Annotated in this window: 55 protein-coding genes and 1 tRNA gene (2 of these 56 cut by a window edge); 15 read left to right on the plus strand and 41 right to left on the minus strand. The window is 63.4% G+C overall.

Annotated elements, in window-relative coordinates; all coding sequences use genetic code 11:
* From nuoL to ACCQ08_RS01585, 23 genes are all read right to left on the minus strand, one after another.
* On the minus strand, positions 1-952 hold the 5' end (the start) of the coding sequence (gene nuoL / locus ACCQ08_RS01475) for an NADH-quinone oxidoreductase subunit L (protein WP_312409876.1). The gene continues 1,088 nt to the left of window position 1, outside the view; only the first 952 of its 2,040 coding nucleotides appear in the window; the start codon lies at positions 950-952; its stop codon lies off the left edge, out of view.
* Positions 953-980: 28 nt separating this feature from the next.
* Positions 981-1,289, minus strand: coding sequence for an NADH-quinone oxidoreductase subunit NuoK (nuoK, locus tag ACCQ08_RS01480; protein ID WP_021028567.1), 309 nt, complete (start codon positions 1,287-1,289; stop codon positions 981-983).
* Positions 1,286-1,951: an NADH-quinone oxidoreductase subunit J gene (locus ACCQ08_RS01485; RefSeq protein WP_239811294.1), complete on the minus strand. Its 666-nt coding sequence runs from the start codon at positions 1,949-1,951 to the stop codon at positions 1,286-1,288. The genes nuoK and ACCQ08_RS01485 overlap by 4 nt, the downstream gene beginning before the upstream one ends.
* A 35-nt stretch (positions 1,952-1,986) precedes the next feature.
* Positions 1,987-2,499: an NADH-quinone oxidoreductase subunit NuoI gene (nuoI, locus tag ACCQ08_RS01490; protein WP_021028565.1), complete on the minus strand. Its 513-nt coding sequence runs from the start codon at positions 2,497-2,499 to the stop codon at positions 1,987-1,989.
* A 15-nt stretch (positions 2,500-2,514) separates the two neighbouring features.
* Positions 2,515-3,591 (minus strand): NADH-quinone oxidoreductase subunit NuoH, encoded by a 1,077-nt coding sequence (gene nuoH, locus ACCQ08_RS01495; RefSeq protein ID WP_239811293.1) that lies wholly within the window; start codon positions 3,589-3,591, stop codon positions 2,515-2,517.
* Positions 3,588-5,702 (minus strand): NADH-quinone oxidoreductase subunit NuoG, encoded by a 2,115-nt coding sequence (gene nuoG / locus ACCQ08_RS01500; protein WP_239811292.1) that lies wholly within the window; start codon positions 5,700-5,702, stop codon positions 3,588-3,590. The genes nuoH and nuoG overlap by 4 nt, the downstream gene beginning before the upstream one ends.
* A 14-nt stretch (positions 5,703-5,716) precedes the next feature.
* Entirely contained in the window at positions 5,717-7,072 is a 1,356-nt protein-coding gene (gene nuoF, locus ACCQ08_RS01505) for an NADH-quinone oxidoreductase subunit NuoF (protein ID WP_239811291.1), read from the minus strand.
* On the minus strand, positions 7,069-7,560 hold the full coding sequence (nuoE, locus tag ACCQ08_RS01510; protein ID WP_230771676.1) for an NADH-quinone oxidoreductase subunit NuoE: 492 nt from the start codon (positions 7,558-7,560) through the stop codon (positions 7,069-7,071). Before nuoE ends, nuoF begins: the two co-directional genes overlap by 4 nt.
* Positions 7,557-8,810 (minus strand): NADH-quinone oxidoreductase subunit D, encoded by a 1,254-nt coding sequence (locus ACCQ08_RS01515; RefSeq protein ID WP_239811290.1) that lies wholly within the window; start codon positions 8,808-8,810, stop codon positions 7,557-7,559. The genes nuoE and ACCQ08_RS01515 overlap by 4 nt, the downstream gene beginning before the upstream one ends.
* Before the next feature lie 27 nt (positions 8,811-8,837).
* On the minus strand, positions 8,838-9,446 hold the full coding sequence (locus ACCQ08_RS01520; RefSeq protein WP_373448649.1) for an NADH-quinone oxidoreductase subunit C: 609 nt from the start codon (positions 9,444-9,446) through the stop codon (positions 8,838-8,840).
* 8 nt (positions 9,447-9,454) lie between these two features.
* Positions 9,455-9,934, minus strand: coding sequence for an NADH-quinone oxidoreductase subunit B family protein (locus tag ACCQ08_RS01525; RefSeq protein WP_021028558.1), 480 nt, complete (start codon positions 9,932-9,934; stop codon positions 9,455-9,457).
* A gap of 22 nt (positions 9,935-9,956) precedes the next feature.
* Positions 9,957-10,316 (minus strand): NADH-quinone oxidoreductase subunit A, encoded by a 360-nt coding sequence (locus ACCQ08_RS01530; protein WP_021028557.1) that lies wholly within the window; start codon positions 10,314-10,316, stop codon positions 9,957-9,959.
* Between the two features lie 73 nt (positions 10,317-10,389).
* Positions 10,390-10,474: transfer RNA gene (locus tag ACCQ08_RS01535), tRNA-Leu, on the minus strand.
* Between the two features lie 116 nt (positions 10,475-10,590).
* Positions 10,591-11,091, minus strand: a complete 501-nt coding sequence (gene secG, locus ACCQ08_RS01540) for a preprotein translocase subunit SecG (protein WP_373448650.1) — start codon at positions 11,089-11,091, stop codon at positions 10,591-10,593.
* A 45-nt stretch (positions 11,092-11,136) separates the two neighbouring features.
* A complete protein-coding gene (gene tpiA / locus ACCQ08_RS01545) occupies positions 11,137-11,880 on the minus strand; it encodes a triose-phosphate isomerase (protein WP_256460979.1) in 744 nt (247 codons plus the stop codon).
* Positions 11,874-12,869, minus strand: a complete 996-nt coding sequence (locus tag ACCQ08_RS01550) for an NAD(P)H-quinone oxidoreductase (protein WP_373448830.1) — start codon at positions 12,867-12,869, stop codon at positions 11,874-11,876. Before ACCQ08_RS01550 ends, tpiA begins: the two co-directional genes overlap by 7 nt.
* 99 nt (positions 12,870-12,968) lie before the next feature.
* Positions 12,969-15,212, minus strand: coding sequence for a polyribonucleotide nucleotidyltransferase (pnp, locus tag ACCQ08_RS01555; RefSeq protein ID WP_239811287.1), 2,244 nt, complete (start codon positions 15,210-15,212; stop codon positions 12,969-12,971).
* A gap of 209 nt (positions 15,213-15,421) precedes the next feature.
* Positions 15,422-15,688 (minus strand): 30S ribosomal protein S15, encoded by a 267-nt coding sequence (rpsO, locus tag ACCQ08_RS01560; RefSeq protein ID WP_116925902.1) that lies wholly within the window; start codon positions 15,686-15,688, stop codon positions 15,422-15,424.
* 132 nt (positions 15,689-15,820) lie between these two features.
* A complete protein-coding gene (locus tag ACCQ08_RS01565; protein WP_373448651.1) occupies positions 15,821-16,150 on the minus strand; it encodes an AzlD domain-containing protein in 330 nt (109 codons plus the stop codon).
* Positions 16,147-16,869, minus strand: a complete 723-nt coding sequence (locus tag ACCQ08_RS01570) for an AzlC family ABC transporter permease (protein ID WP_373448652.1) — start codon at positions 16,867-16,869, stop codon at positions 16,147-16,149. Before ACCQ08_RS01570 ends, ACCQ08_RS01565 begins: the two co-directional genes overlap by 4 nt.
* Before the next feature lie 123 nt (positions 16,870-16,992).
* Positions 16,993-17,529 (minus strand): GAF domain-containing protein, encoded by a 537-nt coding sequence (locus tag ACCQ08_RS01575; RefSeq protein ID WP_373448653.1) that lies wholly within the window; start codon positions 17,527-17,529, stop codon positions 16,993-16,995.
* Positions 17,526-18,884, minus strand: coding sequence for an MFS transporter (locus ACCQ08_RS01580; RefSeq protein WP_373448654.1), 1,359 nt, complete (start codon positions 18,882-18,884; stop codon positions 17,526-17,528). The genes ACCQ08_RS01575 and ACCQ08_RS01580 overlap by 4 nt, the downstream gene beginning before the upstream one ends.
* 25 nt (positions 18,885-18,909) lie before the next feature.
* Positions 18,910-20,142 carry an amidohydrolase family protein gene (locus ACCQ08_RS01585; RefSeq protein ID WP_373448655.1) on the minus strand — a complete coding sequence of 411 codons (1,233 nt, stop codon included), beginning with the start codon at positions 20,140-20,142 and terminating at the stop codon, positions 18,910-18,912.
* A 137-nt stretch (positions 20,143-20,279) separates the two neighbouring features.
* On the opposite strand from ACCQ08_RS01585, the gene ACCQ08_RS01590 reads away from it, so the two are divergent.
* Positions 20,280-21,185 carry a LysR substrate-binding domain-containing protein gene (locus ACCQ08_RS01590; protein ID WP_312409910.1) on the plus strand — a complete coding sequence of 302 codons (906 nt, stop codon included), beginning with the start codon at positions 20,280-20,282 and terminating at the stop codon, positions 21,183-21,185.
* Between the two features lie 72 nt (positions 21,186-21,257).
* The gene (locus tag ACCQ08_RS01595; protein ID WP_239811280.1) at positions 21,258-21,662 is read left to right on the plus strand and encodes a low affinity iron permease family protein; all 405 of its coding nucleotides are present in this window, start codon (positions 21,258-21,260) and stop codon (positions 21,660-21,662) included.
* A 94-nt stretch (positions 21,663-21,756) separates the two neighbouring features.
* Here ACCQ08_RS01595 and ykgO read toward each other — a convergent pair whose 3' ends face one another.
* Positions 21,757-21,906, minus strand: a complete 150-nt coding sequence (gene ykgO / locus ACCQ08_RS01600) for a type B 50S ribosomal protein L36 (RefSeq protein ID WP_116925897.1) — start codon at positions 21,904-21,906, stop codon at positions 21,757-21,759.
* 172 nt (positions 21,907-22,078) lie between these two features.
* Positions 22,079-23,152: an SDR family oxidoreductase gene (locus ACCQ08_RS01605; protein WP_373448656.1), complete on the minus strand. Its 1,074-nt coding sequence runs from the start codon at positions 23,150-23,152 to the stop codon at positions 22,079-22,081.
* Positions 23,153-23,322: 170 nt separating this feature from the next.
* Between ACCQ08_RS01605 and ACCQ08_RS01610 the strand changes: the two genes are divergently transcribed.
* Positions 23,323-23,472 carry a hypothetical protein gene (locus ACCQ08_RS01610; protein ID WP_165841178.1) on the plus strand — a complete coding sequence of 50 codons (150 nt, stop codon included), beginning with the start codon at positions 23,323-23,325 and terminating at the stop codon, positions 23,470-23,472.
* 47 nt (positions 23,473-23,519) lie between these two features.
* Here ACCQ08_RS01610 and ACCQ08_RS01615 read toward each other — a convergent pair whose 3' ends face one another.
* Together ACCQ08_RS01615 and ACCQ08_RS01620 are read right to left on the minus strand one after the other, a co-directional pair.
* Positions 23,520-23,795 (minus strand): plasmid stabilization protein, encoded by a 276-nt coding sequence (locus ACCQ08_RS01615; RefSeq protein WP_312834279.1) that lies wholly within the window; start codon positions 23,793-23,795, stop codon positions 23,520-23,522.
* 138 nt (positions 23,796-23,933) lie between these two features.
* The gene (locus tag ACCQ08_RS01620; protein WP_256460959.1) at positions 23,934-24,062 is read right to left on the minus strand and encodes a hypothetical protein; all 129 of its coding nucleotides are present in this window, start codon (positions 24,060-24,062) and stop codon (positions 23,934-23,936) included.
* 250 nt (positions 24,063-24,312) lie between these two features.
* On the opposite strand from ACCQ08_RS01620, the gene ACCQ08_RS01625 reads away from it, so the two are divergent.
* Complete coding sequence (locus ACCQ08_RS01625; protein WP_239811277.1) at positions 24,313-24,552, plus strand: hypothetical protein; 240 nt, start codon at positions 24,313-24,315, stop codon at positions 24,550-24,552.
* Positions 24,553-24,581: 29 nt separating this feature from the next.
* Here ACCQ08_RS01625 and ACCQ08_RS01630 read toward each other — a convergent pair whose 3' ends face one another.
* A complete protein-coding gene (locus ACCQ08_RS01630) occupies positions 24,582-25,262 on the minus strand; it encodes a hypothetical protein (RefSeq protein ID WP_373448657.1) in 681 nt (226 codons plus the stop codon).
* Complete coding sequence (locus ACCQ08_RS01635) at positions 25,259-26,302, minus strand: MlaD family protein (RefSeq protein ID WP_239811275.1); 1,044 nt, start codon at positions 26,300-26,302, stop codon at positions 25,259-25,261. Before ACCQ08_RS01635 ends, ACCQ08_RS01630 begins: the two co-directional genes overlap by 4 nt.
* Positions 26,303-26,472: 170 nt before the next feature.
* Between ACCQ08_RS01635 and imuA the strand changes: the two genes are divergently transcribed.
* The 4 genes from imuA to ACCQ08_RS01655 all read left to right on the plus strand — a co-directional run bounded on the left by imuA (position 26,473) and on the right by ACCQ08_RS01655 (position 33,570).
* Positions 26,473-27,300: a translesion DNA synthesis-associated protein ImuA gene (gene imuA / locus ACCQ08_RS01640; RefSeq protein ID WP_373448658.1), complete on the plus strand. Its 828-nt coding sequence runs from the start codon at positions 26,473-26,475 to the stop codon at positions 27,298-27,300.
* The gene (locus ACCQ08_RS01645) at positions 27,218-28,720 is read left to right on the plus strand and encodes a DNA polymerase Y family protein (RefSeq protein ID WP_373448659.1); all 1,503 of its coding nucleotides are present in this window, start codon (positions 27,218-27,220) and stop codon (positions 28,718-28,720) included. The genes imuA and ACCQ08_RS01645 overlap by 83 nt, the downstream gene beginning before the upstream one ends.
* A 24-nt stretch (positions 28,721-28,744) precedes the next feature.
* Entirely contained in the window at positions 28,745-31,873 is a 3,129-nt protein-coding gene (locus ACCQ08_RS01650) for an error-prone DNA polymerase (protein ID WP_373448660.1), read from the plus strand.
* Positions 31,874-32,079: 206 nt separating this feature from the next.
* Entirely contained in the window at positions 32,080-33,570 is a 1,491-nt protein-coding gene (locus ACCQ08_RS01655) for an Ig-like domain-containing protein (RefSeq protein WP_373448661.1), read from the plus strand.
* A gap of 164 nt (positions 33,571-33,734) precedes the next feature.
* On the opposite strand, the gene ACCQ08_RS01660 is transcribed toward ACCQ08_RS01655, so the two are convergent.
* Positions 33,735-34,469, minus strand: a complete 735-nt coding sequence (locus ACCQ08_RS01660) for an SDR family oxidoreductase (protein WP_373448662.1) — start codon at positions 34,467-34,469, stop codon at positions 33,735-33,737.
* A 103-nt stretch (positions 34,470-34,572) separates the two neighbouring features.
* Here ACCQ08_RS01660 and ACCQ08_RS01665 point away from each other — a divergent pair, with 103 nt between their 5' ends.
* Complete coding sequence (locus ACCQ08_RS01665) at positions 34,573-35,496, plus strand: LysR family transcriptional regulator (protein ID WP_373448663.1); 924 nt, start codon at positions 34,573-34,575, stop codon at positions 35,494-35,496.
* A gap of 292 nt (positions 35,497-35,788) precedes the next feature.
* Here the strand turns inward: ACCQ08_RS01665 and ACCQ08_RS01670 are convergent, their stop codons facing one another.
* The 4 genes from ACCQ08_RS01670 to ACCQ08_RS01685 all read right to left on the minus strand — a co-directional run bounded on the left by ACCQ08_RS01670 (position 35,789) and on the right by ACCQ08_RS01685 (position 40,465).
* On the minus strand, positions 35,789-36,349 hold the full coding sequence (locus ACCQ08_RS01670; RefSeq protein ID WP_373448664.1) for a GIY-YIG nuclease family protein: 561 nt from the start codon (positions 36,347-36,349) through the stop codon (positions 35,789-35,791).
* 698 nt (positions 36,350-37,047) lie between these two features.
* Positions 37,048-37,890, minus strand: coding sequence for a hypothetical protein (locus tag ACCQ08_RS01675; protein WP_373448665.1), 843 nt, complete (start codon positions 37,888-37,890; stop codon positions 37,048-37,050).
* Positions 37,887-39,158 (minus strand): LLM class flavin-dependent oxidoreductase, encoded by a 1,272-nt coding sequence (locus ACCQ08_RS01680; protein ID WP_373448666.1) that lies wholly within the window; start codon positions 39,156-39,158, stop codon positions 37,887-37,889. Before ACCQ08_RS01680 ends, ACCQ08_RS01675 begins: the two co-directional genes overlap by 4 nt.
* On the minus strand, positions 39,155-40,465 hold the full coding sequence (locus ACCQ08_RS01685; protein ID WP_373448667.1) for an acyl-CoA dehydrogenase family protein: 1,311 nt from the start codon (positions 40,463-40,465) through the stop codon (positions 39,155-39,157). Before ACCQ08_RS01685 ends, ACCQ08_RS01680 begins: the two co-directional genes overlap by 4 nt.
* Before the next feature lie 112 nt (positions 40,466-40,577).
* Between ACCQ08_RS01685 and ACCQ08_RS01690 the strand changes: the two genes are divergently transcribed.
* The 4 genes from ACCQ08_RS01690 to ACCQ08_RS01705 are packed head-to-tail and all read left to right on the plus strand — an operon-like array spanning position 40,578 to position 45,777.
* A complete protein-coding gene (locus ACCQ08_RS01690; protein WP_373448668.1) occupies positions 40,578-42,263 on the plus strand; it encodes an ABC transporter substrate-binding protein in 1,686 nt (561 codons plus the stop codon).
* Between the two features lie 3 nt (positions 42,264-42,266).
* On the plus strand, positions 42,267-43,232 hold the full coding sequence (locus tag ACCQ08_RS01695) for an ABC transporter permease (RefSeq protein WP_373448669.1): 966 nt from the start codon (positions 42,267-42,269) through the stop codon (positions 43,230-43,232).
* The gene (locus ACCQ08_RS01700; protein WP_373448670.1) at positions 43,229-44,173 is read left to right on the plus strand and encodes an ABC transporter permease; all 945 of its coding nucleotides are present in this window, start codon (positions 43,229-43,231) and stop codon (positions 44,171-44,173) included. Before ACCQ08_RS01695 ends, ACCQ08_RS01700 begins: the two co-directional genes overlap by 4 nt.
* Entirely contained in the window at positions 44,170-45,777 is a 1,608-nt protein-coding gene (locus ACCQ08_RS01705; RefSeq protein WP_373448671.1) for a dipeptide ABC transporter ATP-binding protein, read from the plus strand. Before ACCQ08_RS01700 ends, ACCQ08_RS01705 begins: the two co-directional genes overlap by 4 nt.
* Here ACCQ08_RS01705 and ACCQ08_RS01710 read toward each other — a convergent pair.
* Positions 45,766-46,851, minus strand: a complete 1,086-nt coding sequence (locus ACCQ08_RS01710; RefSeq protein WP_373448672.1) for a LacI family DNA-binding transcriptional regulator — start codon at positions 46,849-46,851, stop codon at positions 45,766-45,768. The genes ACCQ08_RS01705 and ACCQ08_RS01710 overlap by 12 nt on opposite strands.
* An 83-nt stretch (positions 46,852-46,934) precedes the next feature.
* A complete protein-coding gene (locus ACCQ08_RS01715; RefSeq protein ID WP_373448673.1) occupies positions 46,935-48,119 on the minus strand; it encodes an acyl-CoA dehydrogenase family protein in 1,185 nt (394 codons plus the stop codon).
* Between the two features lie 181 nt (positions 48,120-48,300).
* Between ACCQ08_RS01715 and ACCQ08_RS01720 the strand changes: the two genes are divergently transcribed.
* Complete coding sequence (locus tag ACCQ08_RS01720) at positions 48,301-49,266, plus strand: TauD/TfdA family dioxygenase (RefSeq protein WP_239811259.1); 966 nt, start codon at positions 48,301-48,303, stop codon at positions 49,264-49,266.
* A gap of 144 nt (positions 49,267-49,410) precedes the next feature.
* Here the strand turns inward: ACCQ08_RS01720 and ACCQ08_RS01725 are convergent, their stop codons facing one another.
* Both ACCQ08_RS01725 and ACCQ08_RS01730 read right to left on the minus strand, forming a co-directional pair.
* Positions 49,411-49,815 (minus strand): DUF4440 domain-containing protein, encoded by a 405-nt coding sequence (locus tag ACCQ08_RS01725; RefSeq protein WP_369458894.1) that lies wholly within the window; start codon positions 49,813-49,815, stop codon positions 49,411-49,413.
* A complete protein-coding gene (locus ACCQ08_RS01730; RefSeq protein WP_373448674.1) occupies positions 49,808-51,163 on the minus strand; it encodes an MFS transporter in 1,356 nt (451 codons plus the stop codon). The genes ACCQ08_RS01725 and ACCQ08_RS01730 overlap by 8 nt, the downstream gene beginning before the upstream one ends.
* Before the next feature lie 89 nt (positions 51,164-51,252).
* Between ACCQ08_RS01730 and ACCQ08_RS01735 the strand changes: the two genes are divergently transcribed.
* Positions 51,253-52,179, plus strand: coding sequence for a LysR family transcriptional regulator (locus ACCQ08_RS01735; RefSeq protein ID WP_373448675.1), 927 nt, complete (start codon positions 51,253-51,255; stop codon positions 52,177-52,179).
* Between the two features lie 166 nt (positions 52,180-52,345).
* Here the strand turns inward: ACCQ08_RS01735 and ACCQ08_RS01740 are convergent, their stop codons facing one another.
* The 3 genes from ACCQ08_RS01740 to ACCQ08_RS01750 all read right to left on the minus strand — a co-directional run.
* A complete protein-coding gene (locus tag ACCQ08_RS01740) occupies positions 52,346-53,662 on the minus strand; it encodes an Ig-like domain-containing protein (RefSeq protein WP_373448676.1) in 1,317 nt (438 codons plus the stop codon).
* A gap of 1,028 nt (positions 53,663-54,690) precedes the next feature.
* Entirely contained in the window at positions 54,691-55,725 is a 1,035-nt protein-coding gene (locus ACCQ08_RS01745; protein WP_373448831.1) for a linear amide C-N hydrolase, read from the minus strand.
* Positions 55,726-55,864: 139 nt separating this feature from the next.
* A protein-coding gene (locus ACCQ08_RS01750) for a hypothetical protein (protein WP_312459082.1) crosses the window boundary here: on the minus strand, positions 55,865-56,075 show its 3' portion. The gene runs 188 nt beyond the window's last position; 211 of the gene's 399 nt are visible here — the last part of the coding sequence; its start codon lies beyond the right edge, outside the window; the stop codon is at positions 55,865-55,867.

The following is a 56,075-nucleotide window of genomic DNA, read 5'->3' on the forward strand; positions in this document are numbered from 1 at the left end:
CGTTCTGGATGATGCCCAGGATACCCATGAACAGCGCGGTGATCGAGCCAATCACGAGGATGAAGTTCAGCGCTGCGTCGGACAGCTCATAGAGCGGCGACATGCGTGAAACCATGAAGATACCGGCGGTCACCATGGTAGCCGCGTGGATCAGTGCCGAGATGGGGGTAGGACCTTCCATCGAATCGGGCAGCCAAGCGTGCAGCGGGAACTGGGCCGACTTGCCCATCGCACCGATGAACAGGCAGATGCAGATCACCGTCATCAGCGACCAGGTCGAGCCTGGCAGGGTCATGCCGCTCAGCTCCTGGGTCTTGGCGAAGATTTCGGTGTAGTTCAAGGTGCCGGTGTAGGCGGCGATCAGGCCGATACCCAGGATGAAGCCGAAGTCACCGACACGGTTGACCACGAAGGCCTTCATGTTGGCGAAGATCGCGGTTTCCTTCTTGAAGTAGAAACCGATCAGCAGGTACGACACCAGGCCCACCGCTTCCCAGCCGAAGAACAGCTGCAGCAGGTTGTTGCTCATCACCAGCATCAGCATCGAGAAGGTGAACAGCGAGATGTACGAGAAGAAACGGTCATAGCCGTCGTCTTCCGCCATGTAGCCGATGGTGTAGATGTGCACCATCAGCGACACGAAGGTCACCACGCACATCATCATCGCGGTGATGGAATCGATCATGAAACCGATCTCCATCTTCAGCGACCCGACGGTCATCCAGGTGTAGAGCGTCTGGTTGAAGGTCGCGCCTTCAAACACCACGCTCTGGAACGTCATCGCAGAGATGACGAAGGCAATGAACACACCCAGGATGGTGAGCGTGCGGCTGCCAACGCGGCCGATGCGGTTGCCGCCCAGGGCGGTACCGAAAATGCCTGCCAGCAAAGATCCTGCCAGGGGCGCCAGAGGCACCGCCAACAGTGTTGAAGCAGAAAGGGTTTGACTCATTCTTCTTAACCTTGCAAGTATTGGTCCCTCAACCCTTCAGGGAGTTGAGATCTTCCGCATCGATGGTGGACTTGTTACGGAACAGCAACACCAGGATTGCCAGACCAATGGCCGACTCTGCCGCAGCGACGGTCAGGATGAAGAACACGAAAATCTGGCCGTGCATGTCTCCCAGGTAATGGGAGAACGCGACAAAGTTCGTGTTCACTGCCAGCAGCATCAACTCGATGGCCATCAGCAGCACAATCAGATTGCGGCGGTTCAAGAAGATCCCGACCACGGACAGGGCGAACAGCATCGCGCCCAACGTCAGAAAATGACCCAGAGTGAGCGTCATACCTTCTTCTCCTCAGCAGCAGCCGGTGGCACCACAGGTGCGGGGGGCTTGCTGGCCTCGACTTTGACCAATTGCAGGCGATCCGAAGCACGCACGCGCACTTGCAGGGATGCATCGATGGCCTTGGAATCCTTGCGCTGGCGCAGGGTCAGGGCAATCGCGGCAATCATCGCCACCAGCAAGATGACCGCAGCCACTTGCACAGGGAACAGATACTCGGTGTAGAGCATGGTGCCCAGCGCCTTGACGTTGCTGTAGGGCACTACCTTACCGGCCGCATCCACCACCGCCGGGATGGCCTTGGGCGCATCGATGGCGCTGAAGCCGCCGATCAGAACGACACCCATCTCGAATGCAACGATGGCAAAAATCACCGCAGCGAGCGGGAAGTTCTTCCAGAAGCTCTTGCGCAGCTGGTCGATGCGGATATCCAGCATCATCACCACGAAGAGGAACAGCACCATCACGGCGCCCAGGTAGACCATCACCAGCACGATGGCCAGGAACTCAGCCTTGAGCAGCAACCAGATACCGGCTGCCTGAGAGAACGCCAACATCAGGTGCAGCACTGCGTGCACCGGATTTGGAGCAGTAACCACTCGGAATGCCGCATACAGCAGCACTACCGAGAACAGATAGAAAAAACCAGTTGTGACATCCATGTGGGGCTCTTTTCGATCAGTCTCCAAGTGCCGCGTTAGCGGTACTTTGCGTCCGCAGCCTTGGCTGCAGCAATTTCAGGTTCGTAACGGTCACCCACGGCCAGCAGCATTTCCTTGGTGAAGTACAGGTCGCCGCGCTTTTCTCCGTGGTATTCCAGAATCTGGGTTTCCACGATGGAGTCCACGGGGCAGCTTTCTTCACAGAAGCCACAGAAAATGCACTTGGTCAGATCGATGTCGTAACGGGTGGTGCGGCGCGAGCCGTCATCACGCACATCCGACTCGATCGTGATCGCCATGGCAGGGCAGACGGCTTCGCACAGCTTGCAGGCAATGCAACGCTCTTCACCGTTTTCGTAACGGCGCAGCGCGTGCAGGCCACGGAAACGCGGCGACAGCGGCGTCTTCTCTTCGGGGAACTGGACCGTGATCTTGCGCGCAAACGTGTAGCGGCCGGTCAGGGCCATGCCCTTCATCAATTCCCAGAGCATGAAGCTCTTGAAGAAATCCTTCACCGAGAAAGAGCGGGGAGAAACTGCAGTAGTCATGTTGTATTCCTCCGCTTATTTCCAGATGTTCCATGGCGACAGCAACCAGCCGCCGACAAAGACCAGGTACACCAGAGTCACGGGGATGAAGATCTTCCAGCCCAGACGCATGATCTGGTCATAGCGGAAACGTGGGAAAGTAGCGCGAATCCAGATGAACATCGACACCACCAGGAAGGTCTTGGCTGCCAGCCAGATCCAGCCCGGGATGAAGGACAGGAAATCGAATGGTGGCAACCAGCCGCCCATGAACATGATCACGGCCAGGATGGACACCAGCCACATGCTCGCGTACTCCGCCAGGAAGAACACGGCAAAGCCCATGCCCGAATATTCCACCATGTGACCGGCCACGATTTCCGCTTCGCCTTCGACGACGTCGAAGGGGTGGCGGTTGGTCTCGGCCACGGCAGAGATCAGGTAGACGATGAACATCGGCAGCAGTGGCAGCCAGTTCCACGACAGGATGCTGGCACCCGACGATGCCATCATGCCCTTGCCCTGGGCCAGCACGATCTCGGTCAGGTTCATGCTGCCGGTGACCATGATCACCACCAGGAAGCAGAAGCCCATCGCGATTTCATAGCTCACCATCTGGGCCGATGCGCGCAGCGCGCCCAGGAAGGCGTACTTGGAGTTCGATGCCCAGCCGGCGATGATCACACCATAGACTTCGATCGACGTGATGGCCATCACCAGCAGCAGGCCGACGTTCACATTGGCCAGCGCCACATCGGGGCCGAAAGGGATGACCACCCAGGCTGCCAGCGCAGGCATGATGGCCATGATCGGGCCCAGGCGGTAGAGGCCCGAGCTCGCCGCCGTCGGCGTGATGATTTCCTTGGTCATCAGCTTGAGGCCGTCGGCCAGAGGCTGGAGCAGACCGAAGGGGCCGACCCGGTTGGGGCCGTAACGCACCTGCATGAAGCCCAGGAGCTTGCGCTCCCACAGGGTCAGGTAAGCCACCGCGCCCATCAGAGGCAGAACGATGCACAGGATCTTGATCAGGTTCCAGATCACCGGCCAGACCAGGGTCGCCCACCAGTCGGCTGCGATCAGGGTCAGACCGCCGTTGTAGATTGCGTCGATCATGCTGCAACCACCTCCGAGGATTGGCGGGCATCCGCCGTCATTTGCAACGAAGGCGCGCGACGCACGATGCCATCGAGTTGGTAGATGCTGGCCACCACCGGCTCCTGGCTTGCAGGCGCCGACACAGCCATGTTCGTCTTGGTGCTGTTGGACAGCAGCTCGGCAGGCACCTGGCCTTGCGAGCCCGTGGCCACGGCCAGCACATCCTGCGAGGAGTCAAAGGCCATGCCTGGCACATCCAGCAGGTTGCCCAGCACGCGCAGCACCTTCCAGCCCGGACGGGTATCGCCCAGTGGCTTGACCACGGCGTGGAAGCTCTGCACACGGCCTTCGGCATTCACGAACGAGCCCGAGGTCTCGGTGAACGGCGCGATCGGCAGCAGCACATCGGCGATGTCCATGTTGGCCTTGAACGGGCTCAGGCTCACCACCATCTCGCAGCCTTGCAGCGCCTGGCTGCCAGCGGCCGTGTCGAATGCGGGTTCGCAGTTGAGCAAGATGGCAGCCTTGACGCCACCGGCGAGCATCTCACCAGCGTGCATGCCATGGGCCTGGGGCACAGCGCCCACCCATTGCGCGCCCACGGTGTTGGCCGCTTCGGTCAGGAAGCCCACGGTCGCACCGGTCTGCGCGCCAATCCAGTTGGCGATCGACAGCAAGGTGCTCGCTTGTGCATGGTGTGCCACGGCATTACCCAGCAGGATGGCCTTTTGCTCGCCGTTTTGCAGCGCGCGGGCAATCTCGATGGACTCAGGCGTCACCGTACCGGCATTGTTGGGCGCTTCCACACCCTTGGACTGGGCGATGGCCGCTGCCACGGAGGACAGCGTATAGGCCCACTGCGCAGCAGGTGCGATCAGCTGGTGGGCCAGCGGAATCGCCAGATCAAAAGCCTTGGACTGGATGGCCGTCACCACCGCGCCCTTGCGGGCGGCCTGGCGGATACGCTGGGCAAACAGCGGATGCTCCTTGCGCACGTTCGAGCCGACGATCAACGCGGTGTTCAGGTCCGACAGCGAGGCGATCGAGCGGCCCAGCCAGCGCACGCCTTCTGCCTTGGCAAAATCGGCATTGCGCAGACGGTAGTCCACGTTCTGGCTGCCCAGCGAGCGCACCAGTTCGCCAGCCAGGAACAGTTCCTCAAGGGTGCTGTGCGGGCTGACCAGCGCACCGACGGCGCTGGCGCCGTGGTCGCGTTGCACGCTCTTGATGCCATTGGCCACGTATTCCAGCGCAGCTTGCCAGCTCACTTCGAGCCACTGGCCGCCTTGCTTGATCATCGGCGCGGTCAGGCGCTCTTCGCCGTTGAGCGCTTCGTAGGAGAAGCGGTCGCGGTCGGCAATCCAGCATTCGTTGACAGCCTCGTTCTCGAAAGGCACAACGCGCATCACCTTGTTGTTCTTGACCTGAACGATCAAGTTGGCACCGGTGGAGTCATGCGGCGAGACCGACTTGCGGCGCGACAGCTCCCAGGTGCGGGCGCTGTAGCGGAAAGGCTTGCTTGTCAATGCGCCCACGGGGCAGATGTCGATCATGTTGCCCGACAGTTCCGAGTCCACCGTATCGCCCACGACCGTGGTGATTTCGGCGTGCTCGCCGCGGTTGACCATGCCCAGCTCCATGATGCCCGAGACTTCCTGTCCGAAGCGCACGCAACGGGTACAGTGGATGCAACGGCTCATCTCTTCCATCGAGATCAGCGGGCCCACGTTCTTGTGGAAGACCACGCGCTTTTCTTCTTCGTAGCGCGAGCTGCTGGCACCGTAGCCCACAGCCAGGTCCTGCAACTGGCATTCACCGCCCTGGTCGCAGATCGGGCAATCCAGCGGGTGGTTGATGAGCAGGAACTCCATCACCGATTGCTGGGCCTTGACCGCCTTGTCCGAGGTGGTGCGCACAATCATGCCTTGGGTCACCGGCGTGGCGCAGGCGGGCATCGCCTTGGGCGCCTTCTCGACATCCACCAGGCACATACGGCAGTTCGCCGCGATCGACAGTTTCTTGTGGTAGCAGAAGTGAGGGATGTACTTGCCCGCCGCATCGGCCGCGTGCATGACCATGCTGCCTTCCGCGACCTCGACCTTCTGACCGTCTATTTCAATTTCAACCATATGCTCACTCGCGATCAGGAAGAAGCAGCGGTCTGCTTTTCAGCAGCGTTGATCTTTGCTTCGAATTCATGGCGGAAATGCTTGATCATTGCGCGCACCGGCATCGCTGCCGCATCGCCCAATGCGCAAATCGTGCGCCCCATGATGTTGCCGGCTACCGAGTCCAGCTTGTCCAGATCCTCGGCGCGGCCATGGCCGTGCTGGATGCGGTCAACCATGCGCCACAGCCAGCCCGTGCCTTCGCGGCAAGGGGTGCACTGTCCGCAGGACTCGTGCTGATAGAAGTAGGACAGGCGCAGCAGGCTCTCGACCATGTCGCGCGAGTCGTCCATAACGATGACGGCACCCGAGCCCAGCATCGAGCCGGCCTTGGATATGGAGTCATAGTCCATCGTGCAGGCCATCATGATGTCAGCAGGCAGCACGGGGGCCGACGATCCGCCAGGGATCACGGCCTTGAGCTTGCGGCCGGTGCGCACACCGCCCGCCAGCTCCAGCAACGTGGAGAACGGCGTACCCATCGGCACTTCGTAGTTGCCGGGCTTGTTCACATCACCGCTGACCGAGAAGATCTTGGTGCCGCCGTTGTTGGGCTTGCCGCATTCCAGATATGCCTGGCCACCGTTGCGGATGATCCAGGGAACGGCCGCAAAGGTTTCGGTGTTGTTGATCGTCGTGGGCTTGCCATACAGACCAAAGCTGGCCGGGAATGGCGGCTTGAAGCGGGGCTGGCCCTTCTTGCCTTCGAGCGATTCGAGCAAGGCGGTTTCCTCGCCGCAGATGTAGGCGCCAAAACCATGGTGGGCATGCAGCTGGAAGCTGAAGTTGCTGCCCATGATGTTGTCACCCAGATAGCCCGCAGCACGCGCCTCTTCCAGCGCTGCCTCGAAGCGTTCGTAGACCTGGAAGATTTCGCCGTGGATGTAGTTGTAACCCAGCGAGATGCCCATCGCATACGCGGCGATGGCCATGCCTTCGATCACGATGTGCGGGTTGAACATCAGGATGTCGCGGTCCTTGCAGGTGCCAGGCTCGCCCTCGTCCGAATTGCACACCAGGTGCTTTTGGCCGGGGAAGTTGCGGGGCATGAAGCTCCACTTCAGACCGGTGGGGAAGCCGGCGCCGCCACGGCCGCGCAGGCCCGATTCCTTCATCGTGGCAATGACCTGGTCCTGGGTCAGACCCTCGCCACCGTCCTTGCCCAACAGCTTGCGCAGGGCCTGGTAGCCACCGCGAGCCTCGTAGTCCTTGATCGACCAGTTCGTGCCGTCCAGACCTGCATAGATCTGGGGCTCGATGTGGCGGTCGTGGAAGCAGGTTTCCACGCCGGTGGCCTGGAACTGCGACAGAATTTGAGCGGCTGTAGTCACTTGGTGTCCTCCGCTGCGCGCAAGCCGGTCACCAGCTGGTCCAGCTTTTCGTTGTCCATGAAGCTGCACATGTGGCGGTCATTGACCAGCAGCACAGGTGCATCGGCGCAGGCACCCAGGCATTCCGATTGCTCGATGGTGAACACGCCATCGGCGGTGGTATCACCCATCTTGATGCCCAGCTTGTCTTCCAGGTGCTTGAGCGCCTCGCGGCCACGGCGCAGCTGGCAAGGCAGGTTGGTGCACACGCTCAACTTGTACTTGCCCACCGGATGCTGGTTGTACATGTTGTAGAAGGTGGTCACTTCATGCACGGCGATCTCGGGCATCTCCAGGTACTCGGCGATCACCGCCTCGCTCTCCTGGCTCACCCAGCCCTGCTCCTGCTGCACGATAGACAGGCAAGCCATCACGGCCGACTGCTTCTGCTCTGCCGGATACTTGGCAACTTCGCGGGCAAAGCGTGCTTTTGTTGCTTCGGTAATCATCGGTCAACGTCTCCAAACACGATGTCCAAGGTGCTCAGCACCATCACGGCATCGGCCAGCATGTGGCCACGGCTCATTTCATCGAGCGCCGAGAGATGCACAAAACCTGGTGGACGAATCTTCAGGCGGTACGGCTTGTTGGCACCATCGCTGATCAGGTAGATGCCGAACTCGCCCTTGGGGTGCTCCACCGATGCGTAAGCCTCGCCCTCGGGCACTTTGAAGCCTTCGGTGAACAGCTTGAAGTGGTGGATCAGCTCTTCCATGTTGGACTTCATGGCTTCGCGATCGGGAGGCGCCACCTTGTGGTTGTCGGTGATGACAGGACCGGGGTTGGCACGCAGCCAGTCCACGCATTGCTTGATGATGCGGTTGGACTGGCGCATCTCGGCAATGCGCACCAGGTAGCGGTCATAGCAATCGCCGGTCTTGCCCACGGGAATGTCGAAATCCATGCGGTCATAGACTTCGTAGGGCTGCGACTTGCGCATGTCCCAGGCCAGACCGGAGCCGCGCAGCATCGGGCCCGTCAGGCCCAGGTTCATCGCACGGTCGATATCGACCACGCCGATACCCACGTTGCGCTGTTTCCAGATGCGGTTGTCCGTCAGCAGGGTTTCGTATTCGTCCACGCACTTGGGGAAGCGCGCGGTGAAGTCATCGATGAAGTCGATGAGCGAACCTTGGCGGTTGCGGTTCATCTGCTCGATGGCCTTGGCATTGCGCACCTTGCTGGCCTTGTACTGCGGCATGGTTTCGGGCAGGTCGCGGTACACGCCGCCAGGACGGAAGTACGCCGCGTGCATGCGCGCGCCGGAGACGGCTTCGTACATGTCCATCAGGTCTTCACGCTCGCGGAAGCTGTAGATCAGAATGGTCGAGCTGCCGCCGTCATTGCCCGACGAGCCCAGCCACATCAGGTGGTTCATGATGCGGGTGATCTCGGAATACATCACGCGGATGTATTGCGCGCGGATCGGCACTTCCAGGCCCAGCAGCTTTTCGATAGCCAGGCAGTAGGCGTGCTCGTTGCTCATCATCGAGCAATAGTCCAGCCGATCCATATAGGGCAGCGACTGGATGAAGGTCTTGCTCTCCGCCAGCTTCTCGGTGGCGCGGTGCAGCAGGCCGATATGCGGGTCTGCACGTTGCACCACTTCGCCATCGAGCTCCAGCACCAAACGCAGCACGCCGTGTGCTGCAGGATGCTGGGGACCGAAGTTGAGTGTGTAGTTTTTGATTTCAGCCATGGTTCTTCATCGTGAGGTCAGAGCGCCTCAGTGCAGGCCTCCGTAATGGTCTTCACGAATAATGCGGGGCGTGATCTCGCGCGGCTCGATCGTCACGGGCTCATAGATCACGCGTGCCTGCTCGGCGTCGTAGCGCATTTCCACATGGCCCGTCAGCGGGAAATCCTTGCGGAAGGGGTGACCGATAAAGCCATAGTCGGTCAGAATGCGGCGCAGGTCGACATGGCCTTCAAAGACGATGCCGAACAGGTCAAATGCTTCACGTTCCAGCCAGTTGGCCGAGGCCCACAGCTGGCTGAGGGTGTCGAGCACCGGGAAATCATCGTCCTGGCAGAACACGCGCACACGCACGCGCTGGTTCAGGCTGATCGACAATAGGTGGGAGACCACGGCAAAACGTGGGCCATCGGTGCCCACGTCCTTGTATGCGGAGTAATCCACGCCGCACAGGTCCATCAGCATCTCGAACTTGCATTCGGGCGCATCGCGCAGCAGCTGCATGGCCTGCAGGTAGTTCGAGGCCGAGACTTCAACGGTCACTTCACCCAGCGCCAGGGTTACCGAGCGCGCCTTGTCGCCCAGCACGCGGGCGATCGTCTCTTGCAGCACGCTAGGCTGTATCAGTTCTACACTCATTCCAACTCCTAGGCGCGCGCGATCGTGTGGGTGCGGCGGATTTTCTGCTGCAGCTGGATGATGCCGTAGATCAGTGCTTCTGCCGTGGGCGGGCAGCCTGGCACATACACGTCCACCGGCACGATGCGGTCGCAGCCGCGCACCACCGAATAGCTGTAGTGGTAGTAACCACCACCGTTGGCGCAGGATCCCATCGAGATCACCCAACGCGGCTCAGCCATCTGGTCATACACCTTGCGCATGGCCGGGGCCATTTTGTTGCACAGGGTACCGGCCACAATCATCAAGTCAGCCTGGCGCGGGCTGGCACGAAAGACTTCGGCGCCGAAACGGCCGATGTCATAACGCGCAGCGGCTGCGTGCATCATCTCGACGGCGCAGCATGCCAAACCAAAAGTCATGGGCCAGATCGACCCGGTCTTGGCCCAGTTCACCACCGAGTCGTAGCTCGTGGTGACAAAGCCTTTCTCCAACACACCTTCAATCATCGTGTACCTTTTTGATTTCCGGTTATTCCCAGGTCAGCGCGCCCTTTTTCCATTCATAGGCGAAACCCACCACCAGAATGGCCAAGAACACGAGAACCGCGATAAAACCAGGCATTCCCACTTCATGCAGCGAAACCGCCCATGGGAAGAGGAACGCAATTTCCAAGTCGAAGAGAATGAAAAGAATGGCGACGAGGTAGTAGCGCACGTCGAACTTCATGCGCGCGTCTTCAAAGGCCTCAAAGCCGCATTCGTAAGGGGAGTTTTTCGCCGCGTTCGGGCGATTGGGTCCGAGGATGTAGCCTATGACCAGTGGGCCAAGGCCAACGCCTGCCCCCACCAGGATAAACAAAAGGACCGGGAGGTATTGTTCGAGGCTCATCTTGATGTCTACTCACCGCAGGAGCCAACCCAGGTAAGCACAAGACGCGACCCAGGCAGGCCTTTTATTGTGTTGGTGCCGTCGGCGAGACTCGAACTCGCACAGCTTTCGCCACTACCCCCTCAAGATAGCGTGTCTACCAATTTCACCACGACGGCTGATTTGACTTATCTGGCAAGCACCGATTGCTTTTACTTGCAATCTGCTCACCAGACAGACTCAGATTCTACTCTGGAAAAACCCTGCCTCCAGGGATTCCTTTCAAATAGTTGAGTTATTTGCCAGCAGGCTGCGCTGGCTCAGCAGGGGCGGCGGGAGCCGCTGCAGGTACGGACGCATCGGCAGCGGGAGCGGCAGCAGGCGCAGCAGCACCTGCGGCAGGCACCGAAGCATCAGCGCCAGCGGCGGGAGCAGCAGGAGCAGCAGGAGCAGCAGCCGGTGCAGGCGTCGAAGCAGGAGGAATGGTCGCGTCCACGGGGGCACTCGACTGCGGGATCGCCGCAGCAGGGCCTTCGAGCACGCTACCGGCCGAAGTCGGGCGGGCATTGCCCAGATAGGCCAGACCCAGGGTCGTGACAAAGAACACCGCTGCCAGCACGCCAGTGCTGCGCGAGAGGAAGTTGGCGCTACCGGAAGCACCGAACAGGCTGCCAGCGCTGCTGCCGCTGCCAAAGGCAGCGCCCGCATCGGCACCCTTGCCATGCTGCACCAGCACCAGGCCAATCATGACCAGTGCTGCCAGCATTTGAATCGTCAACAGAATCGTTACCATCATCTACCCTTTTATCAAACTTGGTCGTCGCCAGCAGCCGCTTGTCTATCAAGCAGCTGCAGCAATAATTTTCAGAAAATCCTGGGCTTTCAACGAAGCGCCACCGATCAGTCCACCATCAATATCGGGCTGGGCCAGCAGCTGCTCGGCGTTGCCCGCATTCATGCTGCCACCATACAGCACCGGCACCTTCGCCGCCTGCGTACTGGCTGCCGCCAGTTGCGCGCGCAATACAGCATGTACCGATTGCGCCTGCTCGGGGCTGGCCGTCTTGCCCGTACCAATCGCCCACACAGGCTCATAGGCCACGACGATTTCCGTCACGCAGGCGCCGACCGCATGGATCACTGCAGCGAGCTGGCGCTTGACCACCGCTTCGGTCTGGCCGGCTTCACGCTCCGCCAAGGTCTCGCCGACACAGACAATCGGCGTGATGCCGGCAGCCAGCGCCTTTTGCGCCTTCGTAGCCACCAGCGCGTCGGTTTCGCCATGGTACTGGCGGCGCTCGGAGTGGCCGACCAGTGCGTAGCGCACCCCAAAGTCGCGCAGCATCGCAGCCGACACCTCACCGGTGTAGGCCCCGGCGTCATGCGCCGACACATCCTGCGCAGCCAGCGCGATCGCCGAGCCCTGCAGCAATGCCTGCACCTGACCCACATAGACAGCAGGCACCGCCACGGCCACATCGCAGCCCGGCTGACCCAGGCCTTGCAGCAGCTCGCCCAGCAAGGCTTCATTGGCAGCCAGGCTGCCGTTCATCTTCCAGTTTCCAGCAATCAGTTTTTTCACAATTGATCCCAGGTCAGCACGATCTTGCCGATATGTTGGTTGGATTCCATCAGTGCATGGGCCTGACTGGCGTGGGCAGCCGTGAACTGGCTGTGGATGATGGGACGCACCTTGCCCGCTGCCAGCAGCGGCCAGACCTTGGCCTGCAAAGCCTGGGCAATCGCTGCCTTGAAGGCCACCGGACGCGGACGCAGGGTCGAGCCCGTGATCTGCAGACGGCGGCGCAGCACCAGACCGGCATTGAACTCGGCCTTGATACCCCCTTGCACGGCAATGATGACCAGACGGCCATCCTCGGCCAGCGCCTCGACCTCGCGGGCCACATAGTCGCCCGCCACCATGTCCAGGATCACATCCACACCCTTGCCAGCGGTGATGCGCGCCACTTCGGCGACAAAATCCTGGCTGCGGTAGTTGATCGCCTCGTCAGCACCCAAGGCCAGGCAAGCCTTGCACTTTTCATCCGAACCTGCGGTCACGATGACCTTGGCGCCAAAGGCCTTGGCCAGCTGGATCGCCGTCACACCAATGCCGCTGCTGCCGCCCTGGATCAACAAGGTCTCACCGGCTTGCAACGCACCCCGGTCAAACACATTGCTCCAGACGGTAAAGAAGGTCTCGGGCAGGCAAGCGGCCTCGACATCCGACAAGCCCTCGGGCACCGGCAGGCACTGGGCCACCGGGGCCACGCAGTACTCGGCATAGCCACCACCGGCGACCAGCGCGCATACGCGGTCGCCCAGCTTCAGGCCCTGCCCGGCCATCGCCACGGCGTCCCCCGCCACCACCACACCAGCCACTTCCAGACCGGGCAGGTCCGAAGCACCCGGCGGCGGCGCGTAATGGCCCTTGCGCTGGATCACATCGGGGCGGTTCACGCCACTGGCGACCACACGAATGCACAACTCGCCCTGCCCCGCCTGCGGCACAGCGCGCTCTCCCAGCTTCAATACCTGCGGATCACCAAAGGCGGTGATCTCGACTGCACGCATCTTGTCCACGCTTGTTTCCTCAGCCAATCACAATCAGCACACGCTTTTCAGCAGAAAAACGCACCCAGCGCCAGGCGCATGGGTGCGTCACACAGCAGATTATTGCTGTTGTTGTTGCTGCTGGTCGGCAGCACCGTCCACGCGGGGCTCGCGTGGTTCGCGGTGCTGGCGAGGCGCGCGATCGCCGCGGTCACCCCGGTCGCCGCGTGGCTCACGGAACTCGCGTGGTTCACGCTCGGGCATGCCGGCCGGACGGTCCAGCAGCGCCTTCATCGACAGCTTGACACGGCCCTTTTCGTCCGTCTCCAGCACCTTGACCTTGACGACCTGGCCTTCGCTCAGGTAGTCGGTCACCTTCTCCACGCGCTCATGGGCGATCTGGCTGATGTGCAGCAGACCATCCTTGCCGGGCAGCAGGTTCACCAGGGCACCGAATTCCAGGATCTTGACGATCGGGCCTTCGTAGATCTTGCCGATTTCGACTTCGGCGGTGATCTCTTCGATGCGGCGCTTGGCTTCGTCCGCCTTGGCGCCATCGGTGGCGGCGATGGTGATGGTGCCATCTTCCTCGATGTTGATCTGGGTGCCGGTCTCTTCGGTCAGCGCACGGATGGTGGCGCCGCCCTTGCCGATCACATCACGGATCTTCTCGGGGTTGATCTTCATCGTGTACAGCTTGGGCGCAAACGACGAGACTTCCGCCTTGGCTTCGCCCATCGCTTCTTGCATCTTGCCCAGGATGTGCATGCGCGCTTCCTTGGCTTGTGCCAGTGCCACTTGCATGATTTCCTTGGTGATGCCCTGGATCTTGATGTCCATCTGCAGCGCGGTGATGCCGTTGGTCGTGCCGGCCACCTTGAAGTCCATGTCACCCAGATGATCTTCGTCACCCAGGATGTCGGTCAGCACGGCAAACTTGTTGTCTTCCTTGATCAGACCCATGGCGATACCGGCCACGTGGGCCTTCATCGGCACGCCGGCGTCCATCATCGACAGGCAGCCGCCGCAGACCGAAGCCATCGACGAGGAACCGTTCGATTCGGTGATTTCCGACACCACGCGGATGGTGTAGGGGAACTCTTCCTTCGACGGCAGGCAAGCGGCCAGAGCGCGCTTGGCCAGACGGCCGTGGCCGATTTCGCGGCGCTTGGTCGAACCCATGCGGCCCACTTCGCCGGTGGCAAAGGGAGGCATGTTGTAGTGGAACAGGAAGCGGTCTTCAAACTCGCCAGCCAGGGCGTCGATACGCTGTGCATCGCGCTCGGTGCCCAGGGTGGAGATCACCAGCGCCTGGGTTTCACCACGGGTGAACAGGGCCGAGCCGTGAGTGCGTGGCAGCACCGACGAGCGGATCTCGATAGGACGCACGGTGCGGGTATCGCGGCCGTCGATACGGGGCTCACCCGCCAGAATCTGCGAGCGCACGATGCGCGCTTCGATGTCGAACAGCATGCCGTCGACCTTGACGCCGTCAAACGCCACGCCTTGCTCGGTCAGGCCAGCCTTCACAGCGGCGTAAGCCTGGCGGCAGGCCAGCGTACGAGCTTGCTTGTTGCGCAGCTGGTAAGCGTCGCGCAGGGCGGCATCGCCCAGCTCGCCCACCTTGGCGATCAGTGCTTCGTCCTTGGCAGGAGCAGCCCAGTCCCATGCGGGCTTGCCGGCTTCGCGCACCAGTTCGTGGATGGCGTTGATCGCGATCTGGCCTTGCTCGTGGCCATAGACCACGGCGCCGAGCATCACTTCTTCAGGCAGTTGCTGGGCTTCGGATTCGACCATCAGCACAGCAGCTTCGGTGCCTGCCACCACCAGATCCATCAGCGAATCCTTGCGCTGGGTCTGACCAGGGTTGAGCACGTATTCGCCGTTGATGTAACCCACGCGGGCAGCACCGATAGGGCCGTTGAAAGGAATGCCCGAGATGGACAATGCAGCGGACACGGCGATCATCGCAGCGATGTCGGCATCCACTTCAGGGTTCAGCGAGATGGTGTGGATGACCACATGCACGTCGTTGTAGAAACCTTCGGGGAACAGCGGACGGATCGGGCGGTCGATCAGACGGCTGGTCAGGGTTTCGAGTTCGCTGGGCTTGGCTTCGCGCTTGAAGAAGCTGCCAGGGATCTTGCCTGCAGCGTAGGTCTTCTCGATGTAGTCAACGGTCAGCGGGAAAAAGTCCTGACCGGCCTTGGCGATCTTGGAGCCCACCACGGTAGCCAGCACCACGGTGTCGTCGATGTTGACCAGCACCGCGCCGGAAGCCTGGCGGGCGATTTCACCGGTTTCCATGGTGACCGTGTGCTGGCCCCACTGGAAAGTCTTGGTGACCTTGTTGAATATGGACATAGATTGCTCCTGGTTAAACAGCCAAAAACCTGTCGGTTTTCAGCAGGAGCCGGCATGCAGAACACGATGCCATTCCAGGGAGGTTGAAGGCCTGGAACCCGGGGTTCAGCCCCCTTGGAATGACACAGCTTCGCTCTGTTTGCGCGGCGTTGAAGTAAAAAACGCCTGAGCTAGCGGACTAACTCAGGCGTCTCCATCTCACCCTGGGCTTACTTACGCAGGCCCAGCTTAGCGATCAGTGCAGTGTAACGGTCAGCGTCCTTGGACTTGAGGTAGTCCAACAGCTTACGACGACGGCTCACCATGCGCAGCAGGCCGCGGCGACCGTGGTGGTCCTTGGCGTGCGTCTTGAAGTGAGGGGTCAGTTCGTTGATGCGGGCGGTCAACAGAGCCACTTGGACTTCTGGGCTGCCCGTATCGGTAGCGGAACGTGCGTTGGCCTTTACAACTTCGGCCTTGATAGATGCGGCGATCATGTGTTTTCCTTCATAGGAACACCGGCTTGCGCTGGCATTCTGGTTACTTGCGCCGCAGCCGGAAAAGCTTGCGACGTGCGTCTTGCACCATGCAAAACCCTGCAATTATACCCAATAACTTCTTTTAGGTTTTCAGCCCCAAAACCGCACCAAGGCCGATGCCGCCGCGCCCAGCACCACCACCAGCAAAAACGGCGCGCGCAGCGCCAGCGCGATGATGGCCACCGCCAGCGCAGCCAGGCGGGCATCCAGCACCAGTTGCTGGCCGCTGACGAGGGTGTTCATGGCGGTCAGGGCGGCCAGCAGCGCAATCGTCAGCGCGCCGGCTACCCGGGCCATGCGCGGGTGGCGCAGCCAGTGCGCCGGCACACTGTAGCCCAGCAGCTTGGTGCCATAGGTCACGGCGCTGGCCAGCAACACCCAGATCCACCAGTGATTGCCCACGTCTGCCATCACGTTCATCGTGCGGCCTCCTGCGTACTGGCGCCCTGCCCGGCGGGGCCGCTGCTGCGCGAATGGTAGCCCCAGACGGCGCCCACCACCGCTGCAATCAAGATAGGCACGCCCGGCGCCACCCAGGGCACCGCCAGCATCGCAATGCTGGCAGCCACCACTGCCAGCGCAATGGGCTCCCGGTGCGTCAGGCGCGGCCACAGCAGGCCCATGAAGGCGGCCACTGCTGCACCGTCCAGCCCCCAGCGCCCCGGGTCGCCCAGGGCATTGCCCAGCAAGGCGCCCGCAGCGGTGAACAGGTTCCACAGCAGGTAGACGCCCACGCCGGCGGTCCAGAAGCCCCGCTTCTGCTCTTCCTTGTCCGCCTGCCCCAGTGCGGTGGCGGCCGATTCATCAATCGTCAGCTGCGCCGACAGCAGGCGCGCCAGGCCGCGTGGGCCCAGCAAGGCGGCCATCTGCATGCCGTAGACCGCATTGCGCACCCCCAGCAGGCTGGCCGCGCCCAGGGCTGCAGCGCCGGCGCCGCCGCCTGCAACCACGCCGACAAACGCAAACTGCGAGCCGCCGGTAAACATAAGCAGGCTCAAGGCGCAGGTCTGCCAGACCGACAAGCCCGCCGCCACCCCCAGCGCGCCAAAGGAGATGCCATATAAACCGGTTGCCACGCTGATCGACACGCCCATGCGCACGGCAGGCGAGGACCACAACCCTGAACTGTTAGAAGCCATGGGCGGCGATTTTAGAGCGTGTTGTGTCTGGCGCGCGCCACTGCCAGTACTTTGCGGCACATAGGCGCATAAAAGCCCGCAGGGCCAGGGGCCTTGCGGGCTTCGGTACTGCCAAGACGGCGCTCAGACGCTTTGCAGGCTGGCGCTGTCAATGCCATGCGCCGCCTCGCGGGCGCTTTCACGGGCCGAGGCCAGTGCCGGCACGCAGACACCGGCCACCAGGTGGATCAGCGCCTCGGGCACATCGTTGTAGGCGCCGCGCGGGCCCAGGATATTGATGGAGCCCAGCACCTCACCGCCATACCAGACGGGAATGTTCAGCACCGCATGCAGGCCCCGGGCGACCAGGTCCTCGGCTTCGGAGAAGACGGTGCGGATGTCGGCCTCGTCCCGCCCGATATAGGGCAGGCCCTGGTCCAGCACCCGGTCCGACCAGGGGCCCTTGCCGGTGGCCTTGAAGCCGCCCAGCGGGCTGATGGCCTCGTTGGACGAATAGATGCGGCGCATCAGCTTTTCCTGCTGCAGATAAACCAGGCCAGTCAGCAGGCCGTAGCCAAACAGCTGCTGGCAGGTCTCGGCAATCGCGGCCCAGTGGTGCCCGGCATCGCTGCTCTGGCCCAGGGTATGGGCCAGGCGGCCCAGGACATGGGTGGTGCTCATTGCTGAATTCCTTCCAGTGACACGCCATGGGTGTTCTTGCCGAACAGCAGGATGCCCATGCCGCCGACAAACAGCACGCCGGTCATCAGCGCAAACACGCCGCCAAAGCCCAGCACCGGATAGGCGGCTCCCACGATGGTGGGCGAGGCAATCGAGCCAATCCGCGCCAGCGCCGAGGCCGTTCCCATGCCGGTGGCACGGATCGAGGTCGGGTAGATCTCCGAGGTGTAGGTGTACTGGCCGGCGATCACGCCGTTCATGCCAAAGGACAGCAGCATGCTCAGCAGGATGATCTCCTGGTCGGCACCGGCAAAGGCCAGGCCCAGCGCTGCCAGGCAGGATACGAGCATGTAGGCCAGGATGGTGTACTTGCGGCCGATCTTGTCATTCAGGTAGGCAGCCGAGTAGTAGCCTGGAATCTGCGCCAGGTAGATCAGGATGGTGAAGGAAAAGCTCTTGGTCACCGCAAAGCCACGCGCCACCAGCAGGCTCGGAATCCAGACCAGGAAGGCGTAGTAGCAGAACATCACCGTGATCCAGAACACCCAGACCACCAAGGTGGTTTGCAGGTACTGGGGCTTGACCAACGTGGCCAGCTTGGCCCATGCGCCTTGCACGGCGGAGTCAGCTGCTTTTGCAGCCAGGCTCATCTTCACCGGTTCGGGCAGCGGCTTGCCGCTGCTGCGTTGGACCTGCGCTTCAATGGCAGTACAGATCCGGCTGGCCTCTTCACGGCGGCCCATCTCTTCCAGCCAGCGGGGCGATTCGAACAGCGCACGGCGCATCCACAGCAGAAACACCACCGGCACCGAGGCGATGACCATGATCCAGCGCCAGCCATCGGCACTCATCGGCACGATGAAGTAACCCAGCAGTGCCGACATCACAAACCCAAAGGAGAAAAAGCCCGCCAGCGCGCCGGTGAAGCGGCCCCGGTAGCGGCTGCTGACAAACTCCGCCAGGTAGGGGGCGACGATGGCACCCTCGGCGCCCATGCCCACACCGGCAATCATGCGCAGGATGTAGAACTCATGGAAATTGGTGGCAAAGGCATTGATGAAGGTGGCCACGCAAAACAGCACCAGCGCCCACATCATCACGACCTTGCGGCCAAAGCGGTCGCCCAGCATGCCCGACAGCAGCGCCCCCACCAGAAAGCCCACGTAGGTGCTGCTGGCAATCCAGCCTGCCTGGATGCCGGTCAACCCCCATTGTTCGCGCAGCGACGGCAGGATGAAGGCGATGATGCCCGCATCCAGCGCCTCGAAGGCCAGGCCCAGGCCGCCAATGATGAGCAAGGTGAAATGGAAGCGGCTGAAAGGCAGCCGCTCCAGACGTTCGGAAGCGTTATACATAGAGTGGTGCTCGCTCAAAGGCCCATCAGCAGGCGTTCTTGTGGATGAAGCCGTCGCGCATGATCAGCTTGATCGCCGTGTCATGCCGGGTCAGCACCGATACATCCTCCAGCGGGTTGCCATCGACCAGCAGCAAATCGGCATAGGCGCTCTCCACCACTTCGCCCAGCAGGCCTTCGTGGTTCAGAATCTCGGCGCCGATGAGCGTTGCCTGCTGCACCACCTTGGCATGGCCCAGCACCTTAGCGCGCAGCACCAGTTCGTCCGATTGCATGTAGTGCGTCTCGCCCAGCAGATCGCTGCCAAAACCCATCTTCACGCCGGCGGCGTCCAGCACTTCCAGCGCCTTGAGGCCGTTGGTGCGCACCTTGGCAATCTTTTGCACCGACTCGTCGGGCAGACCGTACTTGGCGCCGTCGTTGGCCAGGCCTTCGTAGGTGATCAGGGTCGGCACCATGTAGGCACCCTTTTCCTGCATCAGCTTAGCGGTGGGTGCATCGACCAGGTTGCCGTGCTCGATGGTGCGCACGCCGCACTCGATGGCACGGGTGATGGCCTGGGGCGTATAGGCATGGGCCATCACATAGGTGTTCGCATTGTGGGCCTCTTCGACGATGGCGGTCAGCTCCGACACCGAAAAGCCCAGGTTGTTGATCGGATCGTTGGGCGACGCCACACCGCCCGAGGCCATTACCTTGATCTGGGTGGCACCCTTCAGAATCTCTTCGCGCACCGCCAGGCGGCAGGCGTCAACGCCATCAACCACCTTGCCGATATTGCCGATCTTGTAGGCGCAGGAGCAGGGGTCGAGCGTGTCATTGCGCGCCCGGAAATCGCCATGGCCGCCGGTTTGCGACAGCGCCTTGCCGGCGCAGAACAAGCGCGGGCCGGCCACCTGGCGGGTACGCACGCCTTCGGCCAGCGCCCAGTCGGCACCACCGGCATCGCGCACCGAGGTAAAGCCCCGGTCGATCATGCCCTTCATGATGGGCAGCGCGCGCAGCAGCGCCAGCGCATTGGGCAGATTGGCAACCGCACCCAGGTTGAAGCCCGAGGCCATCACGTGCACGTGGCAGTCGATCAGGCCGGGCATCAGGGTCATCCCCTTGGCATCGATGACGGTGGCATCGGCCACCTCGAAGTCTTCGGCACTGATCTTTTCGATCAGACCGTTGCGCACCCAAATGGTATGAGTAGAAGTCAATACGAGATGCCGGGTGTCGAGAATCTTGGCATTGCGGATCAGGGTGGATTGCATAATCGGATTTGGCGTTCACAGCGCCATGGTTGCCTCTAATGCCCCGAACTCTAGCCAAGCTGCAACAATATGTGGCAATGACATGAGGTCATGCATCTGCCAATTTTTTCTACCGTCATGAGTGGAGCTCATACCCCATGCGCCGTCGCTGCCCCACGATCTCCGAGCTGAACGCCTTCCTGCTGTCGGCGCAGCACCTGTCGTTTTCCAAGGCCGCCAAGGAGCTGTTCGTCACGCAAAGCGCCATCAGCCGCCACATTGCGGGCCTGGAGGCCTACCTGGGCCACCCGCTGTTCATGCGCCGCAGCCATGGGTTGGCGCTGACCCATATCGGCGAGAACTACCTCAAGCTCGTGCGCCCGGCGATGGAATCGCTCGAACGCGCCACCACCCAGGTCATCTCCACCGCGCAGAACGCCCATCTGCTCAGCCTGTCTGTCGCGCCTACCTTTGCGGCCAACTGGCTGTTTCCCCGGCTGGAGAGCTTTCGCGCCAGCAACCCGCACATCGCCATCCACTTTGTGCGCTACAGCACCACCGACAGCGCCGAGACCGGCGATGGCTTCGATGCCTCCATCCAGTACGGCTACGGCGACTGGCCGATTGCCGATGCCCAGTACCTGATCGGACGCGAGACCAGCATCGTCTGCTCGCCCAGCTACCTGCAGCAGCACCCGATCGTGCATTTCAGCGACCTCAAGCAGTGCAGCCTGCTGCAGCACATCGAGCTGCCCACTTCCTGGGACGACTGGTTCACCGCCTACGCGGGCCCCTATGAAGGGGCACGCATCGGCCCCGGCTTCAACCTCTTTACCCTCATCATCCAGGCGGCCATTGGCGGCCTGGGCGTGGCTTTGGTGCCCAGCTGCCTGCTGCAGGAGCCGCTGGCATCGCACAAACTGGTCGAGCCCTTTGGCCAGCGCTTTGAAAGCCCGCTGGGCTACTACCTCTGCGCGCCCACCTGGCGCAGCGACATGGAGAGCTACCAGCGCTTTGGCGAATGGCTGCAGCAGGAATGCCGCCGCCCTCCTACAGCCACTTGATCTGCGGAGGCAGCCTCGCCCCAGCCGCTTGGTTCTATGCTGGTCGCCATCTGCGATCGAAGGAGTTCTCCCATGAAAACCAAGCATTCCGCCTTCAACAAAATTGCCCGCGCCGTCGCCAAGTTCAGTGGCCGGCCGGTGTGCTTTGTCGGTGCTGTCCTGGTGATTGTGTTGTGGGCGGTCAGCGGTCCGTTTTTCGGCTTCAATGATACCTGGCAGCTGGTGATCAACACCGGCACAACCATCGTCACCTTCTTGATGGTGTTCCTGATCCAGTCCACCCAGAACAGCGACACCGAGGCCATGCAGATCAAACTGGATGAACTGATCCGCGCCATCGAGCCGGCCCGCAACTGCATGCTGTCGCTCGAAGAGCTGGACGAAGAGGAGCTGGACGCCTTGCGCAAGGAGTTCGACATCCTGGCCGAAAAAGCGCGCCAGAAACAGGATGCACAGCAGCATCCCAGCGCTGGCTGATATCCCCGCCCTGCGCTACGCAGGGCGGTGAGCGGCCTGCATTCAGCGCTTCCGCTGCGCGCATGGGCCGCGGCCCATGCAAAGCCTGGGCGTCTCAGCGCTTGTGCTTGTTCTTTGCCCCACCCTGGCGCGCCTTGAAGCGGGGGTTGGACTTGCAAATGACATAGATGCGGCCACGCCGCTTGACCACCTGGCAATCACGGTGGCGCTTCTTGGCTTCCTTGAGGGACGACAGAACTTGCATGCAGTGCTTCTCCAAAACGGCAACAGATGCTTAAATGATAATGCATTCTCATTATCAATTCAAGCATCCGTGGCTTGGAACAAGCAAGCGCCACCAGGTGCCTGCGCCAACACCTGGGCCAACACCATGCCGGGTGCAGGCCAACAGGTTGCCAGCGATCCTGCGCCCGTGGTCAGGATGCCCCCACGCTGCCCGTTACCGGCAGCACAATGCCGGAGATATAGCTGGAGCACACCTGCGACGCGAGAAACACATAGGCGGGTGCCAGCTCCTCGGGCTGCGCGGGGCGGCCCATCTGGGTGTCGGCACCAAACTCGCGCAGGTCCTCCGCGTCCTTGTCGGCCGGGTTCAAGGGCGTCCACACGGGGCCAGGAGCCACCGCATTCACGCGGATGCCGCGCTCCATCAGGTTCTGGGCCAGCGCCTTGGTGAACGCATGGATGGCACCCTTGGTTGCGGAGTAGTCCAGCAACTCCTTGCTGCCGCTCAGGCCCGTGACCGAGCCGGTGTTCACGATGGCATCGCCCCGCTGCAGATAAGGAATGCTCGCCTTGACCATGTGGAAGTAGCCAAAGATATTGGTGCGGAAGGTCTCGTCCAGCCGCTCGATGTTCAGGTCTTCAATGTCGGCCGCATGCTGCTGGAATGCCGCGTTGTTGACCAGCACATTGAGCGCACCAAATTTCTTCAGCACCTGCTTGACCGCCTGCTCGCAAAATTGCGGGTCCTGCACATTGCCGGAAATCGCCAGACTCTGCTGGCCCTCCTCCTCGATCAGGCGGCAGGTTTCCTTGGCATCGTCGTGCTCGTTCAGGTAGAGGATCGCCACATTGGCGCCCTCGCGCGCAAACAGCACCGCCACCGCCCGGCCAATGCCCGAGTCTCCGCCGGTGATGACCGCCGTCTTGCCCTCCAGCTTGCCGCTGCCCCGGTAGTTTTCTGCCAGATAGAGCGGCTGCAGATCCAGCGCTTTCTCAAGGCCGGGCTTGGCCAGCTTTTTGCCGGGCATCGGTGGCGTGGGCACCTCATGGCCGGGGCCGGGTGCGGTCTTTTTGCTGGTTTTATCGTCCTTGCTGCTCTTGGCTTTTTTGGACGCTTTGGCCGCCTTGTCCCGCGCGTCGTTTTGGCCTTGCTCTTGCTGGATGCGCTGCTGCGCAGCCACCACTTCCTCGACCGAGCGCTTTTCTGGCGAAGGCTTCTTGCTGACGCTCTTTTTGGATGGGCTGTTGCTGTTGGATGGGCTCATGCTGAAACTCCTTGGATCTTGAACTTTGGAAAAATGAAACGGCATCGCGCAGCGGCAGACCACTGCAACATCAACCTCGACAGCCCTACATGCACTTACCCGCTGACAAGCTTGTCCGACATACGGCCGCCGCACCGCGCAGTACAAAGAAGGCAGAAAGGAGGCCGCCAATGCCAACCCCCACTACGCCCCCTCAGCCGCCGGTGGCGCCACCACCGCCGGATCTGCCCAAGCCCGAGCCCATCGATCCGCCCGACAGCACCTTGCCGATAGAGGAACCCGGGCATGAGCCACCGGTGAAGGATCCGGAACCGGTCTAGACCGGCAACGCAACAGGCCAGCACACCACCCGGTGGCTGGCCTGTTCTTAGTTCTTCTTGGCAGCGGCGTTGCGCTTGCGGGTGGCCGCTGCTTTTTTAGCCGATGCGGATCGTGCCTCGGGGCTGCGGCTGGCGGCGGCTTTCTTGGCGGCTGCCGAGCGCGCGGCTGCGAGCTGCGAGCCCGGCCCTGTCGCCTTGCCCCGGCCGGATCCGGAGCGCTTGCCGCCACCGGTTTCCTTGTTCACCGTGGCCCAGGCGCGTGAGGCAGCCTCGTCTTCCGAGACGCCTTTTTTCTCGTAGCTTTTCTCGATATGGCGAGCCATGCGTTTTTGCTTATCGGTATAAGCGGATTTATCTCCTTGGGGCATCACAAAACTCCTTGGGTGGGTGCAGGCAGGGATGAGGGCGGAGGCGGTATGGGGCGGTCCGTGGTCATGGCCCCATCGCGTTGCCGGGCTCCGTCATTGGGAAGGATCACCATCGGCGGGCGGGCCACCGCCGCCTGGCCGTGGCTTCTTGGGGGTGGTGGGAACGGGCTTCTGGGCCTGGGCCCCTACCAGGGCGAGAAACATGGGGTGCAGGTGGCGCATGGCGTCCTCCAATCGCTGAACAGGCTTTCAGAGTAGCCCTGGCGCACAGCGCTGCCTGTCGGAAAAACGCTTCCCAATACATTGTTCCGCTTCACACATGGCGTAACGGCACTGGGCGTACCCCCGCGCGCTACGCAGACCTACACGGCCTGGCCCCTGCGCTTGCAACACTGGGCTTTTGCCCCATGCTGAATCCAGCCGTGTGCGCCGGTGCGCCAGCGGCTCCACCAGCTGCACCAGGAGAGCCACCATGCCCCAACCCTACGAGCCCAGTCCGTCCCCTGCCCAGCCCCCCATTCCCGGCCAGCCGCAGCCGGCGCCTGGTGAGCCGGGCACGTATGAGCCCAGCCCTTTGCACCCCTACCCGGGCAACCCGCAGCACCCCTATCCCAGCGAGCCGGCACACCCCTACCCCGGCAACCCCGAGCACCCTTACCCCGGCACGCAGCCAGAGCCAGCGCCCGATACGACGACGAGCCAGTCAGTGTGAGTGGATGCAGCGCTGTAGCGGCTGCTGGCTTACTTCTGCGTGGCCTGCAGCAGGTCCAGGCGGCGCTGCACCTGGTCGGCCAGTGCCGTATCGCCCAACGCGCGCGCCAGGCGCTGCTGGTTGATCAGCCAGGCCATCACGGCACGGCGCCAGCCCTGGGCAGAGGCGGTATCGACCGCCTGGGTGACGACCGCCATCGGCACCGGTCCGCGCACCGCCAGCACGCCGGCCGCGACCAGGCGCGAGAGCGGGTCTTCCATAGCGGCCAGCGCAGCGGCTGCTTGCTCAGGCGCCAGCGGCGCCACTGCCTGCTGGGCCTTGGGCAGCAGCGCCACATCGCCAGCAGCCAACTGGCCCTGCAGATAGCGGGCATAGGCCTGCTCGGCATCGGCAGCATCCTGGGCCACGGCCTCAAAGCCCGTGCAAGGGGCAGCCTCCAAGGCAGCTACCTGTGCAGCGCAGCGCGCCAGCTCCAGCCGGGCCAGCAGATCGGGCCGGGCCGTGCGGCTCACCTCGTCACGCGCACGCCGCCATTCGGCCTCCGCCACCCGTTGGTTGCCTGACAGGTAGGCATCGGTCGCGCGTTCGGCAGCACCCTGTTCGTTGACCGCCCAGTCGGGCGCCTTTTTGCCGCTGGCGCAGCCGCCCAGCACAGCGGCGGCCAGCAAGGCTGCGGCCAGGCGGGCGGTGATGGCAATCGCGGCACTCATGGCAGTCGCACCTCGGCATCCTTTTTGGCAAACGGCCATTTGCGGTTCAGCTCGGTCAGCATGCCTTCGACCTTGCGCAGATTGGCCTCCACATCGGCACGCAAATCGCCCAGCTGGCTGGTGGCATCCTTGGCATTGGCGCCCACGGCCTGGGCCTCCACCAGCACCGCATCCACCTTCTTCAGGCTGCCGCGCACATCGCCGAGCACGGCATTGAGTTGCTGCACCGTGGCGCGCACTTCGGGCATCACGCCATCGGCCCCAAACACCTGCTTGTCGGCATTCTTGGCCAGGCCATCGAGGCGCGCCAGCAGCTGGTTGGTGCGGTCCAGGGTCTGCGATATCTTGCGCGCCTCGGCGTCCCCACCCATCACCACGCCCAGCGCGCCGCTGGGGCCGTTGAGCTTGGTGCTCAGGTCACGCAGCTGCTCCAGGGTGCCACCCAAGGCCGAGCCGGCCGAGGTCATCATGTTAAGGTTCTCCAGCAGCTGGCGTGCATTGCTCATCAGCTGCGGCAGCTCGGCCGTCGCATCGCCCGACAGCACCGCGCGCACCGCGCCATCCTCCAGCTGCGGGTCGTCCAGAATGCCCGAATAGGCCTTGATCGTCGTGCCCCCCACCAGGCCCTTAACCAGCGTGAACACGCTGCTGCTGCGCAACCAGTGCGCATCTTTCTCGGGCACATCCACATGGATGCGCACCGTGCCATCGGGCGCCAGCTCGATCTTGCTGACCTTGCCAATCGCAAAGCCGGAGAAAGTCATGTCCAGACCGATGGAGACACCCTCGGAATCATCGGCCGTCAGGATCAGCGACTGCTTGGGCTCGAAGACGCCGCGCGCATACATCAGATAAAAGGCCGAGCCCAGGATCAGCAGCAGGGTAAACAGCAGCAATGCCCCGGCCTTGCGCTCCAGATGCGGCACCGGCGTCAGGCCATCGACGGCCACCCCATCGACCACCGCCGCACGCCGTGCAGAGGCGGCAGAAGACGGCGGCGCAGGGCGGTCGGCAGAGTCGTGGGGTTCTGGTATTTGCATGTACCGCGATCTTACCCGGGCTGGCTGTCAGCTTCAAAAGAAAGCTGCAGGGGGTTGTTTTGAAAGGCAGACACTCACTTTCCAGCCCAGTCGCCCACGGCTTGCCCGGCGTTTGTTACACATTGCCGCTGCGCTAGCTCTTATACTGTACATATATACAGTTATTTGCCATGCCCAAACTCGATGCCCTGTCCTTGCCGCCCGCGGTGAACGCCCAGCTCTGGCGGGGCGATCACATGGTGCGCGCGCCGATGGCGGGCATCCCCACCGGCTGGGATGCACTCGATGCCGAGCTGCCTGGCAAGGGCTGGCCCAGCCAGTGCCTGACCGAGGTGCTGCAGCCCCAGGCCGGCACCTTGGAGTGGCGCCTGACCGGCCGAGGCCTGCAGCAGTGCCCAGCGCACAAGCCCGTCATCGCGCTGGGCCCGCCACTGCCGCCCCACGCCAGCGGGCTGGCCCAGAGCGGCCTGGCGCCCGGGCAGCTGGTATGGATACACAGCAGCCGCCCGCAAGACCAGCTCTGGGCGCTGGAGCAACTGCTCAAAGCCAATGCCGCAGCGGCCTTGCTGGCCTGGCTGCCCCAGGTGCAGCCCGAGCAGATACGCCGCCTGCAAATCAGTGCCCAGCAGTTTGAAGGGCCCGTCTTTGTCTTTCGACCCGAGAGCAGCCAGCACCAGGCCTCCGCCGCCCCGTTGCGGCTGCTGGTGCGCAGCAGCCAGCCGTGGTCACTGCAGCTGCAGCTGCTCAAACGCCGGGGCCCCGTGCACCAGGGCACGCTGGAGCTGCCTGCCGTGCCACCCAGCCTGCAAGCCGTGCTGCCCGCCCGGCTGTGGCCTGGCACCGTGCCGCTGCCCCAACCGGCCACCGCTGCCGTTTCCGTTTCATCCTCCAACACTGCCCTTAGCTTGCCATACCATGACACCGATCTGGGCCGCCCTGCTGCCCCACTTCCCCTGTCCCGCAGCCAGCGCGCGCGCCAGTCCAGCCTGCTCCACTGAAGCTGCCCACGCCACGCCCTTGGCCGATATGCAAGGCCTGGCGCTGTGGGCGCAGCAGTTCACGCCGCGCCTGGCCTGCGTGCCATCGGACACGGTTTTTGGCGATGCACTGGTGCTGGAGCTGTCGGCCAGCGAGCGCCTGTTTGGCGGCCGCCAGCCACTGGCCCGGCGCTTGCTGCGCGAGAGCCGCGAGCTGGGCGTGCAAGCCATCAGTTGGGCCCCCACCAGCCTGGCCGCGATTGCGCTGGCGCGCTGCGGTATCCGCCACGGCATGGGCCAGCCGCTGCCGCAGGTGCTGGCCCCTTTGCCGCTGCATGCCATCGATGCGGTGGCCCGGCATGCCGAGCTGCTGAGCCAGCTGGGCTGCCAGAGCCTGGGCGCCGTCCATGCACTGCCCCGGGGGGCGCTGGCCCGGCGCATGGATACCGGCATCCTGACCGCCCTCGACCAGGCCCATGGCCTGCTGCCCGACCGCTACTCCTGGATCAGCCTGCCTGCCCGTTTCGATGCCCGGCTGGAGCTGCCCATGCGCATCGACCAGGCCGATGCGCTGATGCAGGGTGCGCGCCACCTGCTGCTGCAGCTGTGCGGCTGGCTGGCGGCGCAGCGCGCAGGCGTGCGCAGCTTCCGGCTGCGCTGGTGCCACGATGCGATGCGCTCCCGCCATGTGGGCGATGGCGGCGAGCTGACCATCCACACCGCCAGCACCACGCGCGACCTGCAGCACCTGTGCCGCCTGCTGCAGGAGCACCTGGCCCATGTGGAACTGCAAGCCCCGGTGGGCGAGTTGAGCCTGCATGCCGATACGCCCGAAGCGCTGCAAGAGCGCAGCGCCAGCCTGCTGCCTGACAAAACCGCCGATGGCGAAAGCCTGGAGCAGGTGCTGGAACGCATCACCGCCCGCCTGGGTGCCGACCAGGTGCAGCGCCCGCTGCTGCGGCCCGACCACCGCCCCGAGTGGCAGGTGCAGTGGCTGCCCGCGCAACCCGCCACCAAGGCCAAGGCCGCCCCACCCGCTGCACAGCCCCATGTACCACTCCATGTGCCGCCCCTTGCCCAACCCAGCTTCTTGCTGCCCACGCCGCTGCAACTGCTGCAGGACAAGCAGAGCCGGCCGCTCTACCACGGCCCCTTGCAATTGCTGCTCGGCCCGCAACGCATTGAAGGCGGCTGGTGGCACCGCAGCCCCGGCTTTTTGCCGGTGAGCGATGCGGATGGAGACACCCACACCGACGAGGCTGCCCCCGATATCGATCACAGCAAAGACCCGCCCAAGCCCGCCCCCATCACCCAAACCGCCCACACCGCGCTGCGCGATTACTGGGTCGCCCACAGCCCGCATGCCGGCTTGCTGTGGATTTTCCACACCCGCTTGTCCGCCAACAGTGGCGCCTGGTTTTTGCATGGCCGCTTTGCCTGAGCAGCGCCGCACCCGTCTAGAGCCATGGCCACGCGTCCCACCCTCACCATCCCCCACTACGCCGAGCTGTGGTGCCTGAGCAATTTCAGCTTTCTGCGCGGCGCCAGCCACCCGCATGAGCTGGTCGAGCGCGCCCACGCCCAGGGCTACCGCGCGCTGGCCCTGACCGATGAATGCTCGCTCGCCGGCATCGTGCGTGCCCATGTCGCCGCGCGTGACTGCGGGCTGCCGCTGATCGTCGGCGCGCAGTTCGAGGTGCAGCCCAGCGATACGGCCGCACCCGCTTTCACCTTGGTGGCACTGGCCTGCAACCTGCATGGCTACGGCAACCTCTGCGCCCTCATCACCCAGCTGCGGCGCAAATCGCCCAAGGGCAGCTATGCGCTGGCGCAATCGGCCATCCACCCGCGCGCGCTGCAAGACTGCCTGCTGCTGCTGGCTCTCAGCCGCCAGGCCAGCCCAGCGCAAATCCAGGCCCAGGCCGCCTGGCTGCAGCAGCACTTTGCCGGCCGCTGCTGGCTGGCCGTGCAGCTGGACCGCAGCCTGGGCGACGAGGCCTGGCTGGCGCAGATGCGCGCAGCGGGCAGCAGCAGCGGCGCGCCGCTGGTAGCCGCCGGCAATGTGCACATGCATGTGCGCTCGCGCAAGCCCATGCAGGATGTGCTGACCGCCATCCGCCTGCGCACACCGCTGACCGACTGCGGCTACGCGCTGCAGCCCAATGCCGAGCAGCACCTGCGCAGCCGGCTGCGGCTGGCGCAGATGTACCCGCCCGATCTGCTGGAGGCCAGCTTGGGCATTGCAGCGCGCTGCCAGTTCTCGCTGACCGAGCTGCGCTACCAGTACCCCGACGAGGTGGTGCCACCCCAGCTCACACCGGCGGCCTACCTGCGCCAGCTCAGCTACGAAGGGGCGGCCCGCCGCTGGCCGCAAGGCACGCCGCCGAAAGTGCAGGCCACCCTGGAGAAAGAGCTGGCTCTCATCTCCGAGCTGCAGTACGAGCACTACTTTCTGACCGTCTACGACATCGTGCGCTTTGCCCGCAGCAAGGACATCCTCTGCCAGGGCCGGGGCTCGGCCGCCAACTCGGCGGTCTGCTATTGCCTGCACATCACCGAGGTCGATCCAGACAAGACCCGGGTGCTGTTCGAGCGCTTCATCAGCAAGGAGCGCAACGAGCCGCCCGATATCGATGTGGACTTCGAGCATGCCCGGCGCGAAGAGGTCATCCAGTACCTGTACAAGAAATACGGCCTGCACCGCGCCGGCCTCACCGCCGTGGTCATCCGCTACCGGCGCAAATCCGCGATCCGCGATGTGGCCAAGGCGCTGGGCTTTGCACTGCCCAGCATTGACCTGCTGGCACGCGACCATTCGCGCTGGGACGACGAGCTGCTGCGGACCGAAGCGCTGGCCCAGTGCGGCCTGCAGGCGGGCGACCTGGCCGTGCGCCAGCTGCAGGAGCTGGTCGAAACCCTGCGCGATTTTCCGCGCCACCTGTCCCAGCATGTGGGCGGCTTTGTGCTCACCCGGGGCCCGCTCTCGCGCATCGTGCCGATCGAGCGCGCCAGCATGGAGAACCGCACCGTCATCCAGTGGGACAAGGACGACCTCGATGCCGTCGGCCTGCTCAAGGTCGATGTGCTGGCGCTGGGCATGCTGACCGCGCTGCAAAAAATGCTGCACCTGGTGGGCGCACGCCAGGGCCGCAGCTTTGCGCTGGGCGATATCCCGCACGGCGACGAACCCACCTACGACATGATCTGCGCGGCCGACACGATCGGCGTCTTCCAGATCGAGAGCCGCGCCCAGATGAGCATGCTGCCACGCTTGCGGCCGCGAAAGTTCTACGACCTGGTGATCGAGGTCGCGCTGGTGCGGCCCGGCCCCATCCAGGGCGGCATGGTCCACCCCTATCTGCGCCGCCGCCAGGGGCTGGAGAAAGTGCAGTACGAAAGCGAGCTGCTGCGCCCGGCGCTTGAGCGCACCCTGGGCGTGCCCATCTTCCAGGAGCAGGTGATGCAGATCGCCATCGATGCGGCCGGCTTCAGCGCCGGCGAGGCCGACCAGCTGCGCCGCTCGATGGCGGCCTGGCGCCGCACCGGCAATCTGCAAAAGTACTACGACAAGATCATCAACGGCATGACCGGCAACGGCTACTCGCAGGCCTTTGCCGAGTCGATCTTTCAGCAGATCCAGGGCTTTTCGGAATACGGTTTCCCTGAAAGCCATGCCGCCAGCTTTGCGATCCTGGTGTACTTCAGCGCCTGGATCAAATGCCACTACCCGGCCGAGTTTCTGGTGGCCATGATCAACAGCCAGCCGCTGGGCTTTTACAGCAACAGCCAGCTGATCCAGGATGCCAAGCGCCATGGCGTGCAGGTACTGCCCGTCGATGTGATGCACAGCGGCATGGACTGCAGCACCGAGCCTTCCAGCGGCCCCTATCCCGCCGTGCGCCTGGGTCTGCGCCTGGTCAAACAGCTGCAGCAGACGCAGGCCGCGCGCCTGCTGCAGGCCCGCGAAGCCGCCCCCTTTGTCAGCGCCCAGGACCTGGCACGCCGCGCCCAGCTTGATGCCCCGGCGATGAAGTACCTGGCCGCCGCCGACGCACTGGCCAGCCTCGAAGGCCACCGCCGCAACCAGCTCTGGCAGGCCTCTGCGCCGCTGCACCACAGCCGCCTGCTGCGCGCCGCCCCCATCGACGAAGACGAACTACAGTTGCCCGCCGCCAGCGAGCAGGAAGACATCCACTGGGACTATGCCGCACTGGGCCTGAGCCTGCGCCGCCACCCCATGGCCTTGCTGCGCGAGCGCCTGCAGCGCCACCGCTTCCAAACCCAGGCAGAGCTGCGCGAAGCTCGCGACGGCAGCTGGGTGCGCGCCTGCGGCATCGTCACCCTGCGCCAGCAGCCGCCCACCGCCAAAGGCGTCATCTTCATCACCTTGGAAGACGAAACCGGCAACCTGCAAGTCATCTGCTGGCCCCACCTGCGCAGCGCCCAGCGCGACGCGCTGCTGCACGCCCAGTTCCTGGCCGTGCAAGGCCGCTGGCAGCGCAGCGGTGAGGTCGGCAACCTGATCGCGCACCAGCTGCGGGATGTGTCGGATTGGTTTGACAGCCTGCGGATTCGGAGCCGGGATTTTCGGTGAGTATTTTTTAATAATGCATGCGGCATCCCACCGCATATTTTCATCTTGACGACGTACAACGGTATTGAGAAATTCTCCGCGTGCTTTTTCAACATAACCCAGGGTATTCCCTTTCACTGATTTAAGCGATTGACAACAGGAATGGGCGGAAAGAAAATTTAAAGTTACATTTCCAAACAAAGTCCATCAAGGATTCTGGCCAAGTCATGACACCGATCTCAAAGTCCATCGCTGTATCAGCACTCTTCGTTTTCGGCACAGCGTCAAATGCACAGACGTTTGTCTCGGAGCCATTCAGAAGTGACCAGGCTGCCGCATGGTCTTTGTTGGGCTCAGCCAGGCTCACAGCGTCACCAACACCGTCTACGGCAGTAGGGGCAGACAATGACAGTGCAGGTAACGGCTGGCTCGAAATAACACCAAATGCGGGGAGCCAAATCGGGGCCGCAGTATTCAACTCCCCCGTTAGCAGTGCTGCCGGCCTGGATGTCGAATTTGATTACGCCATGTACCTATCGACCAACAATGGCGGCTCTCTGACACCGGCATTTGGTCAAGGAGATGGGTTCACGGTGTTCCTGATGGATGGAAGCCAAGCCGCCAATCTGGGACTCGGCGGCTCACAGCTGGGCTACAACACCATGCTGGGTGCCTATGTCGGTTTGGGATTTGACCGCTATGGTGGAGGTTTGGGAAATTCCGGCTTCGGCACATCGTCAAACCATCTGGGTATGCGTGGCTCCAGCAGCAGCAACCCGTGGCTGGGAGAGATGCCCTACAGCGGAAACCTATCTGCCAACCGATCCGCGCCCAAGCATGTTCGTGTGACGATCACGCCTGCACCCGATATCCGCTTGACGGTTTCCATCGATGGCGTCGAAATCTGGAGCAAAGATATTGTCATTGGCGGAACACCCATTAATGGCATCAATGCCGTCCCCGCAAGCTTCAAACTGGGACTGAGCGCATCAACCGGGGGGGCCAGCCAGAATCAACAGTTCCGGGATATGGTCATCACGGGCCTCACTCCGATAACGGCCGCCGACGACGAGTTCGTGGTGAATGGCGTGATCAACGACAGTGTTCGCCTCAATGACCTCCATGCCTTCAGCGATGCTGAATACACGCTTGTGTCTGCACCGGCACCATCGCAAGGCTACGTCTCCCTCAACCCTGACGGAAGCTTCAGCTTCACTCCGGCCGCCGGCTTTTCAGGTACTGGCTTCGAATACCAAGTCTGCGCCGGGCCCGGCGGAGCATTGCCATGCACACAGGCACAGGTGGTCTTGAAGCTTGCCGCAGCAACGGCACCGACCATCACCAGCGCAACGGCCAGCGACAAAACCATCACGTTGGCCATCGACCCGCCGGCCCCGTTGATGGCGGGAGTAAGCGTGTTGAACTATGACGTGCAATGCACCTCATCGGCGGGGAACATACAGGCACAGGCGGTAACTCCACCAGTGGCATTGAATGGGCTGGCCAATGGCGTCAGCTACTCCTGCCAGGCCGTGGCCCACCTCTCCAACGGCGAAACCACGCCCCCATCGTCAGCCGTTGAGGTGACGCCCCGAGCCCCCACACCCCAAGCGGTCCCGGTGCTCAACCAATGGCTCGTGGCTTTGCTGAGTGCAGCATTGGCGGCCGTGGGCTGGTTTGGCGCACGCCGATCACATCGAAAGCATCCATCGGCCTAAGGCCAGACGTTTTTTGGGTACTGGTAAAGGGCCACAGCCGGCACTAAAGCGCGCATGGGCTACAGAAACCAACCAAGCCGTGCCCACTATCCGGCGGGGCACGGCCTTTTTTAAAAACGGGAGCTGTTGTGCTGGCCTTGTCAGGCCGGAGGCAACAAACAGCTTCAATACGGGCTCGCCGTAGGCCGCATGATGATCTCGCTGGTATCCACATCCGCCGGCTGCGAGATCGCAAAATGGATGGCCCGTGCGATCGCCGATGCGCTGATTGCCACCTTGCGAAACTCCTTCATCTCTTCGCGGCCAGCGGCATCCGTGATGGTTTCCGCCAACTCCGACTCCGTCACCCCGGGGCTGATCGTGGTCACGCGGATGTCGCTGCTTTCCTGCCGCAGCCCTTCCGAGATGGCCCATACCGCGTACTTGGTCGCGCAGTAAACGGCGGCAGTGGGCGACACCGCATGCGCACCGATGGAGGCAATGTTCACGACATGCCCAAAGCCCTGCTGGCGCATGGTGGGCAACACCGCCGCAATGCCGTGCAGCACACCGCGAATGTTCACATCAATCATCCAGTCCCACTCGTCCACCCGCAATGCGACAAGCGGTGACAAGGGCATCACGCCGGCGTTGTTGATGATGGCGTCGATGCGCCCATGGCGATTCAGCGCATGGTCCGCAAAGGCCTGCAGCTGCGCACGCTGGGTGACATCCAGCGCCAGCGCTTCGGCCACACCGCCTGCGTTCTGAATATCGGCCACGATCTGGTCCAGTTTGTCGACCCGGCGGGCGCCGAGCACAACGGTGGCGCCGTGCGCGGCCAGCAGCTTGGCGGTGGCTTCACCGATACCGCTGCTGGCACCGGTGATCAAAATGACTTTGTCGAGCAAGTTTTTCATGGAGAACTTTCTGCAATGGCGTTGGAAAGTTCAAACTGTAGGCAGCTTGTCTTGATCAGAGAAGTGCACCAATGCTGCACAATTTGGTTAGACTTTCTAACCAATGAAAGACGAACTTCACTTGCTCCACTGCTTTTTGGCGGTGGCCAACGCACAAAACTTCCGTGCAGCGGCCGACCAGCTCGGCGTGACGCGCTCTGCCGTCAGCCAGGCCATGCGCAAGCTGGAAGACCAACTGGGCATTGCGCTGGTCCACCGCACCACCCGCCATGTGCGCCTGACCGAGGCTGGCCAGACGCTGCACCAGCAAATCAGCGGCCCCTTGGCCGCCGTACAGGTGGCGCTTGAAGAAGTATCTGAAGAAGGCCCGGCGCGCGGGCTGCTGCGCGTGGCGGTCACCTCCATCGCCGAGCGCTTTCTGTCCGGCCCCTTGATCAGCACCTTTGCCGCCGCCCACCCGCATATCACCTTGGATGTCACCGTCACCGATGACGAATCCGACATCATCGCCGGTGGCTTCGATGCCGGCCTGCGCCTCGGTGAAGTCATTGAGCAGGACATGATCGCCATCCCGCTGACGGGGCCGCAACGCCAGGTGGTCGTCGCCACCCCTGCCTACCTGTCCGCACACGGAACGCCCCAGCACCCCCATGACCTGCTGGGCCACCGCTGCATCGGCTGGCGCGCCGAGCTGGAGCTCGCCCCCTACCGCTGGGAATTCCAGGAAAACGGCCGCGATTTCAGCCTCGCGGTCGCCCCCCGTGTCACCACCAATGACATGCTGCTGATGGTGCGCACCGCGCTGGCCAATGGCGGCATCACCATCGGCATGGAAGAGACCTTTGCACCCTACCTGGAACGCGGCGAGCTGGTCTCGGTGCTGGACCGCTACCTGCCCTACTTTCCTGGCTTTTACCTCTACTACCCCAACCGCAGAAACCAGCCGCGCAAGCTGCGGGCCTTGGTGGAGCATGTCAAAGGGTCGGCGACGAAGGCTGGGTCTTTGCCCGCTTCTACGGCAACTTGAGCGGAAAAGCGAGCAAGCGGCATGCTGCTGAGGTTCATCCCCAGTGGCTGGCTGAGCAATACTTCTGGCTCCGCTGCGGCAAATTCTGCCAATTTCTCGCATATCGTCCAAAAGATGTGTGAGATTGATATCGCAGTCTGTGAAATCCAATCGTGATCCTCAGTGCAGGGCAGGCATTGATCGAAATTACGGAGACAGCCAACGGCGCGTACTGGCAAGGCTTTCAGTGTAGTTAAGCGTGGCAAATTTCATGAGAGGCATATAGCTCATGCTATGCGACGCAGATCAATTATCAATAACCACGAATAATGGTAAGAAAGTTTTTTTCGGCCTCTGCCAGAGAACACGCAAATATTTCTCTACATTCAACAACTTGGCCATTTTTCAGATATACGATAGGCTTGCGCCACTTTTCGAGGGCGGCATGAATCTCAAATTCACATTTTCCTGCACACTTCTCAATTTTAATGCTCCGCTTTATCTCCCAGTCGTTTACATCTCCGTAGGAACTGGTTTGTAGCCAAGTGAGTCGACCGTAAGGATCAACCTCGCTAAAACCTACCTTGACGAATCCATTTTGCTCAGAGTGAGCAAGGTATACATAACCAGCGGCAGAACTACGTAGTTGATAAGCAATTTTCGAGGTATCACATTGGATACAATGCCCTGCCTTACTACGCAAGGTATGACCAGCAGCTCTACAAGGAGCTCCTCCATAGTAGAACTTATGGCCACTCTCGTTCATGAATGCATCACGAGCAGCTTTGGAAAGATGCCCTGCGTCGACCGCAAGAGAGAGAGATATACCCTGTGATTTCAGAAAGGCTAATTGTTCAGATGTTAGTTCTGACATGTTAAAACAACCTGTGATATGGCTCCTCAGAAGTTTGACACAGTTCGCTGAGCTAGATCGGAAACGTGCGAACATCTCAAACATATATTGAAGCCTTGAGTGGTAACTAGTAACCGTCAAAAGACTTGACTAACGTCCCTCCGCTTCGACTTGCGAAAGTGCCCTCGCCTTTTTTCCACGCATCCGAGTCAGAGTCAGTAAGCTGCGCGCCCACAATGAACTTCAAAACACTGAGGGGACGAGACCCAACTACTGATGGCGCAAGATAGAGATGTCGAGGACTCAGCTCCCACTCCATTCAACGCATTCCACATCTTGGCCGCCACATCCTTCCAGTGTGCCACCCTCGCCTCGGTATGCCGGCCCGGCCCCGGCCGCTGTATTGCGCGGGTGAAAGCAGCTGGAGGGCCTGGCTGATGAGCTTGTCGGTGTATTCCTTGTCGCCCATGACTTTCAGGCAGGCCGTCTGGAACCTATTCAGCGCTTCTGAAGACATGCCTTTGGGCGCGTAGACACCGTAACAGGTGCTTGCTTCAAAGCCTGGCAGCGCGCTCACATCCAACGTGGGCATGCTGTGGCAAGCGCGGTGTTAGTCAGGTCGTCCATGCTATCGGCTTGGCCGCCGATTGTCCTTGACCGAGTGCTCCGTGCAGACCATCAGAACCAAGCCGCATCGGGAAACCTCATCCTGCCACTCCTCACACCCGCACCGCCACCGCAGCATCCTTGAAAACCGGCGTCTGCCCCACAGCAGCCATACGTCCAGCGGGCAGCTGCAGGGCTTCGCGTATCGATGCGCGTTGCGCCCGCGCATGGGCTTCGAGGGGCCAGGCGAGGACGGCGTCCAGCGATGGCGCTCCGGTGCGCAGGCTTACGGGGCCGCTCACGAAATGGCCTGACCCCGGCGCGGTCTCGTTGAGCTGAAGGTCCACCGAAGGGTCGGTACAAGCCTCCGCGCCGTGGGGCGAGAGCAGCAGCAGCGGGGGCTTGCCGGGGATATCGGTGGGCAGCGTGAGCGGGCCGCCGATATGGGTGTAGACGGGGTCCTCTATGCGCACGATGCGGTCGGCATCCACATAGCGGCCGCCTTCGGTATCGCCAATCAGCGCGTCCATGGGCCAGCTGTCCCAGAGCGAGGAGACCAGGCACAAATAGTCGGCAGCGCTGGCGGGAGAGGCCGCATCCTCGGGCCGAAACCAGCCGGCGGTGGGCGCATCTGCGTGCAAGGCCAGGCCGATGCGCGGGCCATGCAGTGCGTTGAGCGTCGAGAGGTTGCGTGCCAGATTGATGGGGTGCTGCTGCGCGGGATGGGCACTGGCAATGAAGCGGCTGCTGCGCGTAAAGGCGAGCAGGAAGGACAGCGCCACCGAGGTATCCCGCGCGCTGGCGGCCGCTGCGCCCAGGCCCAGTGCGTAGGCTGCAACCGGCAGGGCATCCAAGGCCTTGCCCAGTGCGGTGGCAGGCGCGCCGCCGCCGGCGAGGGTGATGAGAATGTCTTCCAGCGCCTGGCCGGAAAGGTCCAACACGGTGTGTACCGTCATGCAGAAAGCTCCTGAAGGCGTTGGGCGAAAGCAAGGGGGGTGGCCACTGGCTCGGGCGGCACAATGCCGCGCTGGCGCAGCACGGGCATGGCATGGTCCACGAACTCGCGCAGCCCGATGGGGTTGGCGTCGAACAGCAGGTTGAAGCCATCGGCGGCACCGCCGCGCCACCAGCGCTCAGCCACATCGGCAAACTGCTCGGGCGTGCCCACAAAGAACTGGTGACCAAACCCGGAAAAATGCCGGATGAGCTGACCGATCTTGAGGCCGTTGGCCACACCATAGGCGGTGATGGATTTGCGAAAACCCGCAGAACCACGCTCCGTGGAGCCGGCCAGTTGTTCCAGGGCCGAGGCCGGGGCCTGCGGATCGAGCCGGTCAGCGGGAATGTCGAGCAGGCTGGAGAAACGCTGCAGCACATAGTCCTTGGGGCCACGCTGGTGCACACGCTGAAAGCGCGCCTCGGCCTCCGCTTGCGTAGAGCCGATCACCAGATGCACGCCGGGCAGCACCACGGGCGGCCGGCGGCCGGACTCGCGCGCCATCGCATGCAGCTCCACCCGGTTTTTGCGTGCCACCTCGAACACCGTCTCGGCGGAGAACACGGCATCGGCGCTTTGCGCGGCAAGGCGCCGGCCCTGCTCCGATCCACCGGCCTGCACGATGAGCGGGCGCACCTGTGTGCTGAAGCGCGCTGCTGCCCCCTGGGTGGGCAATTCATCGCGCTTGAGTGAATACTGAAAGCGCTCGCCCGAGTGGTGGAAATCCTTGCCCTCGCGCACGGCATCCAGGTAGTGGGCATAAACCTGCAGAAACTCGGTGGCGCGGGCATAGCGGTCGGCGCGCTCCGGTGTTTGGGGCACCTTGAAGTCCTGGGCGGAAAGCTCAGGCAAGCCCGTCACCACATTCCAGCCAAACCGGCCTTGCGACAGCAGGTTGTAGTCCAGCAGGCGGCTGGCAAGCTCCACCGGATCGTTCGAACCTGTGGACACCGTGGCGATCACGCCCAGCCGGCTGGTCTCCGCGAGCACCACAGCCAGCGTGGCCAGCGGCTCCACCATGCGGTTGGGGCGGATGGCCGGGTTGGACGACAACCCCGGCCCATCGGCCAGAAAGATGCCGTCAAGCCCGCCGTCTTCGGCGGTGCGGGCCACGGTGCGCCAGAACGCTTCGCTCAGGTTGTCACGGGGGCCGGTGCCCGGCGCACGCCAGGCGCCCGCGTCCGTGCCGAAGTCGTAGATGTTGGCATTGAGGATGAAGCTGCTCATGGCCGCGCCTCCACTGCCAGCGTTTGCGTTTGCGTTTGCGCTGGCGCTGCGGCATTGGCCGGTGCTCCAGCTGCGGTGCCGGCATACCAGATGGTCGGCAGCGGAACGCCGTTGAGCGCCTCATTGCCCAGCACACGTGCCTTCTGCGGCGACGGGTTGTGCGATGCCAGTGTGCGTGCATTGCGCCAGTGCCGATCCAGCCCACGCGCGGCCACCACCATGGAGCCGCCGCCGATATCAAACAGCGCCTGCGTCGCGTCGAGAACCAATGCGGGCAACACCACCTGCAGCTGCGTGACGGCGCGATGCCCATCCGCATACGGATCGCCCAACGCATTGTCGCGGGGCGTCTGCAGCTGCAGCGCAGCGGAGCGCACTGCGAGCAAGGCGGTGCCCGCCACCGCCTCCAGGCGGCCGACCTGCTCCTGCACCAAGGGGTCGTCGGCAGGCACCGAGGCGGCTGCATGGCTGAAGTGGCGCTTGCGGCCATGCAGCCACGCGGCAGCATCTTCAAAGGCGCGAATGGCAATGCCGGTGAGCGTAGCCAGGTGCGTGAGCTGGGCCATCGCGTCCTGCAAGCCAGAAGGCGTGTCTTCCGAGCGCGCTCGCGGCCGCACACGGGCGGGATCGACCAGCACCTGCTCGAACTGCATCGTGCCGCTCATGGTCAGGCGCTGACCGACACCGTCCCAGTCATCCACCACGGTCACGCCCTGGTCTTCAAGGGCCACGGTGGCAAGGATGTGTGTGCCTTCGGTGTCGGCTGCGAACACGTTGACCCAGTCGGCATAGCCCGCCCCCGTGGTGTAGAACTTCGAGCCGTTCAGACGCAGACGGCCCTGACCATCAGGCGCAACCGTGGTGCCGACAGCGCCCACGGCGACAGGGCCGATCTCGGTGGTCGCGCTCGCAAAGAGCTTGCCGCCCGCCACCTCGGCAACGCCAAAGGCATTGCCCGGCAGCTCGGGGTGGCGCACAAGATGCTCCACGTAGAGGAAATGAGACCGCAGGCTCTGCGCAGCGCTCGAGTCGGCGCGCGCCAGAGCGATCAGCAAGTCCACGTTCTGCGCATAGCTCCATCCCAGCCCGCCCTGCGCCGTAGCCAAACGTGCAGAAGTCACGCCGAGCTCGGCCAGCGCTCGCAGCTCTTTTGCCAGGGAGCCGCCATCCCGATCGCGCCCGGCCGCACGGTCCCCCAAAGTCTCCAACACCGCATCGACCCTGGGGGCCAGCGAAGGCGGCAGACCCAATGCCTGCGCGGTAAACAAAGGGGCGAAGCGAAAAGAAGATTGAAGCGCCGAGGTCACGAGAACTCTCCATCAAGAAAGCGAAGATTGATATGCATAAATCGAATAACGAAAAAGATTTTTATACATGATACTAGTAGTACTTCAAAATTGATACGAATAAATTCTTCTAATGACTTACGAAAAAGCACCTCAACACTTCACGGCTCCGGTGTCGCGCAGACTGGCTTTGACGCTGGGCGGGGGCCTGGTCGGTCTGGTTCTGGCTGCGTGCTCCAAGACGGAACCGGCGCCCGCCTCCACGGCTTCCGCAGCGGGCGCATCCGCTGCTCCGGCCGCACAGGCCGAGCCGGTGCGCGGTGGCCAGCTCGTGGTCGCCATCCGTGCCGAGCCCGCTCAGCTCAATCCGCTGGTGGACCAGGGCTCGGGCGCGCATTCGGTGCGCCCGGCGCTGGATTCCCTGGTCTGGGACAACGGCGACGGCACGCACGCGCCGTGGCTGGCATCGAGCTGGGAGGTGTCGGACGACGCCACCACCTACGTCTTCCACCTGCGCAAGGATGTGCATTTTCACGACGGCACGCCCTTCAACGCGGCGGCCGTCAATGCCAACTTTGACTATGTCAACAACCCGGCCAACAAGTCGACCGGCTCCACCGCCAAGCTCAAGCCGGTGGCGACGGTCATCGACGAATACACCGTGTCGGTGAAGCTGGGCACGCCCGAGTCGAGCTTTCTCACGTTGATTGCCGCGCCCTACTTCGGTATTCTTTCGAAGCAGCAGATCGAACAGGACCCCAAGTCGCTGGCCACCAAGCTCATCGGCACCGGCCCCTTCAAGTTCGACAGCTGGGTCAAGGGCCAGAGCCTGACCTATGTGCGCAACGACGACTACCAATGGGCCCCCGCGCAGTTCCACGCTGGCGCTGCCTACCTGGACAGCGTCAAGTACGTCTTCCTGCCCGAAGACCAGACGCGCTACAACGCGCTGACCACCAAGGAAGCGCATGTAGTGGACTACATCGCCCCCGAATATGCCAAGAGCGTGAAGCAAAGCGCGGATTACCAAAACGAGGAATTCCTGCTCCCCGGCGTGGGCTACAGCCTGCATTTCAACACCCGCCGCGCGCCTTTCGACAAGCTCGAAGTGCGCCAGGCCCTGCTGCATGGCCTGAACCGCGAAGAAATCGTTGCCAGCGCCACCTTCGGCGCCTATCCGGTGCAGGAATACCTGGCCAGCACAACGCCCGACTTCAACAAGGAGTTGAAGAACAAGATCCGCTACGACGCGGACAAGGCCAATCGCCTGCTGGACGAAGCGGGCTGGAGCACGCGCGATGCGCAAGGCTACCGCAGCAAGGAGGGCCAGCGCCTGAGCGCCTCCATCCCCTACGCGGACAACGACCAGCTGGCACAGCGCACGTTGGAGCAGGTGCAGATCGATGCGCGCAAGCTCGGCTTCGAGATCAAGCTGCAGCCTGTCACCGATCTGCCCGAACGCCTCTACAACGGCAACTATGGCCTGCTGGGCACGTTCCAGTCCGAAGCCACCGGCATGCAGCTGTGGCGCCTCTACGGCAGCGACAACATCAGCGATGGCAGCACCGTGGGCTCCAACGCCTCGTTCCTGAGCATTCCCGAGCTTGACGCCCTGCTGGCCAAGGCGCGGGCATCGGGCAAGTCACCCGACCGCGCCCGCTACTACGCCCAAGCGCAGGAGATACTGCCCAACTACGCGCCCTCGGTGCCGCTGTACTCGCGTGCCCGCCTCGTCGCCATTCAGAAGAACGTGCATGGCGTGGCCTGGGACAAGGCCTGGCCGCAGCCCTACCTGTTCGATGCCTGGATCGGAAAGTAAGCGGTGACGCCCGCCTCGCTGCGCCCTCTCTCCCGCCGGGTCCTCCACCGTGTGGGCCTGAGCGCGCTCACCGTGCTGGGGGCCATCACCGCAGCGTTTTTCGCGCTCAGACTGGTGCCGGTGGATCCGGCCTTTGTCATCGCAGGCGCAGGGGGTGACGCCGTGGCCATCACGGCCGAAGTGCTGGCCGCCATCCGCAAGGAATACCATCTGGACGAGCCGCTGGTGATGCAGTACCTGTTCTACCTGTCGCGCCTGGTGCAGGGTGACATGGGCATGTCCTATGTGCAGGAGCAGCCCGTTGCCACCTTGATTGCCGAGCAGGCCCGTCCCACCTTGGCACTGGCCAGCCTGGCCTGCGGCCTGGCGGTGCTGCTATCGCTGGCCGTGGGCATTCTGAGCGCCGGGCGCCGCCGCACCAGTGCCATCGCCGGCGCCGTGGAACTGGTGCTCGCCTCCACGCCCGTGTTCTGGATCGGCTTTCTGCTGATGCTGCTGTTCACCGTGCACTGGCAGCTGTTCCCCTTGCTGGATACCGGGGGTCTGCGCTCGCTCATCCTGCCTGCGCTGACCATTGCCCTGCCCACAGCTGCACCGCTCGCACAGGTGCTGCGCCGCTCCATGGACGATGTGCTGGAGCAGCCCTTCATCACCACGGCCCGCGCACGCGGGCTGTCGGTGCTGGCCACCAAGCTGCGGCATGGCCTGCGCCACGCGGTGATTCCCTACCTGACTATGGCCGGCTACAGCTTTGGCGCGCTGCTGGGTGGCGCCGCCATCACCGAAACCCTGTTTGGCCGCCCCGGCCTCGGCCGCCTGCTGGTCAATGCCGTCACCCGCCAGGACATGCCACTGGTGCTGGGCCTGGTGTCTCTCGCCACCCTGGCCTTTGTGGTCATGAACCTGCTGATCGACTTCGCTTACCTTCTTATCGACCACCGCCTGCAGACAGAGCCGCCGCAGCCATGAACCAGACGCTTTCGATCCCCCTTGATGCCCACCGCGGTCCTAACGCCCCGGGCATCCCAAGCACCCCCCACGCGCCTGCAGCGGCAGCCGCAGAACGTACAGAGCCCCGGTTTTCACGCTCACGCTGGCGCCTGCCGCGTGCGGGCACGGTGGCCGCCGCACTCGCGGTGGCGGTGCTTCTGTTGCTGCTGTGTGCGGTGATTGCTCCGAACCTGCTGGCTCCGGGCGATCCCCTCGCAGCCGACCGCAGCCAGCTGCTGCAGCCCCCCTCGCTGCACCACCCGATGGGAACGGACCAGATCGGCCGCGATGTCTACACGCGCGTGGTGCACGGCGCGCGGCCGTCCATTCTGCTGGGCCTGAGCGCGGTGACGCTGTCGCTCGCGGTGGGCACGGTGCTTGGCCTGCTGGCCGGGCTCACGCAGCGCGTGGTGCCCACGGTGGTCATGCGGATCACCGATATCGGGGCCGCGTTTCCGGAGTTGCTGCTCGCCGTGTTCATCGTCTCGCTGTTCGGCAGCGGCATCTTCAACGCGGCCATTGCCATCGGCATCGCCGGCATCCCCTACTACACCCGCATCGTGCGCGCCGAGACCTTGCGCGTGCGTTCGGCCAGCTACATCGAGGCCGCACAGGCACTGGGCCTGAGCCGTGCCGAGGTCGTGCTGCGCCATATCGTGCCCAATGCACTGCGGCCCCTGATCGTGGTGGCCACCATCGGCCTGAGCAGCGCCACGCTGGCGGGCGCTGCGCTGAGCTTCCTGGGGCTGGGCAACCCGCCGCCATCGCCCGAATGGGGCGCCATGCTCACGAATGCCCGCAACTTTCTCAGCATGGGCTGGTGGGCGGCAGTGTTCCCGGGGCTCGCCATCACCTTGTTCGTGATGAGCACCACCTGGCTAGGCCGCTGGCTGCAACAGCGTTCGGAGGGCCGCCTGTGACTACGCTGCCCAACACCCCGTCAGCGCCGCTGCTGCGCGTGCGCAACCTGGCGGTGGCGTTTGAAGAGCGCGGCCGCTTGCGCCAGGCCGTATCGGGCCTGAGCTTTGAGCTGCAGCCAGGCCAGTGCGTCGCGCTGGTGGGGGAATCCGGTTCCGGCAAAAGCGTGAGCGCGCGCTGCCTGGTGGGGCTCAATGGCCCGAACGCCCGCATCACCGCCGATGCGCTGGAGATCGACGGCCAGAATGCGCTGCGCCTGGGTGAGCGGCAGTGGCGCAGCCTGCGCGGCCGCAAGGTCGGCTACATCCTGCAGGATGCGCTGGTCTCGCTGGACCCGTTGCGCACCATTGGGCAGGAACTGCAGGAAGCCATCCGCGCGACCGGATCCGCTACACGCGAGCAGGAGCACGCGCGGGCCCTGGAACTGCTCACCCGGGCCCACATGCCCGATCCGGCGACACGCATCCACGAATACCCCAGCCAGCTCTCGGGCGGGCTGCGCCAGCGTGCACTGATCGCCACCGCCATTGCCGGCAACCCGCCCATCCTGATTGCCGACGAGCCCACCACGGCGCTCGATGTGTCAGTGCAAAAGGAAATCCTCGCGCTCTTTGGCGAGCTCAAGCGCCAGGGCATTGCGCTCATCCTCATCAGCCATGATCTGGGCGTGGTGTCGCAGCTGGCCGACCAGGTGCTGGTGCTGCGCCAGGGACAGGTGGTGGAGAGCGGCCCGGCGGACCAGGTGCTGAGCCAACCGAGGCACGCCTACACGCGAAGCCTGATGGCCGCCATCCCCCGGCTTGATGATCCGGCGCCCGCCACTGCGACGGGCCATGCGCCGGTGCTGCTGCGCGCCGTCCATATCCGCCAGCGCTTTGCCGGGCGTGATGCCCTGCGCGGTGTGGACATTGAACTGCGCCACGGCCGCACGCTGGGGCTGGTAGGGGAATCGGGCTCAGGCAAGACCACGCTGGCCCGCATCGTGGCCGGCCTGCAAAGCGCGACTGAAGGGCAAATCCACGCGGATACGCTGCGTGCCCCACCGCCGCGCAGCCGCGCACGGCCCATTCAGTTTGTGCACCAGGATCCGCTGTCTGCCTTTGACCCGCGCTACACCGTGGGCCGCGTGCTGGCAGAGGCGCAGTGGCTGCGCTTTGGCCGCGAGCCCGCCGCGCGCAGTGACGAACGCGTAGCCCAGTGGCTGCACAAGGTGGGGCTCGATCCCGCGCTGGCCGCGCGCAGGCCGCTGACGCTGTCGGGCGGGCAGCGCCAGCGCGTGGCCATTGCCCGGGCGCTGGCGACCGAGCCGCAGATCGTGGTGCTGGATGAGCCCGTCTCCGCACTCGATGTGTCGGTGCAGAAGCAGATTCTCAACCTGATCACCGCACTGCAGCGTGAAACCGGCGTGGCCATGCTCTTCATCTCGCACGATCTGGGCGTTATCCGCCAGGTGAGCCACGATGTGGCCGTACTGCGCCATGGCGAACTGCGCGAGTACGGCGATGCGCGCCAGGTGCTGGAGCGCCCCCGGGACGACTACACGCGCCAGCTCATTGCGTCCGTTCCGCCTCTGGGCATGGCGCCCCTCGCGGCATCAGCGCAATGAACGAGCGGAGCCCCGCACCACCAGGTGCGGGGGCTGCAGCGGCTCGGGCGCCTGCGGCACGGCCGCATCCAGCGTCATCAGCAGCGCTGCGGCACGGCCGATGGCCGTGGCATTCTGGTGCACCGTGGTGAGGCCGGGCGAGAGCAGTTCGGCAAACACCGCATCGTCGTAGCCCACGACGGACAGATCACCGGGCACGGCAATGCCGCGCTCGTGCAATCCCTTGAGCACGCCCAAGGCCAGCATGTCATTGGTGCAGAAAACTGCGGTGATCGGGGGGTGCTGCTTCAGCAACTCCAGCAGCACATCCACGCTTTGCCGGCCCTCTTCTACCGTCATCGCCGTGCGGCTGATCTCATGGATACGCGCATCGGCCACACCCGCGAAGCCCGCATGAAAGCCGCGCGACCGGCTGGCACACCACGATATATCGGGCGAGCCATTGACCAATGCCAGCTCCCGGTGGCCGCCATCACGCAGATAGGCCGCTGCCAGCTCCGCCCCAGCGGCATGGTCCAGACTGATGGAGGGAAACTCGCCCTGCGGGTCTTCGCTGTCGAGCAGCACCACCTGGATACCCTTGGCCCGAAAACGGCGCAGCAGCGGCAGATTGGACGGCGTGGGCGCCACCAGAATGCCGCGCACACCCTGTGATTCAAACGACTGAAAAATCGCGCTCTCGGTCTCCGCATCCTCGTTGGAGCTGCCGATGATGAGCGGAATGCGCCCGGGCGCCGTCACCGTCTCGATGCCCTTGACCACCTCGCCCCAGAACGGATTGGCCACATCCAGCACCACCACGCCCAGTGCCTTGCCGATGCCGGACTTCAGCGCCCGGGCCGAGCTGTTCACGCTGTAACCATGGTCGGCCATCACCCGCTCGATGGCCGCCAGCGTGGCAGGCGCGACCAAATAGGGGCGGTTGATGGCATTGGAGACGGTGGCCTGGGACACGCCCACCAGGCGGCCAATGTCCTTGGACGTCAGCCGCACCACGCCGCCTTCTGGCAGCGGATGCTCGGCTGGGGAGGCCGGACAGAGATCGTCATCGGGGGGCGGTGGGGTCGGGGTCACGTCAGTGAGGATGGCGCAAGGCTGGAGGGGTGATCACTCCGAGTCTAAGGCTTTCCATCGCCGCGCGGGCACAGCGCATCCCCTCATTGGATGCCGCTGGGCACGGGCGGCTCGCCCGTCAGAAACCAGTAGCCCACATTGCGGGTCTTGTACTCTTCGGGGTTGTGCAAGGTATGCGTGCGCACATTGCGCCAGAAGCGGTCCAAGCCCAGCTCGTTCGATGTGGACCGGGTGCCCGTCACCTCGAAGATCTTGCTGGTCACCTCCAGCGCCGTATTGCCGGCAAAGGCATTGGCCGCCGCCAGCGGAATCGCGGCCTCGCCGCGCTCGGCGGCCGTCAACGCCTCGCCACGCGCCCACACCCGGTCCAGCACGCCGAGTGCCTGGTCGGCCAGCGCGGTCGCGGCCAGCGTGCGGGTGTACAGATCGCCATACACGCGCTTGACCCAGGGATCGTCCACATGCCGCTCCACGCCTGAATGCACCCAGGGGCGGCTGTCGTTGAGCGAGTAGGCGCGCGCCCGCAGCAGCGCACCCTGCGCGGTGCCCAGAAACACATTGAGCAGCACACTTTGCTGCACAAACGGAATCAGCGTGCGGTACGGAGCGCGCGGCGTGGCGCTGCGGCGCTCGTAGACCTCACCGGCTTCGACACGCACGTTCTCATAGCTGCAGGTGCCGCTGCCTGTCTGGCGCTGACCAAAGGCATCCCAATCGTCCAGCGCCTTCCATCCTGCGCGGCCTGCGGGGATGGCGGCATCGATGGTCTCACCGCTGTCCTCGTCCACCCAGGTGATATGCAGATGGTCTGCCACATGGCTGCCCGAAGTGTAAGGCTTGCTGCCATTCAGAACCCAGTGGTCACCCTGCCAGCGCCCCGTCAGGCTGCGCGCTCCGGCATTGGAATTGTTGGCCCAGAACCAGTTGCCCTCGGCCGAGGCCGCATACAGCTGCGCCGCCTGCTGGGGACTGCTGAGCACATGCGCAGAGTGCAACGACGATCCATGGTAGCCAAACAGATGCGCCACCGAGCTGTCAGCCTGGGCGAACTCGCGCACCACACGCAACGCGGTGGACCAGGGCTGGCCAGCGCCGCCGTGCTGCGCGGGAATGCCCAGCCGCAGCAAGCCACTGTCCTTGATCTGCTGATACTGCTCCAGCGGCTTTCCGCCTGCCTTGTCGCGTTCTATCGCATCGCGCGCAAAGAGATCACGCAGCTCAACAGCCTGGCGCAGGAAGGGGTTGGAGAGATCGGCTTGAAAAGTCATACCGACAATATAGCCACCGGGCGATGGGCGCTGCCGTTCTGCATAGACGAAATATGCATCTCCATATCTGAAATGCTTCCAACCAATTTTCTGGAGAGACAGGACACTTTGTAGTTTCAGGATGAACGCGTTGTCATTGCAATGGCTTCATCCCGGCCACTTCCACCTAGAGAGAATCAAGATGAACGCTCGCACACCTACCGCCTCGTCTGCGGTGGACACCAGCATTGGCAACCTGCAGATCCGACGTGTCGCGGGCACCCTCGGCGGCGAGGTACAGAACATCCAGCTCTCACCCGATCTGCCGGAGCAGACCATTGCCGACCTGACCCGCGCGCTGGTGACATACAAGGTGCTCTTCTTCCGTGGCCAGGGCCATCTCGATGACGCTTCCCACCAGGCTTTCGGCGCGCGGCTGGGCAAGACCGTCGCCCACCCCACCGTGCCCGCGCCATCAGGCACCAAGATCTTCGAACTCGATGCCTCCAAGGGTGGCGGCCGCGCGGACTCCTGGCACACCGATGTCACTTTCCTTGACGCCTTTCCCAAATACTCCGTGCTGCGCGGCGTGGTCATTCCGCCCTACGGCGGCGACACGGTGTGGGCCGACACCACGGCGGCCTACCGCAACCTGCCGCCCCAGCTCAAGGCCCTCGCCGACAGCCTCTGGGCGCTGCACAGCAACGACTACGACTACGGCGCCGAACGCACACAGGTGGACAGCAGCCGCCTCGACCACCAAACCAAGGTGTTCACCTCCGCCATCTATGAAACCGAACACCCCATCGTCCACGTGCACCCGGTATCGGGCGAACGCGGCCTGCTGCTCGGCCATTTTGTGCGCCGCATCCTGGGCGTCACCGGCAGCGAATCCGCCCGCATCTTCGAGCTGTTGCAGAACCGCGTGACGCGCCTGGAAAACACCGTTCGCTGGTCATGGCAGCAAGACGACGTCGCCATCTGGGACAACCGCTCCACCCAGCATTTCGCCATCAACGACTACGGCGACCAACCCCGCATCGTGCGCAGAGTCACCGTCCATGGCGACCCGGCGGTCTCCATCGATGGGCAGCACAGCCGCACCATTCGCCGCCCGGAGGCCTCCAGCCAGGAGACCCTGGACCGGCTGATTGCGACAACCGCCTAGTGCACCATGGCCGCCTGCGCGATGCACGGGTCGGCGGCGCCACGTCCATCCATGCCGAGCGATCTCGGGTGGCGATGCGGCTGCAGCGGATGAAGTAAGCACCGGCGCGCGTCATCGCGGCACGCCGATGCCGCGCGCCTGGCATCAACGGCTCAAGGCCGTTTCATGCAGGGAGTGCCAGCGTACGTCACCATCGGCGCAGTCCACAATCGCCGTCGCCCAGCGCGCCGTGGCGCTGCCGTTCAGATGGTGGGTCTCCTTGTAGCGCAGCGCCACGCTGCTGGCGGCTTGCCACACAGTGGCCACCTCGCTGATCTCAATGCGCAGCCCGGGCCGGCCGCCAGCGGCCTGCTGGAACATCGCAGCCACCTGCGGCAGCTGCACCACGGCACCCGCGGTGGTCACCATGCTGAAGCCTTCGGCAAACACGGGCATCAGCTGGCCCATGGCGGCCCGGGCCATGCCCGGCTCGCCGGCAAAAATGGTTTGGATCAGTTCGTGCACTGCGTGGACGCTGCGCTCGGCAGCCAGGGTATAGGTCTTATCCATGGTGGTTATGGTCTGCAGGCAAGCTGCGCAGTTGAAGAAGAGGAAACAGGCCCAGCAAGGCAGCGATGGCAAATGTGAGATGGTAGGCCTGGGGCGCCGGCCAGTGCTGGGCGAGCCCATTGAAAAGCATCAGCAGCAGCGCCGCCCCCACGCTGAAGGCCATTTGGCGGTTGATGTTCCACAGCACGCTGGCCTTGTGAGTCTGGGCGCCGTCAAAATCCATCAGCGCCGTGGTCTGCGCGGTGTTGGCGCCCAACCCGCCACCCATGCCCATCAGCGCATAGGCCAGGATGAGGACCGGCAGATCCAGATTGGAATCGACCGCCGCCAGCGCTGCAATGCCCAGGCTGTGTAGCAGCATCGCCAGCAGAAACAAGCGCCCTGCCCCCACCCGGTTGTAGAGGCGCCCGCACAGCAGCATGGTTGCCAGGGCCCCTGCGGCATACACCACCATGAAGCGCCCCGTTTGCGCGGCTCCCATATGGAGCAGGTCTTGCAGATAAAAGATATTGAGCAGGTTCACCCCGGTAAAAACGCCGGGGATCGCGTAGTACACCCAGATCGACAACGCGAGACGGGGGCTTTGGAGCAAACGCACATCCACAATGGCATCGGCCACCTGGCGGAAATGCCGGGCATAGAGGTAGGCGAACCCCAGCGCAGCCCCCACACAAGCCAGCGCCACCCCACCGGCTTGGCCCGCACCATAGAGCGACATGCCCAGCAGGGCACTGGCCAGCGCAGCGCTGATCAGCAGCAGACCAGGCAGATCCGGCCGGCTCTGCGCTGGCGAGGGCTCGTCGCGCAGCCACATCCAGGACAACGCAGCAGCAGCCAGCGCCAGCGGAATGTTGGCGTGAAAGACCCAGCGCCAGGACGCCTGGTCCACGATCCAGCCGCCCAGGCCGGGAGACAGTGCAGGCGCCAGCAGCGCCACCGCCATGACCAGAGTAGAGATACGGGCCCGCTCGCTGCCTTGGAAGCGGTTGAAGGTCATCGCCTGGCCCACGGGGATCAGCAGGCCGCCCGCCATGCCTTGCACAAAGCGCCAGCCCACCATCTGGCCAAAACTGCTGGCCTCGCCGCAGGCCCACACGGCCGCCGCAAAGACCAGCATCGATGCGGCCAGCAACCGCCGGGCACCCCAGCGGCTGGCCAGCCAGGGGCTGAGCGGAATGACCAGGGTCAGCCCCAGAATGTAGGCGTTCGCCACCCAGGCGCTGGCCGCGCTGCGGATCTCGAACGCGGCGGCCATGCGCGGCAAGGCCACGGCAGGCATGAAGATGTTGATGCAGTCAATGAAAAATCCCAGCAGGAACACGGAGGCAATGCGGTAGCGGTACGTCATCTTGGATCCCTTTGGCCCAGCATGGTAGGCAGCGCTGCACGGCCCGTCGATACCGCTATGCTTGAATCTTTGTTTGGCCAGATTGAACAATGAACCGCATCGCCCTCTCCACCCAGCTCCACCGCGTGCAGACCTTTCTGGCCGTTGTCGAGCTGGGCTCATTCACCAAGGCGGCTGATTACCTGTCCATCAGCAAGGCCATGGCCAGCCTGCATGTCAAAGCGCTGGAAGAGGTTCTGGCGGTGACGCTGCTGCTGCGCAGCACGCGCAGCATTGCGCTGACCGAAGCGGGCCAGGACTTCTACGATGCATTCAAGGAGCTGGTCGGCCAGCTGGAAAACAAGTTTGACAGGGCCATGCAGGGGCGCAAGCGGATCGCCGGCACCCTGCGCCTGAGCACCACCGGCGAATACGGCGAGCGCTTCATCCTGCCGCTGGTGGCCAAGTTTGCGCAGCAGTACCCGGCCCTCTCCATCCGCTACGACACCAACTCTTCGCTCAGCGACCTGATTGCCGAAAAGCTCGACCTGGTGGTGCGCCTGGGCAGCCTGGCCGATTCCGATTTCAAAAGCCGCAAACTGGACGACTACGACATCCTGCTCGTCGCCTCGCCCGCGTTGCTCAAAAAACATCCCGTGCGGCAGCCCGCGGATCTGGCCCAACGCCCCTGGATCGCCAACAGCAACCTCCAAAGCCCCACGCACTGGACCCTGCGCGGCCCCCAGAACAAGACCTCCGAGGTCAAAGGCAGCGCCGCCCACCAGGCCAACACCTCCGCCGCCATCCGCCTGATGGCGCTGTCGTCGATGGGCGTTGCGGTGCTGCCGGCCTGGTTGATTGAGCAGGACCTGCACAGCGGCGCATTGCAGCAGCTGCTGCCAGGCTACAGCCTGCCCCGCCAGTCGATCAGCGTCGTCTTCCCCAACAGCAACCACCTGCCGCCCAAGACCCGCGCCTTTATCGACTTTCTCAGCAAGCACCTGGGGCCCTCTGCAACACGCCCTGCGGGGGTCTGAGCGGGGGCCAGCGCGATCCGTGTCCATCCCGCTTGGCGAGGGTTTTGAAGAGAATGCCTAGAACAGCGGCGCACAGGCTAGACCCAGCCTGGCTCCTCAGGGCGGCCGTCATCGGGATCAATGCGTTAATCGGCATGGAAAAAGCCCTCTGAAGAGGGCTGGGCAATCAGGCGGCGCTGCGCCTTCTGGTGAAGAACGCGGCCACACCCATGGTCAGCATCGACAGCAGGCCGGTACCCCAGCCGGCCAGGCCTGGCACAGGGGTGGGTGTGCTGGGGTTGGGTGGTGTGATGACCTTGGCAGGAATGTGCAAGGTGACGGTGACAGGGTCGGCCGTGCAGGCAGGCGTAGGGGCCGACGTGTCGCAGACCCTGTACTGGAAAGTCACATCGCCGGAATACACCCCATCAGGGGTGTAGACCATTAACTCGGGGTGGCCCGCATCGGGGATGCTCAGCGCTCCGTACTGCGGAGCGCTCAGGAGCTGGACCGATGCCTTGTTGATGGTCGTGCCGCCGCCTTCCACATAGTCGTTGGTGGTGACATCGGGAATCGCAAAGGCATCCGAGATGTTGGGCAGCGTGTGCTCATCATCCACGCCCTTGACCACCTCGGTGGCGGGCACCTGAGAGGCGGTCACCAGGATATTGTCAAACCCGGCATAAGAGTTATCGGTTTCCAAGGCCCAAACCACACCCAGGCGCTGGGTAGCGCTGGTAAAGCCCATTGCGGCCATGTCCAGCGCATAGTGCATGGCATGCCAGTCATACGACAGGCCATCGGCCGAGGTGCTGGAAAACGAAAAGACTTCTGTACGCACAGCAGCGGCGGGCGCCCCGTTGATATTCACGATGGCATCGGATGCCGCGTTGTTTACCAAGCCCAGCGTATCGCCGGCTTCGAGCCGGAAGAAGCGGAACTTGACGCTGTAATCTTTGTTGGGGCGATTGACCCACAGCTTGTTGTAGAAGTCGGTGGGGCTCGCCGGATCTGCACCCGCCAATTGCACGGCAAGCCCCGACCAATCCATCGACAGATCCATGAACTGCTGACCTTGCGTCGGGAAGACCAAACCAATCGTTTCGATGTAGCTATAGTCCCCCGATTGGCGAACCATGCCGCCGGTGAACTGGTTGGCAGGCCGCAGAGCATCCGCATAACCCCTGCCCTGCCAAGCAGGTGAATGCGTTGCGTTGTCCGTCGGGTTGTTGATGGACTGGGTGCACAGGCGGTCAGCGGTATTGATCTGGCTGTAAATGAAGCCATTGGCCACATCGTCATAGTTCTGGGAGAAGGTGCCGTAGCTGCCGCTCAACGGGGTGCCGCCGCCATCCTGGCAGATTTCTGCGGCCAGTTGGGTGGGATTGGGCGTTTCAAAATCGTTCTGATACACCGTAATCAGCCCCTGGGCAAACAGGCTGGAAGTGGCAAGCAACATGGCCGAGGAAACAACGATGTTCCGGGCACTCCGCTGACGAGTCATATAACGTCCTTGGCAATGATGTTACGCACGATCAATACATTCGATCGAGCCAATAAAGCAAAAGATGAAGTCTATTTAGCAAAGGGCGACGAAATGCAAGACGAAGGTCAAAGAAAGTGAATCAACAGCAGTTAGCCGTCGCTTGTCGCGCGAAGAGAGCATGTGACATAGTGTAAATGTATTTATTTGTTTCCAACATAACCGGATCTCAGTCTGCAACAGGTCCCCTCAGAAAAAGCAGCACCGGCCTTTGACGACCGGTGGTGGATGGCGGGCAAACAGCAGTGGGTGAAGCCGTAACGGCCGTGGCGATCGGCGTCTCGATCCGCGCGTGTACCGGACGACCCAAAGGGCCCTGGCGTGGTTTGAACGCATGCGAGGGGTTTGGCTAGAATCTGCCCCTTTGCCCGCAAGCACAACTGCGGGCCACAACCGGGCAAAGGATGGAGATGCGCTATCTGGTGGTAGGCACAAGTGGTGCAGGCAAATCAACCCTCGCCCGAGCGCTGGCAGACCTGACGGCGTCCCGCTATATCGAGCTGGACGCGCTGTACTGGGGACCAGACTGGCAGGCCGTGCCGACGGAGCAATTCCGGCAGGGGGTGGCGCAGGCCACGCAAGGCGAGCGCTGGGTGGCCGATGGCAACTACAGCGATGTGCGCGATATCCTCTGGCCGCAAGCCACCCATGTCGTGTGGCTCAACTACAGCCGCTTCACGGTTTTCTCGCGCCTGCTCTGGCGCACGCTCCGGCACAGCATCACGCGCCAGCGCCTGTCGCACGGCAACCGGGAGTCGCTGGCGATGGCCTTGTTCTCCATGGATTCGATCCTGCTGTGGGCCTGGACCACCTATGCCAACAACCAGCGCAAGTTTGCGCTCTGCGCAATGATGCGCAATTTGCGCATCTGCAATGGCTGGAGATCCGCAAGCCTTCAGAGGCCGCACAGCTGCCCCAGACCATCGCGGCACCGCCACAGCACTGACCAAGCGCGGCACTGGCAAGCGCGGACGCCGCCGCGCACCGCCTTACTGCAACCCCAGGAACTTGAACGGCGCCGAAGGCTGGAAAGCCCCTGTCGCATCGCCGGCAAACGCATGGTTCTGGTTGGGGCCCAGATCCAGCTTCAGCACCTTGCCGGTGTCGCGGCTGAAGTTCAGCGCCTTCAGGTCCACCCAGAAGGTATTGGGCGTCAGCGCCGATTCAAAGAAATAGAGCTTGCGCTTGTGGTCGAACACGGTGCGCCAGCGCGTCGAGGAGATATTGGGCTGGTCCGGGGTCGTGATGCCATAGGGCACGGAGACATTGCGGATCACGCTGAACACGCTGGCCAGCGCCTTGTTGGGCTCCTGGTCCTGCGGCACGGCATTGACGTAGAAGGAGGCGCGCGCAAAACGGTCGGCAGCGCGGTTGGTGCCGGGCAGCATGACGGTGCCGCCAATCTGTTTCCAGTAGCTGTTCAGCGCCAGCTGCTCGTCAAAGGTGGGCGAGTTGGTCATCACCTGGTAGCTGCGGCTGTGGTGGATGACCTGGCGGCCGCCGATGTACTCGACGATGGCGCTGTCGCCACTGGCGTCCGACATCGACAGGTGCAAGGTGGTGAGCCGGTCTTCGCCGGGCACGTTGTCCGAGACGATGGTGAAGGGCTGCTGCTCCAGCGCCTTGACGGCCTCGGCCACGGTCGCAAAGTTGTCGAGCACATACTGCGCCCAGGCGGCAATCGTCAGGCCGGGCTTGCTCTTGTCATCAAATGCGGGGTACTGCGACTCGGCCAGCCACAGCAGGTTGGCGCTCAGCCCTGCTTCGTTGACGCCATCGGTGGTCGAGACGTCATAGCCCGAGGTCACCAGGCTGCCGTAACGCGAGGTCCAGCGCAGCGAGTTGGGCCCCGCCTGGCCCGTGCGCTCCATGCCACGCGGCAAGACCCAGAGGTTGCTGGTGATGTCGTTTTTCCAGTCCATCGAGCGCGCTGTGATGACCTGGTCGTTCGCACCCAGGTAGACCACCCGCGTGCAGGCGATGGCGCTGCTGATGCTGCTGATGCCCAGCACGCCCGCCAACATGGCCGCAGCCAGCTTGCGCGCAGTCGGCCGATTCATCTTGTTCGTCATTGGTCTCTCCCTCCCATCGCCAGATGGGCTCTGTCAGACAAGCCAGCGGGCCGCGCCTGCCGCACCGGGCAGGGGCGACCCGGCTGCGTGTTTACTGGGCGCTGGCCTTCCAGGTGCCGTCGGCCTGTTTGCAGAACCAGAACTGCCACTCCTCCTTGCGCTTGCCGGTGGGCCGGCTGGCTTCCACATTCAGCAGGCGGCAGGTATCGGCCTTCTGGGTCTGGCTGGTTTGCAGCGGGGTCAGTGCCATCTGCACCTGGCGCGAGCGCGGGCCGTGGCTGCTGGTCCATTGTGTGGTGCTT

The sequence above is a fragment of the Comamonas sp. SY3 genome, assembly GCF_041730275.1.
Lineage (GTDB): Bacteria > Pseudomonadota > Gammaproteobacteria > Burkholderiales > Burkholderiaceae_C > Comamonas > Comamonas sediminis.

Bases quoted from the DNA above. Each gene is read 5' to 3' on its own strand.
- ACCQ08_RS01595 (WP_239811280.1), top strand. From the start codon at position 21,258: ATGAAAACCAAGCATTCCGCCTTCAACAAAATTGCCCGCGCCGTCGCC.
- nuoE (WP_230771676.1), bottom strand. From the start codon at position 7,560: ATGATTACCGAAGCAACAAAAGCACGCTTTGCCCGCGAAGTTGCCAAG.
- ACCQ08_RS01730 (WP_373448674.1), bottom strand. From the start codon at position 51,163: ATGACGTACCGCTACCGCATTGCCTCCGTGTTCCTGCTGGGATTTTTC.
- ACCQ08_RS01715 (WP_373448673.1), bottom strand. From the start codon at position 48,119: ATGACTTTTCAAGCCGATCTCTCCAACCCCTTCCTGCGCCAGGCTGTT.
- nuoK (WP_021028567.1), bottom strand. From the start codon at position 1,289: ATGACGCTCACTCTGGGTCATTTTCTGACGTTGGGCGCGATGCTGTTC.
- ACCQ08_RS01580 (WP_373448654.1), bottom strand. From the start codon at position 18,884: ATGTATAACGCTTCCGAACGTCTGGAGCGGCTGCCTTTCAGCCGCTTC.
- rpsO (WP_116925902.1), bottom strand. From the start codon at position 15,688: ATGATCGCCGCATCTATCAAGGCCGAAGTTGTAAAGGCCAACGCACGT.
- ACCQ08_RS01550 (WP_373448830.1), bottom strand. From the start codon at position 12,869: ATGCGTGCAGTCGAGATCACCGCCTTTGGTGATCCGCAGGTATTGAAG.
- ACCQ08_RS01740 (WP_373448676.1), bottom strand. From the start codon at position 53,662: ATGACTCGTCAGCGGAGTGCCCGGAACATCGTTGTTTCCTCGGCCATG.
- ACCQ08_RS01530 (WP_021028557.1), bottom strand. From the start codon at position 10,316: ATGAGCCTCGAACAATACCTCCCGGTCCTTTTGTTTATCCTGGTGGGG.
- ACCQ08_RS01700 (WP_373448670.1), top strand. From the start codon at position 43,229: ATGAACCAGACGCTTTCGATCCCCCTTGATGCCCACCGCGGTCCTAAC.
- ACCQ08_RS01615 (WP_312834279.1), bottom strand. From the start codon at position 23,795: ATGGCTCGCCATATCGAGAAAAGCTACGAGAAAAAAGGCGTCTCGGAA.
- ACCQ08_RS01655 (WP_373448661.1), top strand. From the start codon at position 32,080: ATGACACCGATCTCAAAGTCCATCGCTGTATCAGCACTCTTCGTTTTC.
- ACCQ08_RS01485 (WP_239811294.1), bottom strand. From the start codon at position 1,951: ATGGATGTCACAACTGGTTTTTTCTATCTGTTCTCGGTAGTGCTGCTG.
- ACCQ08_RS01735 (WP_373448675.1), top strand. From the start codon at position 51,253: ATGAACCGCATCGCCCTCTCCACCCAGCTCCACCGCGTGCAGACCTTT.
- ACCQ08_RS01645 (WP_373448659.1), top strand. From the start codon at position 27,218: ATGACACCGATCTGGGCCGCCCTGCTGCCCCACTTCCCCTGTCCCGCA.
- ACCQ08_RS01630 (WP_373448657.1), bottom strand. From the start codon at position 25,262: ATGAGTGCCGCGATTGCCATCACCGCCCGCCTGGCCGCAGCCTTGCTG.
- ACCQ08_RS01675 (WP_373448665.1), bottom strand. From the start codon at position 37,890: ATGACGGTACACACCGTGTTGGACCTTTCCGGCCAGGCGCTGGAAGAC.
- ACCQ08_RS01610 (WP_165841178.1), top strand. From the start codon at position 23,323: ATGCCAACCCCCACTACGCCCCCTCAGCCGCCGGTGGCGCCACCACCG.
- ACCQ08_RS01670 (WP_373448664.1), bottom strand. From the start codon at position 36,349: ATGTCAGAACTAACATCTGAACAATTAGCCTTTCTGAAATCACAGGGT.
- ACCQ08_RS01520 (WP_373448649.1), bottom strand. From the start codon at position 9,446: ATGAGTGTAGAACTGATACAGCCTAGCGTGCTGCAAGAGACGATCGCC.
- ACCQ08_RS01515 (WP_239811290.1), bottom strand. From the start codon at position 8,810: ATGGCTGAAATCAAAAACTACACACTCAACTTCGGTCCCCAGCATCCT.
- ACCQ08_RS01525 (WP_021028558.1), bottom strand. From the start codon at position 9,934: ATGATTGAAGGTGTGTTGGAGAAAGGCTTTGTCACCACGAGCTACGAC.
- nuoH (WP_239811293.1), bottom strand. From the start codon at position 3,591: ATGATCGACGCAATCTACAACGGCGGTCTGACCCTGATCGCAGCCGAC.
- ACCQ08_RS01565 (WP_373448651.1), bottom strand. From the start codon at position 16,150: ATGAACGTGATGGCAGACGTGGGCAATCACTGGTGGATCTGGGTGTTG.
- nuoG (WP_239811292.1), bottom strand. From the start codon at position 5,702: ATGGTTGAAATTGAAATAGACGGTCAGAAGGTCGAGGTCGCGGAAGGC.
- ACCQ08_RS01585 (WP_373448655.1), bottom strand. From the start codon at position 20,142: ATGCAATCCACCCTGATCCGCAATGCCAAGATTCTCGACACCCGGCAT.
- ACCQ08_RS01725 (WP_369458894.1), bottom strand. From the start codon at position 49,815: ATGGATAAGACCTATACCCTGGCTGCCGAGCGCAGCGTCCACGCAGTG.
- ykgO (WP_116925897.1), bottom strand. From the start codon at position 21,906: ATGCAAGTTCTGTCGTCCCTCAAGGAAGCCAAGAAGCGCCACCGTGAT.
- secG (WP_373448650.1), bottom strand. From the start codon at position 11,091: ATGATGGTAACGATTCTGTTGACGATTCAAATGCTGGCAGCACTGGTC.
- ACCQ08_RS01690 (WP_373448668.1), top strand. From the start codon at position 40,578: ATGACTTACGAAAAAGCACCTCAACACTTCACGGCTCCGGTGTCGCGC.
- ACCQ08_RS01665 (WP_373448663.1), top strand. From the start codon at position 34,573: ATGAAAGACGAACTTCACTTGCTCCACTGCTTTTTGGCGGTGGCCAAC.
- ACCQ08_RS01745 (WP_373448831.1), bottom strand. From the start codon at position 55,725: ATGTTGGCGGGCGTGCTGGGCATCAGCAGCATCAGCAGCGCCATCGCC.
- ACCQ08_RS01720 (WP_239811259.1), top strand. From the start codon at position 48,301: ATGAACGCTCGCACACCTACCGCCTCGTCTGCGGTGGACACCAGCATT.
- ACCQ08_RS01605 (WP_373448656.1), bottom strand. From the start codon at position 23,152: ATGAGCCCATCCAACAGCAACAGCCCATCCAAAAAGAGCGTCAGCAAG.
- pnp (WP_239811287.1), bottom strand. From the start codon at position 15,212: ATGTCCATATTCAACAAGGTCACCAAGACTTTCCAGTGGGGCCAGCAC.
- ACCQ08_RS01660 (WP_373448662.1), bottom strand. From the start codon at position 34,469: ATGAAAAACTTGCTCGACAAAGTCATTTTGATCACCGGTGCCAGCAGC.
- ACCQ08_RS01680 (WP_373448666.1), bottom strand. From the start codon at position 39,158: ATGAGCAGCTTCATCCTCAATGCCAACATCTACGACTTCGGCACGGAC.
- ACCQ08_RS01650 (WP_373448660.1), top strand. From the start codon at position 28,745: ATGGCCACGCGTCCCACCCTCACCATCCCCCACTACGCCGAGCTGTGG.
- ACCQ08_RS01635 (WP_239811275.1), bottom strand. From the start codon at position 26,302: ATGCAAATACCAGAACCCCACGACTCTGCCGACCGCCCTGCGCCGCCG.
- ACCQ08_RS01625 (WP_239811277.1), top strand. From the start codon at position 24,313: ATGCCCCAACCCTACGAGCCCAGTCCGTCCCCTGCCCAGCCCCCCATT.
- ACCQ08_RS01570 (WP_373448652.1), bottom strand. From the start codon at position 16,869: ATGGCTTCTAACAGTTCAGGGTTGTGGTCCTCGCCTGCCGTGCGCATG.
- ACCQ08_RS01620 (WP_256460959.1), bottom strand. From the start codon at position 24,062: ATGCGCCACCTGCACCCCATGTTTCTCGCCCTGGTAGGGGCCCAGGCC.
- imuA (WP_373448658.1), top strand. From the start codon at position 26,473: ATGCCCAAACTCGATGCCCTGTCCTTGCCGCCCGCGGTGAACGCCCAG.
- ACCQ08_RS01575 (WP_373448653.1), bottom strand. From the start codon at position 17,529: ATGAGCACCACCCATGTCCTGGGCCGCCTGGCCCATACCCTGGGCCAG.
- ACCQ08_RS01590 (WP_312409910.1), top strand. From the start codon at position 20,280: ATGCGCCGTCGCTGCCCCACGATCTCCGAGCTGAACGCCTTCCTGCTG.
- nuoI (WP_021028565.1), bottom strand. From the start codon at position 2,499: ATGACTACTGCAGTTTCTCCCCGCTCTTTCTCGGTGAAGGATTTCTTC.